General features: G+C 70.8%; 44 protein-coding genes and 1 pseudogene. 23 read left to right on the forward strand and 22 right to left on the reverse strand.

Annotation, left to right across the window (positions count from 1 at the left end; translation table 11 throughout):
* Nucleotides 1-128 precede the first annotated feature (128 nt).
* Nucleotides 129-3302, reverse strand: coding sequence for a bifunctional proline dehydrogenase/L-glutamate gamma-semialdehyde dehydrogenase PutA (gene putA, locus F0415_RS11330; protein WP_246149953.1), 3174 nt, complete (start codon nucleotides 3300-3302; stop codon nucleotides 129-131).
* 366 nt (nucleotides 3303-3668) lie between these two features.
* Here putA and F0415_RS11335 point away from each other — a divergent pair, with 366 nt between their 5' ends.
* The 6 genes and pseudogenes from F0415_RS11335 to F0415_RS11355 all read left to right on the forward strand — a co-directional run bounded on the left by F0415_RS11335 (nucleotide 3669) and on the right by F0415_RS11355 (nucleotide 8329).
* Complete coding sequence (locus F0415_RS11335; RefSeq protein ID WP_281286606.1) at nucleotides 3669-4118, forward strand: DUF2244 domain-containing protein; 450 nt, start codon at nucleotides 3669-3671, stop codon at nucleotides 4116-4118.
* A 34-nt stretch (nucleotides 4119-4152) separates the two neighbouring features.
* Nucleotides 4153-5011: pseudogene (gene coxB, locus F0415_RS11340) on the forward strand (cytochrome c oxidase subunit II); the annotation flags it as partial.
* A 31-nt stretch (nucleotides 5012-5042) separates the two neighbouring features.
* A complete protein-coding gene (gene ctaD / locus F0415_RS11345) occupies nucleotides 5043-6674 on the forward strand; it encodes a cytochrome c oxidase subunit I (protein ID WP_149861337.1) in 1632 nt (543 codons plus the stop codon).
* A 37-nt stretch (nucleotides 6675-6711) separates the two neighbouring features.
* Nucleotides 6712-6840: a hypothetical protein gene (locus F0415_RS12800; protein ID WP_281286607.1), complete on the forward strand. Its 129-nt coding sequence runs from the start codon at nucleotides 6712-6714 to the stop codon at nucleotides 6838-6840.
* Nucleotides 6837-7424 (forward strand): cytochrome c oxidase assembly protein, encoded by a 588-nt coding sequence (locus tag F0415_RS11350; protein WP_149861338.1) that lies wholly within the window; start codon nucleotides 6837-6839, stop codon nucleotides 7422-7424. The genes F0415_RS12800 and F0415_RS11350 overlap by 4 nt, the downstream gene beginning before the upstream one ends.
* 32 nt (nucleotides 7425-7456) lie before the next feature.
* Nucleotides 7457-8329 carry a cytochrome c oxidase subunit 3 gene (locus tag F0415_RS11355; RefSeq protein ID WP_149861339.1) on the forward strand — a complete coding sequence of 291 codons (873 nt, stop codon included), beginning with the start codon at nucleotides 7457-7459 and terminating at the stop codon, nucleotides 8327-8329.
* A gap of 66 nt (nucleotides 8330-8395) precedes the next feature.
* Here the strand turns inward: F0415_RS11355 and F0415_RS11360 are convergent, their stop codons facing one another.
* Nucleotides 8396-8614, reverse strand: coding sequence for a twin transmembrane helix small protein (locus F0415_RS11360; RefSeq protein WP_149861340.1), 219 nt, complete (start codon nucleotides 8612-8614; stop codon nucleotides 8396-8398).
* Nucleotides 8615-8668: 54 nt separating this feature from the next.
* Between F0415_RS11360 and F0415_RS11365 the strand changes: the two genes are divergently transcribed.
* The 4 genes from F0415_RS11365 to cyoE are packed head-to-tail and all read left to right on the forward strand — an operon-like array spanning nucleotide 8669 to nucleotide 12033.
* Nucleotides 8669-9370, forward strand: coding sequence for an SURF1 family protein (locus F0415_RS11365; protein WP_342780508.1), 702 nt, complete (start codon nucleotides 8669-8671; stop codon nucleotides 9368-9370).
* The gene (locus tag F0415_RS11370; protein WP_149861342.1) at nucleotides 9367-9921 is read left to right on the forward strand and encodes a hypothetical protein; all 555 of its coding nucleotides are present in this window, start codon (nucleotides 9367-9369) and stop codon (nucleotides 9919-9921) included. The genes F0415_RS11365 and F0415_RS11370 overlap by 4 nt, the downstream gene beginning before the upstream one ends.
* Nucleotides 9922-9931: 10 nt before the next feature.
* Nucleotides 9932-11083 (forward strand): COX15/CtaA family protein, encoded by a 1152-nt coding sequence (locus F0415_RS11375; RefSeq protein ID WP_149861343.1) that lies wholly within the window; start codon nucleotides 9932-9934, stop codon nucleotides 11081-11083.
* Complete coding sequence (gene cyoE, locus F0415_RS11380) at nucleotides 11080-12033, forward strand: heme o synthase (protein WP_149861344.1); 954 nt, start codon at nucleotides 11080-11082, stop codon at nucleotides 12031-12033. Before F0415_RS11375 ends, cyoE begins: the two co-directional genes overlap by 4 nt.
* A gap of 46 nt (nucleotides 12034-12079) precedes the next feature.
* Here cyoE and F0415_RS11385 read toward each other — a convergent pair whose 3' ends face one another.
* The 4 genes from F0415_RS11385 to rpsU all read right to left on the reverse strand — a co-directional run bounded on the left by F0415_RS11385 (nucleotide 12080) and on the right by rpsU (nucleotide 16733).
* Nucleotides 12080-14011: a S9 family peptidase gene (locus tag F0415_RS11385; protein WP_210244188.1), complete on the reverse strand. Its 1932-nt coding sequence runs from the start codon at nucleotides 14009-14011 to the stop codon at nucleotides 12080-12082.
* Between the two features lie 166 nt (nucleotides 14012-14177).
* The gene (gene dnaG, locus F0415_RS11390; RefSeq protein WP_149861345.1) at nucleotides 14178-15908 is read right to left on the reverse strand and encodes a DNA primase; all 1731 of its coding nucleotides are present in this window, start codon (nucleotides 15906-15908) and stop codon (nucleotides 14178-14180) included.
* 48 nt (nucleotides 15909-15956) lie between these two features.
* A complete protein-coding gene (locus tag F0415_RS11395; protein WP_149861346.1) occupies nucleotides 15957-16403 on the reverse strand; it encodes a GatB/YqeY domain-containing protein in 447 nt (148 codons plus the stop codon).
* Nucleotides 16404-16517: 114 nt separating this feature from the next.
* Nucleotides 16518-16733, reverse strand: coding sequence for a 30S ribosomal protein S21 (rpsU, locus tag F0415_RS11400; protein ID WP_149861347.1), 216 nt, complete (start codon nucleotides 16731-16733; stop codon nucleotides 16518-16520).
* A gap of 134 nt (nucleotides 16734-16867) precedes the next feature.
* Between rpsU and tsaD the strand changes: the two genes are divergently transcribed.
* The 4 genes from tsaD to F0415_RS11420 all read left to right on the forward strand — a co-directional run bounded on the left by tsaD (nucleotide 16868) and on the right by F0415_RS11420 (nucleotide 19670).
* The gene (gene tsaD / locus F0415_RS11405; RefSeq protein WP_149861348.1) at nucleotides 16868-17881 is read left to right on the forward strand and encodes a tRNA (adenosine(37)-N6)-threonylcarbamoyltransferase complex transferase subunit TsaD; all 1014 of its coding nucleotides are present in this window, start codon (nucleotides 16868-16870) and stop codon (nucleotides 17879-17881) included.
* Nucleotides 17882-17892: 11 nt separating this feature from the next.
* Nucleotides 17893-18249, forward strand: a complete 357-nt coding sequence (folB, locus tag F0415_RS11410; RefSeq protein ID WP_149861349.1) for a dihydroneopterin aldolase — start codon at nucleotides 17893-17895, stop codon at nucleotides 18247-18249.
* Nucleotides 18246-18731: a 2-amino-4-hydroxy-6-hydroxymethyldihydropteridine diphosphokinase gene (folK, locus tag F0415_RS11415; protein ID WP_149861350.1), complete on the forward strand. Its 486-nt coding sequence runs from the start codon at nucleotides 18246-18248 to the stop codon at nucleotides 18729-18731. Before folB ends, folK begins: the two co-directional genes overlap by 4 nt.
* Nucleotides 18732-18836: 105 nt before the next feature.
* Nucleotides 18837-19670 carry a DUF6159 family protein gene (locus F0415_RS11420; protein WP_149861351.1) on the forward strand — a complete coding sequence of 278 codons (834 nt, stop codon included), beginning with the start codon at nucleotides 18837-18839 and terminating at the stop codon, nucleotides 19668-19670.
* A gap of 1 nt (nucleotide 19671) precedes the next feature.
* Here F0415_RS11420 and F0415_RS11425 read toward each other — a convergent pair whose 3' ends face one another.
* On the reverse strand, nucleotides 19672-20418 hold the full coding sequence (locus tag F0415_RS11425) for a pteridine reductase (RefSeq protein WP_425457845.1): 747 nt from the start codon (nucleotides 20416-20418) through the stop codon (nucleotides 19672-19674).
* Between the two features lie 56 nt (nucleotides 20419-20474).
* Between F0415_RS11425 and F0415_RS11430 the strand changes: the two genes are divergently transcribed.
* Together F0415_RS11430 and F0415_RS11435 are read left to right on the forward strand one after the other, a co-directional pair.
* The gene (locus tag F0415_RS11430) at nucleotides 20475-21659 is read left to right on the forward strand and encodes a class I SAM-dependent methyltransferase (RefSeq protein ID WP_149861353.1); all 1185 of its coding nucleotides are present in this window, start codon (nucleotides 20475-20477) and stop codon (nucleotides 21657-21659) included.
* Between the two features lie 80 nt (nucleotides 21660-21739).
* Nucleotides 21740-22168 (forward strand): VanZ family protein, encoded by a 429-nt coding sequence (locus tag F0415_RS11435; protein ID WP_149861354.1) that lies wholly within the window; start codon nucleotides 21740-21742, stop codon nucleotides 22166-22168.
* A gap of 102 nt (nucleotides 22169-22270) precedes the next feature.
* Here the strand turns inward: F0415_RS11435 and F0415_RS11440 are convergent, their stop codons facing one another.
* Genes F0415_RS11440 through F0415_RS11450 form a run of 3 tightly spaced genes read right to left on the reverse strand, consistent with a single transcriptional unit; the run spans nucleotide 22271 to nucleotide 26448 of the window.
* Nucleotides 22271-23515: a multifunctional CCA addition/repair protein gene (locus F0415_RS11440; RefSeq protein WP_149861355.1), complete on the reverse strand. Its 1245-nt coding sequence runs from the start codon at nucleotides 23513-23515 to the stop codon at nucleotides 22271-22273.
* A 3-nt stretch (nucleotides 23516-23518) separates the two neighbouring features.
* The gene (locus tag F0415_RS11445; protein ID WP_149861356.1) at nucleotides 23519-24460 is read right to left on the reverse strand and encodes a complex I NDUFA9 subunit family protein; all 942 of its coding nucleotides are present in this window, start codon (nucleotides 24458-24460) and stop codon (nucleotides 23519-23521) included.
* Nucleotides 24457-26448 (reverse strand): transglycosylase SLT domain-containing protein, encoded by a 1992-nt coding sequence (locus tag F0415_RS11450; protein ID WP_188310374.1) that lies wholly within the window; start codon nucleotides 26446-26448, stop codon nucleotides 24457-24459. Before F0415_RS11450 ends, F0415_RS11445 begins: the two co-directional genes overlap by 4 nt.
* A gap of 55 nt (nucleotides 26449-26503) precedes the next feature.
* On the opposite strand from F0415_RS11450, the gene F0415_RS11455 reads away from it, so the two are divergent.
* On the forward strand, nucleotides 26504-27298 hold the full coding sequence (locus F0415_RS11455) for a sulfite exporter TauE/SafE family protein (RefSeq protein WP_246149952.1): 795 nt from the start codon (nucleotides 26504-26506) through the stop codon (nucleotides 27296-27298).
* A gap of 146 nt (nucleotides 27299-27444) precedes the next feature.
* Nucleotides 27445-30321: a TonB-dependent receptor gene (locus F0415_RS11460; protein WP_149861358.1), complete on the forward strand. Its 2877-nt coding sequence runs from the start codon at nucleotides 27445-27447 to the stop codon at nucleotides 30319-30321.
* A gap of 143 nt (nucleotides 30322-30464) precedes the next feature.
* Here F0415_RS11460 and F0415_RS11465 read toward each other — a convergent pair whose 3' ends face one another.
* From F0415_RS11465 to F0415_RS11475, 3 genes are all read right to left on the reverse strand, one after another.
* Complete coding sequence (locus F0415_RS11465) at nucleotides 30465-31214, reverse strand: endonuclease/exonuclease/phosphatase family protein (RefSeq protein WP_149861359.1); 750 nt, start codon at nucleotides 31212-31214, stop codon at nucleotides 30465-30467.
* Nucleotides 31215-31308: 94 nt separating this feature from the next.
* Nucleotides 31309-32178: a thiol:disulfide interchange protein DsbA/DsbL gene (locus F0415_RS11470; RefSeq protein ID WP_149861360.1), complete on the reverse strand. Its 870-nt coding sequence runs from the start codon at nucleotides 32176-32178 to the stop codon at nucleotides 31309-31311.
* Nucleotides 32179-32181: 3 nt separating this feature from the next.
* A complete protein-coding gene (locus F0415_RS11475; protein WP_149861361.1) occupies nucleotides 32182-32958 on the reverse strand; it encodes a c-type cytochrome in 777 nt (258 codons plus the stop codon).
* 202 nt (nucleotides 32959-33160) lie between these two features.
* On the opposite strand from F0415_RS11475, the gene yihA reads away from it, so the two are divergent.
* Nucleotides 33161-33793 carry a ribosome biogenesis GTP-binding protein YihA/YsxC gene (gene yihA, locus F0415_RS11480; protein WP_149861362.1) on the forward strand — a complete coding sequence of 211 codons (633 nt, stop codon included), beginning with the start codon at nucleotides 33161-33163 and terminating at the stop codon, nucleotides 33791-33793.
* Nucleotides 33794-33832: 39 nt separating this feature from the next.
* Here yihA and F0415_RS11485 read toward each other — a convergent pair whose 3' ends face one another.
* Nucleotides 33833-34756 (reverse strand): ABC transporter permease, encoded by a 924-nt coding sequence (locus F0415_RS11485; protein ID WP_149861363.1) that lies wholly within the window; start codon nucleotides 34754-34756, stop codon nucleotides 33833-33835.
* Nucleotides 34757-34813: 57 nt separating this feature from the next.
* Between F0415_RS11485 and F0415_RS11490 the strand changes: the two genes are divergently transcribed.
* The gene (locus tag F0415_RS11490) at nucleotides 34814-35416 is read left to right on the forward strand and encodes a hypothetical protein (protein ID WP_149861364.1); all 603 of its coding nucleotides are present in this window, start codon (nucleotides 34814-34816) and stop codon (nucleotides 35414-35416) included.
* On the opposite strand, the gene F0415_RS11495 is transcribed toward F0415_RS11490, so the two are convergent.
* Complete coding sequence (locus F0415_RS11495) at nucleotides 35413-36945, reverse strand: peptide ABC transporter substrate-binding protein (RefSeq protein ID WP_188310375.1); 1533 nt, start codon at nucleotides 36943-36945, stop codon at nucleotides 35413-35415. The two genes, F0415_RS11490 and F0415_RS11495, sit on opposite strands and share 4 nt — an antisense overlap.
* Before the next feature lie 13 nt (nucleotides 36946-36958).
* Between F0415_RS11495 and F0415_RS11500 the strand changes: the two genes are divergently transcribed.
* Both F0415_RS11500 and ppc read left to right on the forward strand, forming a co-directional pair.
* Complete coding sequence (locus F0415_RS11500; RefSeq protein WP_425457846.1) at nucleotides 36959-38344, forward strand: glutamate--cysteine ligase; 1386 nt, start codon at nucleotides 36959-36961, stop codon at nucleotides 38342-38344.
* A gap of 58 nt (nucleotides 38345-38402) precedes the next feature.
* The gene (ppc, locus tag F0415_RS11505) at nucleotides 38403-41120 is read left to right on the forward strand and encodes a phosphoenolpyruvate carboxylase (RefSeq protein ID WP_149861367.1); all 2718 of its coding nucleotides are present in this window, start codon (nucleotides 38403-38405) and stop codon (nucleotides 41118-41120) included.
* Nucleotides 41121-41156: 36 nt separating this feature from the next.
* Here ppc and F0415_RS11510 read toward each other — a convergent pair whose 3' ends face one another.
* A complete protein-coding gene (locus F0415_RS11510; RefSeq protein ID WP_149861368.1) occupies nucleotides 41157-41495 on the reverse strand; it encodes a hypothetical protein in 339 nt (112 codons plus the stop codon).
* Between the two features lie 70 nt (nucleotides 41496-41565).
* Entirely contained in the window at nucleotides 41566-44814 is a 3249-nt protein-coding gene (locus F0415_RS11515) for an amidohydrolase family protein (RefSeq protein ID WP_149861369.1), read from the reverse strand.
* 207 nt (nucleotides 44815-45021) lie between these two features.
* Between F0415_RS11515 and F0415_RS11520 the strand changes: the two genes are divergently transcribed.
* Nucleotides 45022-45906 carry a GGDEF domain-containing protein gene (locus tag F0415_RS11520; RefSeq protein ID WP_188310376.1) on the forward strand — a complete coding sequence of 295 codons (885 nt, stop codon included), beginning with the start codon at nucleotides 45022-45024 and terminating at the stop codon, nucleotides 45904-45906.
* Between the two features lie 42 nt (nucleotides 45907-45948).
* On the opposite strand, the gene F0415_RS11525 is transcribed toward F0415_RS11520, so the two are convergent.
* The 5 genes from F0415_RS11525 to F0415_RS11545 all read right to left on the reverse strand — a co-directional run bounded on the left by F0415_RS11525 (nucleotide 45949) and on the right by F0415_RS11545 (nucleotide 50613).
* Nucleotides 45949-46569: a 2-hydroxychromene-2-carboxylate isomerase gene (locus F0415_RS11525; protein WP_149861371.1), complete on the reverse strand. Its 621-nt coding sequence runs from the start codon at nucleotides 46567-46569 to the stop codon at nucleotides 45949-45951.
* A gap of 4 nt (nucleotides 46570-46573) precedes the next feature.
* Nucleotides 46574-46978: a DUF1761 domain-containing protein gene (locus F0415_RS11530; protein WP_149861372.1), complete on the reverse strand. Its 405-nt coding sequence runs from the start codon at nucleotides 46976-46978 to the stop codon at nucleotides 46574-46576.
* A gap of 74 nt (nucleotides 46979-47052) precedes the next feature.
* Nucleotides 47053-47928 (reverse strand): helix-turn-helix domain-containing protein, encoded by an 876-nt coding sequence (locus tag F0415_RS11535; RefSeq protein ID WP_149861373.1) that lies wholly within the window; start codon nucleotides 47926-47928, stop codon nucleotides 47053-47055.
* 13 nt (nucleotides 47929-47941) lie between these two features.
* A complete protein-coding gene (locus F0415_RS11540; protein WP_149861374.1) occupies nucleotides 47942-49207 on the reverse strand; it encodes an amidohydrolase family protein in 1266 nt (421 codons plus the stop codon).
* A complete protein-coding gene (locus F0415_RS11545; protein WP_149861375.1) occupies nucleotides 49204-50613 on the reverse strand; it encodes an amidohydrolase in 1410 nt (469 codons plus the stop codon). Before F0415_RS11545 ends, F0415_RS11540 begins: the two co-directional genes overlap by 4 nt.
* Nucleotides 50614-50859 lie beyond the last annotated feature (246 nt).

Consider the following 50859-nt stretch of genomic DNA (forward strand, 5'->3'; position numbering starts at 1 on the left):
GATCAAAGGGTCAGATCAAAGGGTCAGATCAAAGGGTCAGATCAAAGGGTCAGATCAAAGGGTCAGATCAAAGGGTCAGATCAAAGGGTCAGATCAAAGGGTCAGATCAAAGGGTCAGATCAAAGGGGTCAGTCGTCGAGGGTGAGCAGGGAGGCGTTGCCGCCGGCGGCGGTGGTGTTGATGGTGAGAGTGCGCTCGGTGGCGAAGCGCAGCAGGTAGTGCGGGCCGCCGGCCTTGGGGCCGGTGCCGCTCAGTCCTTCACCGCCGAAGGGTTGCACGCCGACCACCGCGCCGATCTGGTTGCGGTTGACGTAACAGTTGCCCACCTTCACGGTGCGGGCGATCTTCTCGACCGTGGTGTCGATGCGGGAATGGATGCCCAGGGTCAGGCCGTAGCCGGTGGCATTGATGTGTGCCAGCACCTCGTCCAGCTGGTCGGCGCGCCAGCGGATCACGTGCAGCACCGGCCCGAACACCTCGCGGTCGAGCTGCGACAGCGATTGCAGCTCATAGGCGCGTGGGGCGAAGAAACAGCCGTGTTCGGCGCCTTCCGGCAGCTTCACCTCCTTGATCAGCTTCGCCTCGCGGTCCATGCGTTCGGCGTGCGCCTGCAGGATCCGCCGCGCGTCCTCGTCGATGACCGGGCCGACGTCGGTGCTCAGCAGGCCCGGGTCGCCCACCACCAGCTCGTCCATGGCGCCGGCGAGCATCCGTATCACCTTGTCGGCGATGTCCGCCTGCACGAACAGTACCCGCGCCGCCGAGCAACGCTGGCCGGCCGAATCGAAGGCCGAGACGATGGCGTCTTTGACCAGCTGTTCCGGCAGGGCCGAGGAATCGGCGATCAGTGCGTTCTGGCCGCCGGTCTCGGCCACCAGGGCGGCGATCGGGGCATTGCGGGCCGCCAGCGCCCGGTTGATCGCCCAGGCGGTTTCGGTGGAGCCGGTGAAGGCCACGCCGTCCACGCGCGGATCGGCGGTGAGCGCGGCGCCGACGGTGGCGCCGTCGCCGGGCAGGAACTGCAGCACGTCTTGGGGGATGCCGGCTTCGTGCAGCAGCCGGGTGGCGGCATGCGCGACCAGGGTGGTCTGCTCGGCCGGCTTGGCGATGACGGCGTTTCCGGCCGCCAGGGCCGCCGCCACCTGGCCCAGGAAGATCGCCAGCGGGAAGTTCCACGGGCTGATGCAGACGAACACGCCGCGGCCGTGCAGGAACAGCTGATTGCTCTCGCCGGTCGGGCCCGGCAGCGGCGTCGGCTGGCCGAACAGGCGGCGCGCCTGCAGGGCGTAGTAGCGCAGGAAGTCCACCGCCTCGCGCACCTCCGCCACCGAGGCCGGCAGCGACTTGCCTGCTTCCTTCACGCACAGCGCCATGAACTGCGGCATGCGCTGTTCCAGCAGGTCGGCGGCGTGCTCGAGAACGAGGGCGCGGCTGGCGGCCGGCGTGCGGTCCCAGGCCTCCTGGGCGGCACGGGCGTTCTTCAGCGCCTGCTCGACCGTGGCGGCGTCGGCTGGCAGCCACTCGCCTACCTGTTCCCGCCGGTCGGCCGGGTTGCGTACCGGCACCGGCGTGCCCGAGGGGCTGGTGCCCGGCACCAGCGGCGCGGCCCGATGTGGCTTCAGCGCGGCATTGATGTCGCGGGCCAGGGAGGCGAGGGTGTCGTCGTTGGCGAGATTGGCGCCCATGGAATTGGTCCTGTCTTCGCCGGCGGCCCGGTACAGGTCGCGCGGCAGGGGAATGCGCGGATGCGGCTTGCTGGCGTAAACCGACACCGTTTCCACCGGGTCGGCCACCAGCGATTCCGCCGGCAGCGACTCGTCGGTGATGCGGTTGACGAAACTGGAGTTGGCGCCGTTCTCCAGCAGGCGCCGCACCAGGTAGGGCAGCAGGTCCTCGTGCGAACCCACCGGCGCGTAGACGCGGCAGGGCACGCCCAGTTTGTCGGCCGGCACCACTTCGGCGTACAGGTCGTCGCCCATGCCGTGCAGCTTCTGGTACTCGAAGCGCTTGCCACCGGCGAAATGGTGGATGGCGGCGATGGTCTGGGCGTTGTGGGTGGCGAACATCGGGTAGATCGCGTCGTCGGCCGCCAGCATGCGCCGGGCGCAGGCCAGGTAGCTGACGTCGGTATTGGCCTTGCGGGTGAAGACCGGATAGCCGGGGTGGCCGTCGGCCTGCGCCTTCTTGATTTCGCTGTCCCAGTAGGCGCCCTTGACCAGGCGCACCGGGATGCGCCGGCCGGTGCGGCGGGCCAGGTCGGCGATGAAATCGATCACGTAGGGCGCGCGCTTCTGGTAGGCCTGTACGGCCAGTCCGTAGCCCTCCCAGCCGTCCAGCGAGGCGTCGGCATAGGCACCGGCGATCACGTCGAGGCTCAGCTCCAGGCGCTCGCTTTCCTCGGCGTCCACGGTGAAGCCGATGCCGCGGGCCCTGGCCAGGCGGGCCAGCTCCAGCACCCGTGGGGTCAGTTCGGCCAGCACCTGGGCGCGGCGCGCGTGTTCGTAGCGCGGATGCAGTGCCGACAGCTTCACCGAGATCGAGGGCGCGGCGAAGACGTCGGTCGCGGAACTGCCGGCGCCGATCGCTTCGATGGCGTCGCGGTAGGCCCTGAAATAGCGCTCGGCGTCGCCGCGGGTGAGGGCCGCCTCGCCGAGCATGTCGAAGGAGTGCAGATAGCCCTGCTTCTCGTCCTTGGCGGCGCGTTCCAGGGCTTCCTGGATGGTCCTGCCCATGACGAACTGGTGGCCCATGATCTTCATGGCCTGGCGCACCGCCAGCCGGATCGCCGGTTCGCCGGCCCGGCCGACCAGTCGGCGGAAGGCGCCGATGGCGTCGCGCCGTGTTTCCTCGGCCAGCTGCACCAGCCGACCGGTCAGCATCAGGCCCCAGGTGGAGGCATTGACCAGCACCGAACTGGATTGCCCCAGATGCCGCTTCCACTCCGCCTCGCCCAGCTTGTCGCGGATCAGCGCGTCGGCGGTGGCGCGGTCCGGGATGCGCAACAGGGCCTCGGCCACGCACATCAGCAGCACGCCTTCCTCGCTGGACAGGTCGTACTGGCGCATGAAGGCTTCGACCATGCCCGGGTCGGCGGCGCGGATCCGGGTCCGGCCCACCAGGGCCAGGGCGGTGGCCTGCACCCGTGCCTGTTCCGCGGGGGGCAGGCGGGCCTGCTCCAGCAGTTCGGCCAGGTGTTCGGCTTCGTCGCGGTGATAGGCGGCAGTGATGCGGGCGCGCAGGTCCGGCGCGGATCCGGGCAGTTCGGGGCTGAGAATGGGCTTCACGGCGTTCCGGCGGTCGATCCGGCAAGGGGCCGCGCAGGGCGCGCGGGGCCGCGCATTCTAGCAGGCCGGCGAAAAACGGCCCGCCCGGGGCGGACGGGATGGCCACGACGGCGAAGCGGGCGCGCGAGCGATTGATTCGCCCCGGAGCGGGTCCGGATACGTGCCGGGCTGGCGGCGGGAGAGGGGCGTGGCGACAAGCGTTTTCCCGCAACCCGATGCGGGCCTGGCCGGCGGGCCGGGCGCCGACGGCGCCGTCCGCAGCCCCGTTCGGCTTGCCCCCCCGGAGCACGGCTCGGTAAACTCCCGTGGTTTTCCGAAGCGGGGCCTTGGGCTGCGGTGATCGAGCTCGTGCCAGCGGCGCCGACCGGGTCCGGGGCCTCCCTGGTGCTCCGGCCGCGGCGCGCCATGAGCGCGGGCCAGTTCGCCGTCCTGTTCCTCGCCCTGTCCCTGGCCATGTTCCTCGTGGCCGGGTACGCCTGGAGCCGGGGCAATGTGTTCGCCCCGGCCTTCGCGCTTCTGGACGCGGCCTTCATCGCGGCGGTGCTGCGATGGGTGTGGCGCCAGGGCGAGCGCTTCGAGGTGATCGCGCTGGACGAGCGCCGCCTCGAGGTTCGCCGCTCGGCCCGGCCGGGTCCGGACTTCGTGGCCCACCCCTACTGGGTGCGGCTGCGGGTGGACGGCGACGAGGACGGGCAGCGGGTGCTGCTGGCCTGCCAGGGCCGGCAGGTCGAGGTCGGCGCCTTCCTCTCGCCGGGAGAGCGCCGGGATCTCGCCGCCCGGCTGGAACGAATGCTGGCGGCGGCACGGCGCCGCGGCCTGGACCAACGGGATTGACGTGTTGTCGGGGTATGTTCGGATGAATGCAGCGATGAGATCAGCGATTGCCACAGGCCTGGCCACCGCCCTGGCCGGCCTTCCGGCCTGGGCCGACAGCGAACCCCGGCGCTGGCAGCTGAACATGCCGCGCGGCGTGACCGAGACCGCGTACAACGCCTACGACATGCACATGCTGATGTTGTGGATCTGCGTGTTCATCGGCCTGGTGGTGTTCGGCGCCATGGCGGTGGCGATGTTCCGGTTCCGCAAGTCCAGGGGGGCGGTGCCGGATACCGGCTTCACCCACAGCACCCGGCTGGAGATCCTCTGGACGGTGATCCCGATCGTCATCCTGGTGGTGATGGCGGTGCCGGCCACCGTCAAGGTGATCGAGCAGTACGACACCAAGGGCAGCGAGATGACCGTCAAGGTCACCGGCTACCAGTGGATGTGGCGTTACGAGATCGTCGGCGAGGACGTCAACTTCATCTCGCGGCTCGACCGCGAATCCGACCGCCTGCGCCAGAGCGGCGTCGTGCCGAGCGAGGCTGACCATCCGCACTACCTGCGCGACGTTGATCGCCCGCTGGTGCTGCCGGTGGACACCAAGATCCGTTTCGTCTTCACCGCCGACGACGTCATCCACGCCTGGTGGGTGCCGGCGCTGGGCTGGAAGCAGGACGCCATCCCGGGCCTGATCAACGAGGCCTGGACCGAGATCAAGCAGCCGGGCACCTACCGCGGTGTCTGCGCCGAGTTGTGCGGCAAGGACCACGGCTTCATGCCGATCGTGGTGAAGGCGGTGCCGAAGGCCGAGTACCAGGCCTGGCTGGCCGCGCAGAAGGCCGGCAACGAGGCCGAGGCCGCCCGCATCGTCGCCGCCGCCACCGCCCGCGCCGGCGGCGAAGGCTGAGCAGCAGAACCAGAGAGAGGCAGAAAGACATGGCACACACCGACGCCGCGCACGCCGACCATCACGGCGAGCACAAGCAGAGCTTCTTCCAGCGCTGGTTCTACTCGACCAACCACAAGGACATCGGCACTCTGTACCTGGTGTTCTCGCTGGTGATGTTCTTCATCGGCGGCTCGATGGCCCTGGTGATCCGCGCCGAGCTGTTCCAGCCCGGCCTGCAGCTGGTCGAGCCCGAGTTCTTCAACCAGATGACCACCATGCACGCGCTGGTGATGATCTTCGGCGCAGTCATGCCGGCCTTCGTCGGCCTGGCCAACTGGATGATCCCGCTGCAGATCGGCGCGCCGGACATGGCGCTGCCGCGCATGAACAACTGGTCGTTCTGGATCCTGCCCTTCGCCTTCACCCTGCTGCTGCTGCCGACCTTGCTGCAGGTGCTGTTCGGCATCGGCGGCGGCGGCCCGGCCGGCGGCTGGACCCTGTATCCGCCGCTGAGCCTGCAGGGCGGCAACAGCACCGCCTTCACCATCTTCGCCATCCACCTGATGGGCATCAGCTCGATCATGGGCGCGATCAACATCATCGCCACCGTGCTGAACATGCGCGCCCCGGGCATGGACCTGCTGAAGATGCCGGTGTTCGTCTGGACCTGGCTGATCACCGCCTTCCTGCTGATCGCGGTGATGCCGGTGCTGGCCGGCGCGGTCACCATGCTGCTGACCGACAAGTTCTTCGAGACCAGCTTCTTCAACGCGGCCGGCGGCGGCGACCCGGTGATGTACCAGCACATCTTCTGGTTCTTCGGCCACCCGGAGGTCTACATCATGATCCTGCCGGCCTTCGGCATCGTGTCGGAGATCATCCCGACCTTCGCCCGCAAGCCGCTGTTCGGCTATCAGGCCATGGTGTACGCCACTGCCTCGATCGCCTTCCTCTCGTTCATCGTCTGGGCCCACCACATGTTCACAGTGGGCATGCCGCTGGGCGGCGAGCTCTACTTCATGTACGCCACCATGCTGATCGCGATCCCGACCGGCGTGAAGGTGTTCAACTGGGTCACCACCATGTGGCGCGGTTCGATCAGCTTCGAGACGCCGATGCTGTTCGCGCTCGGCTTCGTGATCATGTTCACCATCGGCGGCTTCTCCGGCCTGATGCTGGCGATCGTCCCGGCCGACTACCAGTACCACGACACCTATTTCGTCGTGGCGCATTTCCACTATGTGCTGGTGACCGGCGCCGTGTTCGGCATCATGGCCGGCGTGTACTACTGGATCCCGAAGTGGACCGGGCACATGTACAACGAGAAGCTGGGCAAGCTGCATTTCTGGCTGTCCACGATCTTCGTGAACCTGCTGTTCTTCCCCCAGCATTTCCTCGGCCTGGCCGGCATGCAGCGCCGCGTGCCCGACTACAACGTCGCTTTCGCCGATTTCAACATGTGGTCCACCATCGGCGGTTTCGGCTTCGGCATCAGCCAGCTGCTGTTCGCCTGGATCGTCTGGCAGACCGTTCGCGGCGGCGCCAGGGCGGAAGCGCGCAGCTGGGAGGGTGCCAAGGGCCTGGAGTGGACCGTGCCCTCGCCGGCGCCGCACCATACCTTCACCACTCCGCCAGTCATCAGGGATGGCGACCTGGCGCACGGTGACGTGACCCACTGACGGAGGAAGCGGCGCCGCCCGGCGCCGCGCCAGGCCCATGAACGCCCAGCACGACCCGTTCCGCACCGAAGCCCGCCGCCGCGGCATCCGCCGCACGGCCTGGGCGGTCGGCCTGGTCGCGCTTGCCGTATACCTCGCCTTCATCCTGTCGGCGGTGCTGCCATGAACGCGCCGGTGTCGCCGCGTCGTACCTTCCGCACCATCGCCCTGGTGGCGGCTGGATCCTTCGTGTTCGCCTTCTCGCTGGTGCCGCTGTACCGGATCGCCTGCGAGAAGGTGTTCGGCATCAAGCTCGAGCAGGGGCCGGCCGGAGAGTCGCGGGTGGCAGGCCTGGAAGTGGACGAGTCGCGCACGGTGATCGTCGAGTTCGACGGCACGGTGAACTCGAAGCTACCCTGGGAGTTCCGGCCGCAGGTGCTGCGCATGGAAGTGCATCCGGGCAAGCTGTACGAAGCCAACTACATCGCCCGCAACGTCTCCGACCGCGCGATCGTCGGCAACGCGGCGCCCTCGGTGGCGCCGTCCACCGCTTCGACCTACTTCAACAAGACCGAATGCTTCTGCTTCACCGAGCAGCTGCTGCAGGCCGGCGAGGAGCGCCTGATGCCGGTGCGCTTCATCATCGACCCGGCGCTGCCCGACAACGTGAGCACGGTCACGCTTTCCTACACCTTCTTCAGCAACGACGCGGCCACCGCCCGGGTCGCGGCCGGCAACCATCCCGCCGCCGCCGCCCGTACGGCACCGTGACCGCAGGCCTTCCAGGAGCACCGGGGAACCCCATGGCACAGACCCACGACGCCAACGTGTACTACGTCCCGCACCACAGCCCGTGGCCCTTCATCGGTTCGATCACCCTGTTCGCGACGGCGCTGGGGGTGGCGAACTGGTTCAACGGCCACGCCTGGGGCCAGACGCTGTTCTTCATCGGCCTGGCGGCGACCCTGGGCGTGCTGGCGGCCTGGTTCGGCAACGTCATCTCGGAATCCATCTCCGGCAAGTACAACGCCCAGGTGGACGTGTCGTTCCGCATGGGCATGATGTGGTTCATCTTCTCCGAGGTGATGTTCTTCGCCGCCTTCTTCGGCGCCCTGTTCTATGCCCGCCAGTTCGCCCTGCCGTGGCTGTCGGGCGAGGGCGACGGCGCGCTGACCAACCAGTACCTGTGGCCGGGTTTCACGGCCGGCTGGCCGAGCAACGGCCCGGCCGGCATCGGCGGCGCCTTCCAGACCATCCCGGCCTGGGGCCTGCCCCTGGTCAACACGCTGCTGCTGCTGAGCTCGGGCGTCACCATCACCATCGCCCACCACGCGCTCAAGGCCAACCGGCGCGGCGCCCTGATCTTCTGGCTTGGCGCCACCATCCTGCTGGGCACCGTCTTCCTGTGCGTGCAGGGCTACGAGTACGTCCACGCCTACCAGGAGCTGGGCCTGACCCTCGGCTCCGGCATCTACGGCTCGACCTTCTTCATGCTGACCGGCTTCCACGGCATGCACGTGTTCCTGGGCACGGTGATGCTGATCGTGATCTGGCTGCGTTGCATGAAAGGGCACTTCAGCCCGGACCACCACTTCGGTTTCGAAGCGGTGGCCTGGTACTGGCACTTCGTGGACGTGGTCTGGCTGGGCCTGTTCCTGTTCGTCTACGTGCTCTGACGCGACTGCGGTCGCGGCAGTCCGTGCGCGGGCCGGCCCAGTGCCGGCCCGATGCCTTTGCAGGCCTCAGCGGCCGATGCCGTGCGGCTGTACCAGGCCAGTGGCGATGCCGAGGATGACCAGCAGGATCAGCGCCACCGACAGGCCGATGCGCCAGGTCAGCGACCTCACCGTGCGCTTGGTCCTGCCCTTGTCCACGATCATGTAGTACAGGCCAGCGCCGAGGTTCCAGAGGATCAGGATCAGGAAGGCGATGACGACGAGGGTTTTCAGCTCATTGCTCATGGCGTGGCCCGAATGGGAGAACGCGCCATTATCCGCCGATGCGGGGATGGGGTGGTGAAACGTCGTGTCGTCCTGGTGCTGACCGGCCTGTGCCTGGCGCTCGCCTTTGCCGCGCTGGGTCGCTGGCAGCTGGGCCGCGAGACCCAAAAGCGCGAGCTGCTGGCACGGGCCGATGCCGCGCTGCGTGCGCCGGCCTCCGACCTGGCCGCCGCCCTCGCCGATCCGGGCCCCTGGCCGCTGCGGGTGCGGGGCCGGGGCCGCTTCCTCGCCACGCCGGTGCTGTGGCTGGACAACCAGCGACGCGGCGACCGGGTCGGCTTGCGCATGTACTGCGCCTTTCAGCCCGCGGACGCGGCGGCCTTGCTGGTGGACATGGGCTGGCTGCCGCTGGCCGGCGACCGCCGCCTGCCGGTCGAGCACTGCCCGCGCGGCGACGCCGAGCTGGCCGGCCTGCTGGTGCCGCCACCGGCCCCGGGCCTGGCCCTGGGCCCGGGCATGCAGGCGCAGACGGACGGCAGCTGGCTGGCGCTGCGGCTGGAACCGGCCGCGGTGGCCCGGGCCTGGGCCCTGCCGGACCTGGCCGCGCGGGTGCTGCGCCTGGATCCGGCCCTGCCGCTGGGCCATGAACGCGATCTCGACCTGCTGCCCAACACCCTGCCGCCGGAGAAGCATCGCGGCTACGCCATCCAGTGGTTCGGCCTCAGCGCCGCCACCCTGGTCATCCTGATCGTCCTGAGCTTGCGCCGACGCCCATGAAAGACACATCCGCCAAGACCCGATCGCGCCTCACCCTGCTGCTGGTGGCCGTCCTGTTCCTGGGCAGCTTCGGCATCGCCGCCGGCCTGTTCTTCGGCGGCTGGAAACCCGGCCAGACCCGGAACCTGGGGCAGATGCTGGACCCCTACCCCCGCTTGCAGGACCTGCCCCTGAGCCGGGCCGACGGCCAGGCCTGGCGCTGGCGTCCGGAAGAGCGGCACTGGCACGTGGTCGTGCCGGTGCCGGCGGACTGCGGCGCTTCCTGCGTCAGGTTGCTGGACGCGCTGCACCGGGTCTGGCTGAGCGAAGGCCGGCATGCCGACCGGCTGAAAGTGCTGTGGTTCGGCGAACTGCCGGCATCCGCGCCGGCGTTTGGCGGCCTGGTGCCGATGGCCGCTTCCGCCGAGTTGCTGGCCCTGCTGCCGGACACGCCGCGTCCGGACGCCCTGCCGGTCTATCTGGCCGATCCCAATGGTTACCTGGTCCTGCGTTACGCCCCCGGATTCGATCCCTCGCACCTGCGCAAGGATCTCGGCCGGGTCTTGAAGTAAGGTCGCCGGCATGAACTCCCCGCACCGTCACTACCACCGCCTCGCCTGGGCCGCCGTGCTGCTGGCCCTGGCTGTGATCGTGTTCGGTGGTTTCGTCCGGCTGTCCAATGCCGGCCTGAGCTGCCCCGACTGGCCGACCTGCTACGGCAAGGCGACCTGGCCGGTGGCCGAGCACGAAGTCGAAGCGGCCAACGCCGCCTTCGAGCGCGCGGTGGAACCGCACAAGGCCTGGCGCGAGCAGTTCCACCGGCACATCGCCGCCCTGCTGGGCGCCTTCGTGCTGGCGCTGGCCCTGCTGGCGGCGCGCAAGCGTCCGGGCGGCATCGCCAGCCTGCTGACGGCGGCACTGCTGGTGGCGCTGTCCATTCCGGCCTATATGGGAGTGCCCGGCCTGCTCGCACCCAACCACGGCCTTTCCCTCGCACTGTTCCTGGCAGCGGAACTGCTGCTGCTGGCGCAGGCGATCCGCTGGTCGAACGCGGACGCCTCGCGGCTGGCGACCGTGCTGTTCATGGTCATCGTGTTCCAGGCCGTGCTGGGCATGTGGACGGTGATCTGGCTGGTCAAGCCGGTGATCGTGATGGCGCACTTGCTGGGTGGCCTGCTGACCTTCTCGCTGCTGGTGTGGCTGGCCTGGGCCACCACGCCGGGCAGCGCACTGGTGCTGGCCGAGGCGGGGCGGCTGCGGCGCCTGCTGTGGGTCGGCCTGGGCCTGCTGCTGGTGCAGATCGCGCTCGGCGGCTGGACCAGCGCCAACTACGCCGCCCTGGCCTGCGGCACCGACTTCCCGACCTGCCTGGGCCAGTGGTGGCCGGAGCAGGACTGGCGCGAGGGTTTCGTGCTTTGGCGCGGTATCGGCGTGGATTACGAAGGCGGCGTGCTCGATGGCCCGGCCCGCGTCGCGATCCAGATGGCCCACCGCCTGTTCGCGCTGCTGGTAGTCGGCCACCTGGCCTTCCTGGCGCTGCGCCTGATCCGGACACCGGGGCTGGTGTTCTGGGGAACGGTCCTTGCCGTGCTGCTGCTGGCGCAGGTGAGCCTGGGCATCAGCAACATCGTTGCTGGCCTGCCGCTGTGGGTGGCCACGGCCCACAACGCCGGTGCCGCCCTGCTGCTGTTCACGGTGGTTGGCCTGCTGGCCCGCCTGCGGACGCCGGAATGAGCCGCGCCATCGCCTACTGGGAACTGACCAAGCCGCGGGTGGTGGCGCTGATCGTGTTCACCGCGGTGATCGGCATGTTCCTGGCGATCGAGCCCGGCCGGCCGTGGCCCTGGCCGCGCATCCTGCTGGGGGCGCTGGGCATCTGGCTGGCGGCGGCCTCGGCGGCGGCGATCAACCACCTGCTGGACCAGCGCATAGACGCGGTGATGGCGCGCACCCGGCACCGGCCGCTGGCTACCGGCTCGCTCCGCTCCGGCCAGGTGCTGGCCTTCGCGCTGGCGCTGGGCACGGCGTCCATGGCCTTGCTGTGGGCGGGCGTGAACGGTTTCACCGCGCTGCTGACCTTCGCCTCGCTGATCGGCTACGCGGTGGTCTACACCGGCTGGCTGAAACGGGCCACGCCACAGAACATCGTCATCGGCGGGCTGGCCGGCGCGGCGCCGCCGTTGCTGGGCTGGGCCGCGGTACGCGGCTTCCCGGCCGAGGGCACCCTGGCGGCGCTGTGGGAGCCGGCCTTCCAGTACCACCACGCGCTGCTGCTGGTGCTGATCATCTACGTGTGGACGCCGCCGCATTTCTGGGCCCTGGCGATCTTCCGCCGCGAGGACTACGCCAAGGCGCTGGTTCCGATGCTGCCGGTGGTGTACGGCGTCGGCTATACCCGCTGGCAGATCCTGTTCTACACCGTGCTGCTGCTGGTAGTGAGCCTGCTGCCCTTCGTCGCCGGCATGAGCGGAGTGTTCTACCTGGGCGGCGCCCTGGTGCTGGGCGGCGTCTTCCTCTACTACGCCATTCGCCTGCTCGACCCGCCCAGCGAGTTCTATGCCATGCAGGTGTTCAACTATTCGGTGGTCTACCTGATGGCGCTGTTCGCCTTCCTGCTGGCCGACCACTGGTTGCTGCCGGGCATGGCGCCGGCGCCGGCGCTGGAACTCGTTCCGGGGGAGTGAAGGACGCCGGCGACACCGCCGGCATCCGGTCCATCTGCGGCGCCGCCTACTTGCCCAGCAGGTGCTTCTGCCAGAACAACATCGCCGCAGCGTTGAAGAAATCGCTGTTGCTCTTCTTGCGGAAGCCGTGGCCTTCATCCCTGAACATCAGGTACCAGACCTCGCCGCCGTTGCCGCGTACCGCCTTCACGATCTGCTCGGCCTCGGTCCAGGGTACGCGCGGGTCGTTGTAGCCCTGGGCCACGAACAGCGGCCGGGTGATCCGGTGGGCATTGTTGAGCGGGGCGATCCGCTCGTGGAAGGCGGCGATCTCGGGAATGCGTTCGTCGCCGTACTCGGCCCGGCGCAGGTCCCGGCGGTAGCTCTCGGTGTTCTCAAGGAAGGTGCGGAAATGCGAGATGCCGACCACGTCTATGCCGGCGCGCAGGCGGTCGTCGTAGTGCACCATGCTGGCCAGCACCATGTAGCCGCCGTAGCTTCCGCCCATCACGCCGACGCGCGTGGCGTCGAGCTCGGGCCGGGTGGCGATCCATTCCAGCAGGGCGCCGATGTCGCGCACCGAATCCTCGCGCTTGAGGCCATTGTCCAGCTGCAGGTAGGTCTTGCCGTAACCGGCCGAGCCACGCACGTTCGGCACCAGCACGGCCACCTTCAGCTCGTTGAGCAGGAACTGCGTGTTGGGGTTGAACACCGGCAGGGCCTGCGATTCCGGGCCGCCATGGATGCTGATGACCACCGGGAACGGGCCCTCGCCCTCGGGGCGGTAGTAGAAGGCCGGGATGGTGCGCGGCTGGCCTTCGACCTCGTCGAAGGTGGGGAAGCGCACCAGCTCGGGCGCGCGGAAGCGCGAGGCATCCAGGCCACCGACTTCGCTCTGCGTCCAGCGCGCCAGCTTGCCCTGGGCCAGGTCCAGCACGTAGACGTCGCTGGGCGAGGTGGCGCTGTTGAGGGTGAGCGCCAGGCGCCGCCCGTCGGGCGAGAAGCCCAGGCTGCCGATCACGCCGATGGGCAGTTCCGGCAGGTCGAGCTCGCGGTGGTCGGGCAGGCTGAGTACGCGCAAGCGGCTGATGCCGTCCTCGTTGCTGACGTAGGCCAGGTGCCGGCCATCGGCGGCGATGGCCAGTTCGCGCACGTCCCAGGGCACATGGGCGCTGAGCGCGGTGGGCGCGCCGCCGCGCGGGTCGTGCTGGAATAGGGTGAGGAACTCGCGGCCTTCGTCGGACACGTAGTAGACCGAGCGGCCGTCCGGCGCGTAGCGGAAGGCGCGGAACGCCGCCTTGCCGCCGTCCACCGGAAACATCCGCAGCTCGCCCGTGGCCAGGTCCAGCTCGCCGGGGTAGCTTTCGTTGATGCTGACGTACTTCATCACCAGCAGGCGCCCGCTCTCGGGCGAGAAGTCCATCGGCAGCCACATCCCGCCCTGTTGCAGCACGATGCGCGCTTCGCCACCGGCCATGTCGCGCAGCCACAGGTCGTAATCGGTGCCGTTGCGGGCGGTGCTGGACCAGGCCAGCCACCGGCCGTCGTGCGACCATAGCGGCGCGGTGTTCTGGCTGCGGCCGCCGTCGGTGAGCAGGCTCACTTCGCGGCTGTCCAGGTCGTACCAGTGCAGTTGCCAGAACTCCGAGCCGCCCACGTCCTTGCCGAAGACGAAGCCGTCGGCGCCGGCCGCCGGCGCGGCGGTGACGGCGCTCACCGGTTCGCGGTAGAAGGTCAGCTGTTCGCGCATGCCCATCGGCATGGCCACACGATGCACCTGGCTGGTTTCGCCGAAACGGGTGGTGACCAGCAGGCTGCCGTCCTCCAGCCAGCCGGAGAAGGTGGCGCCGCGGGTGTTCTGGTAGCGGTCCAGCCGTTCGATCAGCTCTGCCGGCACCTCCGGCAGGTTCTCCATCACCCGGTTGCCAACCTCCACGCGCTCCACCGCTGCGGCCGGCAGCACCAGCCATGACAACAGCCCCAGCACGATCAGCCTCATCGCTCCACCTCCAGCTTGGGATGGTCGAAGCATACCCCGGTGTCGCCATGCGGGACGGGTCGGCGGTGTGGCGCCATCTGGCGACCCGGACGGTAGGGTGGGGAATCTCAGATGCGCAACATCGCGCAACGGCGCGGGCAGCCGAAGCCCCGCACGGACGCGCGCCCTAGCGCGCCGCGTGCAATTCCCGCAGTTCGGCCTTCTCGGCTTCGCTCAGGCCGGACATGCCCACGTCGCGGACGCGATCGTTGAGCTCCTCCAGCCGCTGCTGTCGCGTCTGCCGATCAAGCTGCGCCAGCGCGTCCAGCAGCTCGGCGCGCCAGCCGGCCTCGTCACCTGGGAAATCCTGCGCGGCCAGCTTCTGCAGCGCCGCTTCCTCATCGCGGCCGGCGAAATGCTCCAGTACCGCCCCGGTGCTGATGCCGGGCCGGCTGCGGGCCAGGCTGAGGATTTCCATCAGCAGCGGGATGCCGGGCTGGCGCAACACGGCGAAGAGATAGGGCGGCTCGACCGCCTCGGCCAGCGCCGGCTTCTGCAGCAGCAGGCCGATGGCGGTGCGCACCAGGCTGCGTTTCGGTGCCGGACCGCGGCCGCCGCCGGGCGCCGGGGGCGGTGCCGCCGGGGGCGGACCGGCGGTCACGACGGCGCCGACGCCGGTGAGTTCGGCCAGGCGCTGGTACATCAGGTCGCGGAAGGCGCCGTCGGGAATCTGCGCCAGCAGCGGGCGCGCGCGTTCGGCCAGCCGGGCCTTGCCCTCGACGCCGCCCAGGTTCACGTCCTTGCCCAGTTCGGCGAAGAAGAACGCGCTCAGCGGTGTCGCCTGCTGCAACCGGGCGTCGAAGCCGGCGGCACCCTCCTTGCGCACGATGCTGTCCGGGTCCTCGCCTTCGGGCAGGAACAGGAAAAAGGCCTGGCGGCCGTCGCGCATGCGCGGCAGCACCGATTCCAGCGCGCGCCAGGCGGCGCTGCGGCCGGCGCGGTCGCCGTCGAAGCAGAAATAGACGTCGGCGGCGTTGCGGAACAGCAGTTCGGCGTGTTCGGGCGTGGTGGCGGTTCCGAGCGTGGCCACGGCGGTGTCCACGCCGTACTGGAACAGCGAAAGCACGTCCATGTAGCCCTCGACCACCACCAGCCGCGGGATCCTGGCGTGCGCCTGCCGCACCTGCCACAGGCCGTACAGTTCGCGGCCCTTGTGGAAGAGGGCGGTCTCCGGCGAGTTGAGGTACTTGGGGCCGTCATCCTTCTCCAGCACCCGGCCGCCGAAGGCGATCACCCGGCCACGGCGGTCGTGGATGGGGAACATCACCCGGTCGCGGAACTTGTCGTAGACGCGGCCGGCGTCGTTGCGCGAGAACAGGCCCACCTTCTCCAGCAGCGCCAGCCGGCGTTCGTCGGTGCCCAGGGCGGCCTTCAGGCCCTCCCAGCCGTCCGGCGCGTAGCCGATGCCGAAGCGGGCGCGGATCTCCGCCGACACGCCGCGCCTGTCCAGGTAGGCCCTGGCCTTGGCGCTGCCCTGCAGCTGTTGCTGGAAGAAGCGGGCGGCGGCCTCCAGGGCCGCGTACAGCTCGCGGCTTTCACCGTTCTCGTTGCGGGCGCGGGTGTCGCGCGGCACGTCCATGCCGGCGCGTTTGGCCAGTTCCTCGACCGCGTCGAGGAACTCGAGCCGGTCGTAGTTCATCAGGAAGCTGATCGCGGTGCCGTGCGCGCCGCAGCCGAAGCAGTGGTAGAACTGCTTGGTCGGCGACACCGTGAACGAAGGCGAGCGCTCGTCGTGGAAGGGGCAGAGCGCCGCGTACTCCCGCCCCTGCCGCTTCAGCGGCACGCGCGAACCGATGACCTCGACGATGTCCGTCCGGGCCAGCAGCTCGTCTATGAAGGCGTCGGGAATCCTTGCCATGGCCGCCTAGCATGCCCGAAAGCCCCGCCCGGGGTCGCCGGGAAAGCCTCAACCGGCCAGCGACTTCTTCACCAGCTGGGAAACCAGGCCCATGTCGGCCTTGCCGGCCAGGCGCGGCTTGAGCGCGGCCATCAGCTTGCCCATGTCGGCCGGGCCGGCGGCGCCGGTTTCGGCCCTGGCGGCGGCGATGGCGGCCTGGATCTCGGCTTCGCCCATCTTCTCCGGCAGGTAGGCCTCGATCACGCCCAGTTCGTAGCGCTCGGCCCGGGCCAGGTCATCGCGGCCGGCCGATTCGTACTGGGCGATCGAATCCTTGCGCTGCTTGACCATCTTCTCCAGCACCGCCTGCACCAGCGCGTCGGTCATTTCCACCCGCTCGTCCACTTCCTTCTGCTTGATGGCGGCATTGATCAGGCGGATCACGGCCAGGCGGTCCTTTTCGCCGGCCTTCATCGCCGTCTTCATGTCCTCGGTCAGTCGGGCCTTCAGGTTCATGCTCGATCTCCGGGTATCAGGAACACAAAAAGCCGGCAGCGGGACGCATGCCGGCTTCCTGTCGTCGCGGAAGAGCGGCCGCGGACGGCCGCCGTTCCGCGCGGGAATGCGCGATCAGTACAGGCGCTGGCGCTTGGTGACGTCGCGCGACATGCGCCGCAGCTGACGCTTCACCGCGGCGGCGGCCTTGCGCTTGCGCTCCTGGGTCGGCTTCTCGTAGAACTCGCGCTTGCGGGTCTCGGCGAGGACGCCGGCCTTCTCGCAAGTGCGCTTGAAGCGACGCAGCGCAAACTCGAACGGCTCGTTTTCGCGGACTTTCACAGACGGCATGGAATGCTCCGGGATGCGTGGATTTCGCCCGGCCTGGCCGGCGAGCCGGGTATGATACGCGGTCTCCGGCGCGGCAGGCAAGCCAAGCCCCGGATTTCCCTTGCAACCGGGCCTTGCGGCCCCAGAACCCGCCCATGCGCGTCCTCGGCATCGAAACCAGCTGCGACGAGACCGGCGTGGCCGTCTACGACACGGCCGCCGGCCTGCGGGCGCACGCCCTGCACAGCCAGGTGGCCCTGCACGCCGAATACGGCGGGGTGGTGCCGGAACTGGCCAGCCGGGACCACGTGCGCCGGCTGCTGCCCCTGGTTCGGCAGGTGCTGGCCGAGGCCGGCCTGCGCCCGGCCGATCTGGACGGGGTCGCCTACACCGCCGGTCCCGGCCTGGTCGGGGCCCTGATGGTGGGCGCCGCCGCCGGCCGCGCCCTGGCTTGGGCCCTGGACGTGCCGGCCGTGGCCGTGCATCACATGGAAGGCCACCTGCTGGCGCCCATGCTGGAAGACCCGGCCCTGAAGCCGCCCTTCGTGGCCCTGCTGGTGTCCGGCGGCCACACCCAGCTGGTTCAGGTTCGCGCCGTCGGCGACTACGAGCTCCTGGGCGAGACCCTGGACGATGCCGCCGGCGAGGCCTTCGACAAGACCGCCAAGCTGATGGGCCTGCCTTACCCAGGCGGTCCCGAGCTGGCCCGCTTGGCCGAGCGGGGCCGCCCCGGCCGGTTCCGCTTCGCCCGGCCCATGACCGACCGGCCGGGCCTGGATTTCAGCTTCTCCGGGCTCAAGACCCAGGTGCTGCTGGCCTGGCAGGGCTCGGACCAGAGCGGGCAGACCCGGGCCGACCTGGCCCGCGGCTTCGAGGAGGCCGTGGTGGACACCCTGGCGATCAAGTGCGCCCGGGCCCTGGACCGGACCGGCGCCGACACCCTGGTGGTGGCCGGCGGCGTCGGCGCCAACCGCCGCCTGCGCGAGAAGCTGCAGGCCCTGGCGGCCGAGCGTGGCGCCCGCGTGCGCTTCCCGCGCCCGGCCTTCTGCACCGACAACGGCGCCATGATCGCCTTCGCCGGTGCCCTGCGCCTGCAGGCCGGCCAGCGCGAGCCCGCCGCCGTCACCGTGACGCCACGCTGGGACATGGCAAGCTTGCCGGCCGTTTGAAGGAGCCGCGAATGGACAGGGTTTTCATCGAGGGCCTGCAGATCGAGTGCGTGATCGGCATCTACGACTGGGAACGCAAGATCCGCCAGCCGGTGGTGCTGGACATCGAGATGGCCTTCGACAACACCCGCCCGGCCGCCACCGACGCCATCGAGGACACCCTGGACTACAAGGCGGTCAGCAAGCGCCTGATCCAGTTCGTCTCCGAATCCAGCTTCGGCCTGGTGGAAACCCTGGCCGAGCGCTGCGCCGCGATCATCACCGGTGAATTCGGGGTCGAGCACGTGCGCCTGAAGCTGAGCAAGCCAGGTGCCGTGCGCGGGGCGCGCTCGGTGGGCGTCATCATCGAGCGCAGCCGGCAGCCGTGAGCCGGGCCTGGCTGAGCCTGGGCAGCAACATCGAAGCCGAGGCCAACCTGCGCGCCGCGGCGGCGGCGCTGCGCCAAGGTTTCGGCGACGTCGTCTTCTCGCCGGTGTACCGGACGCCGGCGGTGGGCTTCGAAGGCCCGGACTTCCTCAACGCCGCCGCCGGCCTGGACACCGAGCTTTCACCGCAGGCGCTGAACGACTGGCTGCACGCCCTGGAAGAGGCGCGGGGCCGCGTGCGCGGCGGCCCGCGTTTCGCCAGCCGGCCGCTGGACCTGGACATCGTGCTTTACGACGACCTGGTGCTCAGTGGTCCCGACAACCTGCAGTTGCCGCGGCCGGAGCTGAAGCACGCCTTCGTACTCTTTCCGCTGGCCGACATCGCGCCGGACCTGCGCGTGCCCGGCAGCGGCCGCAGCCTGGCCGAGCTGCGCCGCGATCATCCCGGCCAGCCCGGCCTGGTGCGGCTGGACTGGACGCTGTAGCGGCGGTCGGGGCATGGCCGGGTGACGTCCGGCCTTGCGGCGCCGGCGCACGCTCCGCATGATCGGCCGGGTACCGGGCCGGCCGCCCGGGAGGAGGGCGACACCATGTTCGATCGGCTTTCCCGCAGCTGGTCGCTGGTCAAGGCCAGCGCCTCGGTGCTGCGTTCCGACAAGGAGCTGCTGCTGTTTCCGGTGATCTCCGGCATCGCCACCCTGCTGGTGGCGGCCACCTTCCTGCTGCCGCTGTTCGGCCTGGGCCTGCTGGACGGGCGCGGGCCGGGGCCGGGCCTGTACCTGCTGGGCTTCCTGTTCTACCTCTGCCAGTACTTCGTCATCTTCTTCTTCAACACCGCCCTGGTCGGTGCGGCCATGATCCGCCTGGAGGGCGGCGACCCGACCGTGGCCGACGGCCTGCGCATCGCCCGCGAGCGCATCGGCGCCATCCTCGGTTACGCCGCCATCGCCGCGACGGTGGGCCTGATCCTGCGGGCGCTGGAGGAACGCGCAGGTTTCCTCGGCCGCATCGTCGTCGGCATCATCGGCCTGGCCTGGACCCTGACCAGCTTCCTGGTGGTGCCGGTGCTGGTCAGCCGCAAGGTCGGCCCGATCGAGGCGCTCAAGGAAAGCGTCGGCCTGCTCAAGCGCAGCTGGGGCGAAAACCTGGCCGGCAACGTCGGCATCGGCCTGGCCTTCGGCCTGATCACGGCGGTGGTGGCCATCGTCGGCATCGCCCTGGTGATCGCCTCGGCCCGCATCGGCGGCGCCCCGCTGGCGATTCCGGTGATCGCGATCGCGGTGCTGGCCGTGGCCTTCATCGGCGTCCTGCAGGCAGCCCTGACCGGCGTGTATTCGGCGGCGCTGTACCGCTACGCCGTGGACGGGCATGCGCCGGCCGGTTTCGACGAGGGCGCGCTGCAGGCGGCCTTCGTCCGCAAGTGATTCAAAGGTTCAGGCTGCGCCCGCCATCCACCCGGATGACTTCGCCGGTGGTGTAGCGGGCATCCTGCAGCAGCCAGCGCACCGCCTCGGCCACGTCGGTGGGGTCGCCGGCGCGACCGAGGGCCGTGGCCGCCAACATGGCGGCCTTTTCCTTTTCCGCCTTGCCGGCCTCGGGCCAGAGCACGGCGCCCGGCGCCACCGCGTTCACTCGCACCTCCGGCGCCAGCTCGCGCGCCAGCGAGCGGGTCAGCATCAGCAGGGCGGCCTTGGCCATGCAGTACAGGGTGTGATGCCGCAGCGGCCGCTCGCCGTAGATGTCGGCCAGGTTGACGATGGCGCCGCCGGCCGCGCGCAGGGCCGGCGCCGCCGCCTGCGCCAGGAAGAAGGGCGCGCGGGCGTTGGCGGCGAACAGTTCGTCGAACTGCGCCGGCGTCGTCTCGCCGATCGGCGTCGGGTAGAAGGCGCTGGCGTTGTTGACCAGGGCGTCGAGCCGGCCGAAGCGGGCCAGGCATTCCTTCACCAGCCGGGGCGGCACGGCGTCCTCGGCCAGCTCGCCCTGCAGCCGCAGCACGCTGTCCGGCCGCGCCGCGTTCAGCTCTTCGGCCAGGGCGCCGGCCTCGGCGGCGCTGGCGCGATGGTGCAGGGCGATGTCGTAACCGGCCGCGTGCAGGCGGCGGACGATGACGGCGCCGACCCGACGGGCGGCACCGGTGACCAGGGCGACGGGACGGGCTTGCTTCATCTGCATTCTGGCCGTGGACGGGAATGCCGGTATCCTGCGCGGACCCGCGGCAAGATTCCATGATGAGCACAGCCCTTCCCACGCCCGGTCCCGAGGCCCAGGCGCACAGCGACCGCCTGCTGGCGCTGATCCGCGACCAGATCGCCGCCGCCGGCGGCGCCATTCCCTTCTCCCGCTACATGGAGCTGGCGCTGTATGCGCCGGGCCTGGGCTACTACAGCGCCGGCGCGCGCAAGTTCGGCGCCGAGGGCGATTTCGTCACCTCGCCCGAGCTGGGGCCCAGCTTCGCCCGCTGCGTGGCCGACTGCGCCCGCCAGGTGCTGCACCAGTTGGGCGGGCAGGGCGATTTCCTGGAGATCGGCGGCGGCAGCGGCGCCTTCGCCGAGGCGGCGCTGCTGCGCCTGCACGCACAGGAGGCCTTGCCGGGCCGCTACCTGATCCTCGAGCCCAGCGCCGACTTGCGCGAGCGGCAGCGGCAGCGCCTGCAGGCCGGCCTGCCGGAAGCGGCGAGGGCGCGCGTGCAGTGGCTGGACGGGCCGCTGGAGCAGCCCTGGCAGGGCTTCCTGTTCGCCAACGAAGTGATAGATGCCTTGCCGACCCCGCGTTTCGCCGTGCGCGGCGGCGAAGTGTTCGAGGAACACGTGGCCCTGGACCGCGAGGGCGCGCTGATCCGGGTGGACCAGCCCGCCGATGCGCTGCTGCACGCGGCCGTGCGCCATGTCGAACGCGACCTGGGCGCGCCGCTGCCGGACGGCTACCGCAGCGAACTGCTGCCGCAGCTGCCCTACTGGATCCAGGCGGTCGGCGGCCTGCTGCGCGACGGCGCCATGGTGTTCGTGGACTACGGCTACCCGCGCGCCGAGTATTACCTGCCCGAGCGCAGCGACGGCACCCTGGTCTGCCACCACCGGCACCGCGCCCACGGCGATCCCTTCCACCTTCCCGGTCTGACCGACATCACCGCCTTCGTGGATTTCACCGCCCTGGCCGAGGCCGGCGTCGGCGCCGGCTTCGATCTGGCCGGCTACTGCGCGCAGTCGAGTTTCCTGATCAATTGCGGCCTGGCCGAGTGCCTGGCGGAAATCGAGGCCATCGCCGATCCGGTCGAGCGCCACCGCCGGCACAACGAGGTCAAGCGGCTGATGCTGCCGGGCGAGATGGGCGAGCGTTTCCAGGCCATGGGCTTCCAGCGCGGCGTGGACATCCGCTGGGCCTTCGCCCGGGGCGACCTGAGCCGGCGCCTGTGAGCCGGCGCCGGTGGACCTGCATCCGCAAGTGCGCGCAGGCAGGCCTGTATCCATGAACCCACCGTCATGAGCCGGCATTCGTGAGCCTGCGCCGCTTTCACCGCCCCCGGTTGTGGCTGAGCCTCTGGGCGCTGGGCTGGCTGCTGTGCATAGCGCTGTCGCTGTCGCCGCCGGTGCCGCTGGCGATGCCACCGGGGTCGGACAAGCTCGGTCATCTGCTCAGCTATTTCCTGCTGGCGGCCTGGGCGGCGATGCTGTTCCGCGGCCCGCGCGCGCTGCTGCCGGCCGGCCTGTCGCTGCTGTTGCTCGGTGCCGGCCTGGAGGTATTGCAGGCCACGCTGACCGAGCAGCGCCTGGGCGAGTGGCAAGACCTGGCGGCCAATGCGCTGGGCATCGCCGCCGGCCTGGCCGTGGCCGGTACGCGCGCGGCTGCGGCCCTGGAATGGCTGGACGGGGCCATGGCCGGGAAGCGCGGGCGGGAGGCCGGCGAAAGAAACCCCGGCGCGTGAACACGGCGCCGCGGCCGCGAACTCCCCGGCGCGGCGGCCGCCGGGTGCCCGTCGCGCGGCGCGAGGCCACGACGGCATGGCGCGATGAGGGTACGCCGGCGGCTAGGGCGCGCCAGTTTCGCTCCAGTGCTTGCGCAGGCTCGCTGCCGCCTCGATCCGCGCCTTGCGCAGCCATTCGCCCACCGCCGGACCGGACAGGCCCCTGGCCACCGCCTGGCCGGCGGTGACGGCCAGCATGGCCTCGTGCAAGGCCAGCAGGCGACGGCCTTGCGGGTAGTCGTCCTCCTGCCGGCCCAGGCGGCCGCGGCTGTCGGCTTCGCAGACCAGGGCCAGCTGGCGGATGCGTTCGGGCTTGCGGAAGCCGTCGCAGCGCGCGACCAGGTCGTGCACGGTGTCCGCACGCAGTTCGTCCAGGCGATGCACGTTCAGGTGCTCGCGGCAGGCGATCTCGGCGGCGGCGGCATACTCGGCCGGCACCTTCAGGCGGGCGCAGACCGCGCGCAGCGGCCGCACGCCGCTGTGTTCGTGGCCGATATGGCGCGGTAGTTGGTCTTTCGGCGTCAGTGCCTTGCCCAGGTCGTGGGTGAGGGCGGCAAACCCGACCAGGGCATCGCCCGGGGCCAACCGCGCCGCCATGTCCAGCACCAGGCACAGGTGCTCGCCGGTGTCCACTTCCGGGTGGTATTCCGGCCGCTGCGGCACGCCGAACAGCGCGTCCACTTCCGGCAGCAGCCTCGCCAGCGCGCCGCAGTCGCGCAGCAGGCGGAGCGCGGCGGAGGGCTGTGGCTCCTCTAGGGCCTTGCGCAGCTCCTGCCAGACCCGTTCGGCGACCAGGTGGTCCGCCTCGCCGGCGACGACCATGTCGCGCATCAGCTGCAGGGTTTCCGGCGCCACCGTGAAGCCCAGCGGCGCGAAGCGGGCCATGAAGCGGGCCGCGCGCAGGATCCGCACCGGGTCCTCGGCGAAGGCCGGCGAGACATGCCGCAGCACCCGCGCCTGGATGTCGCGGACGCCGCCGTAGGGGTCCACCAGGCTGCCGTCCTCGGCCTGGGCGATGGCATTGACGGTGAAGTCTCGCCGGGCCAGGTCCTGTTCCAGGGTGACGTCGGGCGCGGCGTGGAAGCTGAAACCGTGGTAGCCGGGCGCGGTCTTGCGCTCGGTGCGCGCCAGGGCGTACTCCTCCCTCGTTTGCGGATGCAGGAACACCGGGAAGTCGCGGCCCACCGGCAGGTAACCGGCGCGGATCATTTCCTGCGGCGTGCTGCCCACCACCACCCAGTCGCGGTCGCCTTCGGGCCGGCCCAGCAGCCGGTCGCGTACCGCGCCGCCGACCAGGTAGGCGCGCATGCTTCAGCGGACCGACCGGTAGCGCGCGTAGCGCGACTGCTTGTCGGTGGCATGGCCGAGGATGGCCGGCAGCATCGCCCCGACCCGGGTCGGCTCGATGCCGAGCCGGTGCAGACCGTCCACGCCGCCGACCGAATCGGTCAGCAGCGAACGGAAGTTGTCCGAGGAGAAGGGCTTGCCCGGCACGAAGTCGAACACGAAGCCCTGCAGCCTGCCCAGCGCGTCCGGCAGCGGCAGCACCCAGCGGCGCAGGCCGAGCTGGCGCGCGGTCATGCGGACGATTTCGGCCAGGGTGAAAGTCTCCTGCCCGTACAGCTCGTAGACCTGGCCGTGGCTGGCCCGGTTGCCCAGGCAGCGCACGAAGGCCTCGACCACGTCACCGACGTACACCGGCGCGAACCGCGCCCGGGCCCGGGCCAGCGGCAGTACCGGCGCCAGCCGCAGCAGCGCCGCGAACCGGCAGAAGAAACCGTCGCCCGGCCCGAAGATCACCGAGGGTTCGAAGATGGTCCAGTCCAGGCCGGAAGCCTTGACCGCCGCCTCGGCTTCGCCGCGCGACTTCAGGTAATGGCTGTGGCCGCGGCCGGCATTGAGCGAGCTCATCTGCAGCAGGCGACGCACGCCGGCCAGCTTCATCGCCGCGATCACCAGCTTGGTCAGCTCGACGTGCACGCGGCGGAAGCCGCGACCGTTGTCGCCGCGCTCGTTGAGGATGCCGACCAGGTTGATCACCGCGTCGGCGCCGGCGAAGGCCTGCTGCAGCGCGGTCGGGTCGTAGACGTCCAGCTCGCGCAGTTCCACGCCGGGCGGCAACAGGCGGTCGCTGTGCGTGGCCAGGTTGCGGCTGAGCAGGACGATCCGGTGACCGTCGCGGGCCAGCCGGGACACCAGGTGGCGGCCGACGAAGCCGGTGCCGCCGAGGATGACGAGCGTTTGCGGAGTCATGGCGCGGTGGGCGTGGCGGGTTCCGGGTCGGTGCGGCAGGCGAAAGGCTTGCGCCTGCCGGCGGGGTCGATGCGGCCCAGCATCCGGTCGGTGACCGGGATGGCGCGGCCTTCCAGGCGCCAATCGTAGATGACGCTGAAGGCCAGCACGCGGGCGACGTATTCGCGGGTCTCGCGGTAGGTCAGGGTCTCGATCCAGAAATCGGGCTCGACGTTGGGCCGGTCGCGGTTCCAGCGCGCCACCGGTCCGGGCCCGGCATTGTAGGCGGCTATGGCCTTGTAGGCGACTCCATGCTCGTCCAGCATGTGGCGCAGGTGGGCGATGCCCAGCACCAGGTTGGTTTCCGGGTCGTAGAGGCTGGCGATGCCACTGTAGGCGATGCCCAGCTTGGCGGCGGTGTGCCGGGCGGTGGAGGGCAGCAGCTGCATCAGGCCGCGGGCGTCGGCGTGCGAACGCGCACGCGGCATGAAGGCGCTTTCGGCGCGGATCTGCGCCGCCACCCAGGCCGGATCCAGGTCGTTGCGCTTGGCTTCACGGCGCAGCACGTTCTCGTGGTGCAGGGGGAAGCGCAGCGAGTAGTAGCGCAGGTCCTCGGGCGTATCGCCGATGAAGAACACCGCCCGGTCGTACCAGCGGGCGTCGCCGGCGAAGGCGATGGCGATCTTGCGTTCGGCCGGCGACAGGGTGCGCATCAGTGCGCGCCATTCGATGCTTGCCAGCGGCAGGCGATCGATCGTGAACAGTTCCAGCGCGCGTGCCAGGCCCGGATCCTCGGCCACGCGCTGGCGCAGCTCGGGGTCGTCGCTCGGTTCCAGCGGGCACAGCGCATAGGGCTGGCCGAGCCGGTCGGCGGCCAGGAAGCCGTGGAAGCTGGCATGGCGCGCCGCCTTGGCCAGCACCGCCTTGGCCTCGTCGGGCCGGCCAAGGCGCTCCAGGTGGCGGGCCTCGAACCACAGCCAGCGCGGGTCCTCGCGCATGTGCGCCGGCATGGCGCGGATCGCCTGCAGGGCGGTAGCGTCGTCGCGCCGGTTCATGGCCTCACGCACCCGCCATTCGTGCAGGCGCTCGTCGTAGGCGGAAGCCGGCACGGCGGCCAGGCGTTCGGCGCTGCGCGGCAGGTAGCTGGCCACGGTCCACAGGGCGATCTGGTAGAGCACGCGGGCTCGCTGGGCCTCGTCCAGGTCCAGCACCGGCGCCAGCGCGGCCAGACGGGTTTCGGCGCCGTCCGGCGAACGGCGCGCCAGCCGGGCCAGGCCCTCGGTGGCGACGGCGCGGCTGCGCGCATCCTTCGGCCAGCCGCCGGCGAGGTCGTGCGGTTCGTCCACGAAGTCGGCGTAGCTGCGGGCCAGCGCGGCCTGCTCGGCCGGCAGGCCGCCGGCCAGCCAGCGCGCCAAGCCGGTCTGGCCGGCCAGCAGGGCGCCCTCGAGGCGCTGCCAGCGCAGTTCCTGGCCGATGCCGCCGCGTGCCTGCAGGGTCCTGAAGGGCGCGTCACAGGCATCGGGCAGGCTGTGCGGCGTCACCCAGAGCGCGCGGGCATCGGCCAGCCAAGCTTCGCCGCTCTCGCCGGTCGCCAGGCGCGCCGCCAGGTGCTGGCAACGGCGCAGTTCGCTGTCGCCTTCGGCGGGCGTGTATTCGGCGAGGAAGGTCTGCCAATCGCCACGGCGGGCCAGCTCGTCGAGCCAGGCCGCACGCAGCCAGTCGGCGGCCGGCTCGCCGGCGAGGCGATGCAGCAAGGCGCGGACCTCGCTGGTGCGGGCCGCGCCCAGACGTTTGCGCTGGTTGGTCGCCTCGACCCAGCCGCGCAGCGGGTGGTCGGAGATCCGGGCGAGGTCCTGTACGCTGAGCTGCCCCTGCTCGGCCAGGCGAAAGGCCTCGAGAATGGCCGGGCGCTGCCGCGAGAGGTCCGGCGGTTCCGGGGTATCGGCGCCGGCAGGGCCGGACAGGCAAAGGCAGAGCAGGCAGAGCAGGCAGAACGCGAGGCGGCACATGCGATCGAGTGTAGCCCATGGCTGATACGGCCCCGATTCCGCGGGAGCACTCGTCTTGAGCCTGTCCTGGCTGATTTTCCTCGGGCTTGGCGCCTTCACCGGCCTCAGCGCCGGCCTGCTCGGCATCGGCGGCGGGCTGGTGCTGGTGGCGGCCCTGGTGTGGCTGTTGCCCGGCCTGGGCGTACCGGCCGACCAGGCGGTGCACGTGGCCCTGGCCACGGCTCTGGCCAGCATCGTTTTCACCGGCCTGTCTTCGGCCCGTTCCCACCACCTGCGCGGCAGCGTGCTGTGGCCGACCGTGGCCTGGCTGGTGCCGGGCCTGTTGCTGGGCGGCTGGCTGGGCAGCCTGCTGGCGACGCGCCTGCAGGGCGAGGCCCTGCGCTGGTTCATCGCCGCCTACTGTTACCTGGCGGCCCTGCAGATGGCCCTGGACTGGCCGAAGTCGCGAGCCGAACGCGGCGACGCTCCGCGCGGCCCCGGCTACAGCCTGGCCGGAGCCGGCATCGGCGCCGTCTCTGCCCTGGTCGGCATCGGCGGCGGCAGCATGACCGTGCCGCTGCTGGTCTGGCGTGGGGTCCGGCCGGTACGGGCGGTGGGAACCTCCAGTGCCTGTGGCGTCGCCATCGCCCTGGCCAGTGCCGCCGGTTACGCCAGCCACGGCCCGACGGAAGGGCTGCCGCCGGGCAGCTGGGGTTATGTCTACCTGCCGGCCGCCCTGGGCATCGCCCTGGCTTCGGTGCTGACCGCCCCTCTTGGCACCCGGCTGGCACACTGGCTCAGCGGGCCGGCCCTGCGGCGGGTGTTCGCGGCCTTCCTGGTCCTGGTGGGCAGCAGCGTCCTGCTGGGCTGAGCGGCGTCGGGTCGCCACCCCCAAGGTAAGTATCACTAACACGGACAGCGATATTCCGGCTTGCCGGTTCTTTACCCTTTTTTTACAAGGGGAGGGCCGGCGCACAGGGGGAACGACGCCGGCACCGACCTTCTTTGGGGAACAACATGAAGACCTTGCGCATTTCCCGCCTGGGCATGGCGGTCCGTGGTGCCCTGCTGCTGGCCTGTCTTCCCGGCCTGGCCCTGGCCCAGCAGGCCAGCGACGACGTGAAGACCCTCGACCGCGTGGAAGTCACCGGTACCCGCATCAAGACCTCCGAGGCCGAGGGGCTGGTGCCCGTGCAGCGGCTCAGCCGCGAGGACATCGACCGCACCGGCCTGACCTCGATCGGAGACATCATCCAGGCACTGACCGGCTCCGGCTCGGCGCTCAACACCAAGTTCAATTCCAGCGGCAACTTCGGCTTCCCGGCCGACGGTTCCGGCGTCGGTGCCGGCTCGGCGCAGGTGGACCTGCGCCACCTCGGCTCCAAGCGCGTCCTGGTGTTGGTGGACGGCGTGCGCTGGGTCAACGAATCGTCCGCGTCGGGCGTCGGCGCCTCCACCGACCTGAACACCATTCCGCTGGCCATCGTCGAGCGCATCGAGGTGCTGGAGGACGGCGCTTCCTCGCTGTACGGCTCCGACGCCATCGCCGGCGTCGTCAACATCATCACCCGGCGCGACTACGAAGGCATGCAGCTGCGGACGCAGCTTGGGCAGTACGACGAGGGCGACGGCTTCTCCAAGGGCCTGGATTTCGCCTGGGGCCGCTCCGGCGCCCGTTCCAACTTCTTCCTCGGCCTGAGCTGGACCGACCAGGACGAGGTGTTCTCGCGCGACCGTGCCCAGTCCAGCTTCCCTAAGCCGGGAACCGGCCTGGCCTTCGGCAGTTCGGCCACGCCCACCGGCCGCTTCATCTTCGAAGACCCGAACACCGGCGTGGTGCACGACATCACGCCCAACGATGGCGCCAGCAGCCCGGTCTACGACGGCAGCATCCTGGACTGCAACCGCACCGACGATTACCACTGCTTCAGCACCGCCGACCGTTTCAACTTCTCCCAGTACAACCTGTTGCTGACGCCCTCCGAGCGCTACGGCGCCTTCGGCCAGTTCCGCTTCGAGTTCAACGAACGCACCAGCGGTTACGTCAAGCTGCTGTACAACCGGCGCGAGTCCATGAACCAGGCCGCGCCCGAGCCGATTTTCCTCGGCCCGGAGGCCGGCACCGGCAACCCCCTGGCGGACAACATCGTCATTTCCGCGCTCAACCCCTACAACCCGTTCGGCTTCGACCTGGATTCCTCCACCAACCTGATCCTGATCGGCCGCCGGCCGGTCGAGGGCGGACCGCGGCAGTTCTTCCAGGACGTGGATACCTGGTATCTGGGCGGCGGCCTGGAAGGCCTGTGGGACGTCGGCTCGCGCACGCTGTTCTGGGACGTGAACGTGGCCTTCAGCAACAACAAGGCCAGGCAGACCAACTACGGCAGCTACAACATCTTCAACATCGCCCTGGCCCTGGGCGATCCGGCCGCCTGCGCGGCGGTGGCCGGCTGCGTGCCGCTGAACATCTTCGGCGGCCCCGGCACCATCACGCCGGAGATGCTGGCCTGGATCCAGCCGGTGGTGCGCGACCGCAGCGAGAACGAGCTGGCCCTGTTCACCGCCAACCTGTCCGGCACCCTGTTCGACAACTGGGCCGGTCCGGTGGATTTCGCTGCCGGTCTCGAACATCGCCGCCTGGAAGGCTGGTACGAGCCGGACCCGCTGACCGTCATCGGCCATTACAACGGCGTTCCCTCGCTGCCGACCCGCGGCGAGTACGACGTCAGCGAGCTCTATTTCGAAGCCAATGTGCCGCTGATGGCGGAGAACGACCAAGGCAGCCGTCTCGACCTGACCCTCGCCGGCCGCTACTCCGACTACTCCACCGGCGTCTCCGAGTTCACCCCCAAGGTCGGCTTGCGCTGGCAGGTGGTGGACGAGCTGGTGCTGCGCGCCAGCTACGCCGAAGGCCTGCGCGCCGCTTCGATCGGCGAACTGTACGGTTCGGCCAGCCGGTTCGACCGCGAGATGGTGGATCCGTGCTCGCTGGGGCCGAACGGCGAACCGCCGGCGAACCCGGCCAACTGCGCCGCCCTGGGCGTACCGGCCGGCTACACCCAGCCCAATCCGCAGATCTCGGTGACCACCGGCGGCAACCCGGACCTCGACCCGGAGAAGTCGGACAGCTATGCCTTGGGCATGATCTGGAGTCCCTCCTTCCTGGCCGACTCGGCCGCCGCCGAGCGGGTGGACTTCGAGATCACCTATTACCGGCATGAAGTCGAAGGCGCCATCCAGGCGATAGACGCGCAGGTGCAACTGGACCTGTGCGTGGCCACGCTCGATCCGATCTACTGCAACGGCATCACCCGCGCGCCCACCGGCGGCATCAACGGCTTCAACAATCGCCTGACCAACCTCGGCGTGATCAAGACCGACGGCTGGGACATCGACCTGATCTGGGTGTTCCCGGAGGGGCGCTGGGGCAAGTTCGCCGCCGCCTGGCGCAACACCCTGGTCGGCGAGTACGAAGCGGTGGGCGCGGCCGGCCAGCCGCAGCCGCAGGGCCCGGGCATCGAGGTGGCCGACAGCGGCATCCCGGAATGGACCTCGAGCTTCACGCTGGACTGGAAGCTCGGAGCCTGGAACGCGGCCTGGGGCATCCGCCACATCAGCGAACTGCGCGAAAGCTGCAGCGGCGCGGCCGGCTTCCCGGTCTGCTCCGATCCCGCCAACAACACCAACCGCCTGCCGGCCACCACCTACCACGACGTGCAGCTGGGCTATCGCTTCGACTGGATGGACGGTTTCCAGCTGAGCTTCGGCGTCAACAACCTGTTCGACGAGGACCCGCCGATCTGCCTGTCCTGCTCGCTCAACGGCTACGACGCCTCCACCTACGACATCCCGGGCGGGCGCTTCTACTACGTTCGCGCCCAGCTCGATTTCTGAGCCGCGCAGCGGTGATACCTTCAGGCCGGCGGTTCCCCGCCGGCCTTCTTTTTCCCCGCCTGGGTTCCCATCGTCGCGCCCCTTCGCCGCTGCGGCCGGGTCGGGGAAAAGTCGGGGAAAAACCTGGCAAGGGGCGGCGGCGCTCAGTTCCTGCGGGGAGAGAGTTCCACGGCAACCGCCAGATGGTCGGAGCCTGCGGCGGGCACGGCGCGGTAGTCGTGCACCTCGAAGCCGCCGGTCAGCACGTGGTCCAGGCAGCGCCGCGGCGCCCAGCTCGGGAAGGTGCGGATGCGCTCGGCCGGCGGTTCCAGCGAGGTCTGCCGGTACAGCGGCCGCATCTCCGGGGCGTCGGCATCGCAGTTGAAATCGCCCATCAGCACCAGGCGCGGATAGTCGGACAGCAGTTCGGCCAGGAAGGACAGTTGCAGCTGGCGCGAACGCGCGCCCAGCGACAGGTGCGTGACCGCCAGGTGCCAAGCCTGCTCGCCCTCGCCGAAGCGCGCCAGCAGCACGCCGCGGCCGGCGATGCGCCCGGGCAGGGCGTAGTCCAGCAGCTCGACCGGCTCCAGCTTGCTCAGCAGGGCATTGCCACTGCCCGCGATGCGGGACACGCGCCGGTTCGGCTGGTGGCTCCAGTAGGGAAAGCGGGCCGTTTCGGCCAGGTAGTCGGCCTGGTTGGTGAACCCCGAACGCAGACTGCCGGGATCGCTTTCCTGCAGGCCGACCAGATCGAAATCACGCACCAGTTCGGCCAGGCTGTCCAGGTTCAGGCGCTTGCCGTTGGGCAGGACGTGCGCCCAGCTGCGGGTCACGTAGTCGGCGTAGGCGCGCGTGCTCGATCCGGCCTGGATGTTGGCGCTGAGCAGGCGCAGGCGGTCGGGCATCGCGGTCATGCGGGAATGGTGCGTCCGCCTCCCGGCCGGGACAAGGGGCCGACAGGAAAAGGGCCGCCTGCGCGGCCCCGTTGCTCGGCCCGGTGGCGGCCGCTCAGAAGCCGGCCGGTGCGTTGCCGCGCTCGCGCGCGACCAGCCAGTCCACGGTATCGAGCAGGCCCTGCATGCCGCGGTCGCGGGTGGCGGTGGCCCGGTACTTGCCGGCGACGATCATGGTTGGCGTGGCGCTGACGCCAGTGCGCAGGCCGAACTGGCGGGCGCGGTTGACCTTGCCGGTGACCGCGAAGCTGCGCATGGTCGAAAGGAAAGTACCGCGGTCGGCGCCCTGCGCGGCGTACCAGTCGGCGATCTCCTCCTCCGAACCGCTCTGGAAGCGGCGCTCGACCAGAACGGCCTGGAACATCGCGTCATGGGTACGGTCCAGCAGGCCCATGGCTTCGGCGGCGAAGTAGCCGCGGGCGAAGTTGTCGATGGCGCCGCCGAAGGCGGCCGGCACATAGACGAAGCGCACATCGGCCGGCAGCTTCGCTTTCCAGGTGTTGACGTGCGGCTGCAGGTTGGCGCAGTGGATGCAGGTGTAGGAAAACACCTCGGCCACTTCGATGCCGTCACCGCCGGCATAGGTCGGTTGCGGAGTCGGCAGCACTTCGTAGTCCACGCCCTCGCGCGGCGGTGGGCCGCTGGGCGGGGGGATGTCGGCGACGGCGCCGTCCGCCGGAGCTCCGGCTTCCGCGGCGGGCGCCTCGGCGCCGGCGGCCTCGTCGGCCTGGGCGTCGGCGTCACCGGCGGGGGCGGCGTCCTCGACCGGACCATTGTCTCCGGCCGGGGCGGTGTCCTCGGTTGCCGCCGCCGGGGCGCTGGTTTCGGGTGCCGGCGCGACGGGCTGCGCATCGGGGGCGGCGGGCTCGCGGCCGCACCCGACCAGGAGCAGGGCCAGCAGGGCGATCGCAAGCAGGCGCTTCATCGTCTACTCCTTCGCGCCCTGGGCGACCGCGCCGGCCTCGGCCGCGTCGGCGATGTGATGCAGGCCCTCGGCAAAACTGGCCAGGGCCTGGATTTCCTCGTCGGTGAGACGGGCGGCGACGCCGGCCATCACCGCGTTGGCCCGGTCACCCTGGCCCCAGACCTGGCCGTCGCGGAAGGCCTTCAGCTGCAGCGCCGTGTAGGCGGCGTGCTGGCCGGCGATGGCCGGGTAGGTGCCCGGCACGCCGGCGCCGGCCGGCCCGTGGCAGGCCTGGCAGGCGGGGATGCCGCGGTCGGCGTCGCCGGAGCGCCAGAGCGCCTGGCCGACTTCGTAGAACTTGCGGCCGGCGTTGGGACCGTCGGCGATCACGCTGTCGTCGGCAACGCCCGGCAGCGCCTTCTGGCTGGCGTAATGGGCGCCGATGTCGCGCATGTCCTGCGCGCTCAGGGTGGCGGCGAAGCCCAGCATGATCGCGTTCTGGCGCTCGCCGCTCTTGAACAGGGCCAGCTGGCGGGCGATGTACTGCTCGTGCTGGCCGGCCAGCTTCGGGTACTGCGGGTCGGCAGCGTTGCCGTCCATGCCGTGGCAGGCGGCGCAGACCGCGGCCTTGGCGGCGCCGGCGGCGGCATCGCCCCAGGTGGCCGGGGAGTCGTCGGTTTCCAGGGCGGTGACCGGGGCCGGCTCGGCCTCGGGAGCGGCCGACACCGTGGCGGCTTCCTGGGCCATGACCGGGGCCACGGCCAGGGCGGCGGCCACACCGAGGATGCGCGAGAACTTCATGGGCTGCTCCGGAACGCTCGAAAATCCAATGGGAAAGGGGCGATGCGGCGTGCGCACGCAAGGCGCGGATTATCCCTTCGGCCGGCCGGACGGGTCAATTGAAGTGCGTCGGCACACGGCCCGGGCTGGTCAGGGCGCCTGCGAGTGGCCATGCTGACGCCCTTGCCGGCCCACGCCCGGCCCGTGCCCGCTCCGGAAGACCATGCCCAACCCGCTTGCCCGCGCCAGGTACCTGACTTCGGTGCACCAGCTGCGCCAGCTGCCGCCCGACGCCGGCCGGGAGGTGGCCTTCGCCGGCCGTTCCAACGCCGGCAAGTCCAGCGCGCTCAACGCCCTCGCCGGCCAGGGTGGCCTGGCCCGGGTCTCGAAGACGCCGGGCCGCACCCAGGCGCTGAACTACTTCGCGCTGGGCGAGGGCCGTTGCCTGGTGGATCTGCCCGGTTACGGTTATGCCAAGGTGCCCGAGGCGATGCGCGAGGCCTGGGGCCGGGTCATCGACGGTTACTTCCGCCAGCGCCGCTCGCTGGTCGGCCTGGTGGTGGTGATGGACGTCCGCCATCCGCTGCGCGACTACGACCGGCAGATGCTCGACTACGCCGCCGCCCGCGGGCTGCCCGCCCATTGTCTGTTGACCAAGGCCGACAAGCTCGGTCGCGGCGAGCAGGCGAAGGTGCTGGCGGCGGTTCGCAGGGAGCTAGGCGATGCCGCCAGTGCGCAGCTGTTCTCGGCGGAAACGAAGCTGGGTGTGCCGGAAGCGCGGGACGTGCTGCTGCGCTGGCTGGAGCTCGAGCCCGCCGGTGACGCCGCGCCAGTCGCCCCGGATTCGCCGCGCTGAGCCCGGCTGGCCTCGTGGCGCCGGCCGTGCCGGCAGGGCTCAGTCGCGCAGCCGCGGGTCCATCCAGGCCCGCAGGCCGTCCACCAGGGCGTTGATCAGCACGATCGCCGCGCCGATCGTCAGCACCACGCCCAGCACCAGGGTGTAGTCGCGGTTGAGCGCGCCCTGGACGAAGTAACGGCCGACGCCGGGGATGCCGAACACCTGTTCGACCACCGCCGAGCCGCTGACCACGTTGATCAGGGCCGGGCTCAGCCAGGCCACCACCGGCAGCAGGCCGGGCCGCAGCGCGTGCACCAGCAGCAGGCGGGCGCCGCCGACGCCGCGGCCGCGGGCGGCCTGAAGATAGTCGGCGCCCAGGACCTCCAGCAGCGAGGCCCGGGTCAGCCGCGCGCAATAGGCCAGGTTGGGCAGGGCCAGGGCGATCACCGGCAGCACCATGCTGCGCCAGCTGCCGTCCCAGCCGCCGGCGGGCAACCAGCCCAGCACGACGGCAAAGGCCAGGATCAGCAGCGGCGCCGCCACGAATTTCGGTATCGCCAGCCCCAGGCCGGCGCCGAACATCAGCAGGCGATCGGTCATGCGCCCGGCCCGCAGCGCCGCCCACAGGCCCAGCGGAATCCCCAGGCCCAGCGCCAGCACCAGCGCCGCCACGCCATTGAGCAGCGAGATCGGGAAGGCCGCCGCCAGCAGCTCGTTGACGCTGTAGTCGGGGTACTGGAAGGAAGGGCCGAGGTCGCCGCGCAGCACGTCGGCCAGCCAGTGCCCGTACTGCGCCGGCAACGGCTGGTCGAGGCGGTAGCGCTCCGCCAGCGCCGCCTCGACCTCTGGCGGCACCGTCTTCTCGCTGTCGAATGGCCCGCCCGGCGCCGCGCGCAGCAGCAGGAAACACAGCGTCGCCAGCAGCCACAGCGTGAACAGCGCTTCCAGGGCGCGGGCGGCAAGCAGGCGGGCGGCGGGCATGCGCGGACTTTGCCCAAGCGCCCCGGCGCTGTCACCCTTGCCGCGGGGAGGGCGACGATGGCGCGGACGAAGTTTCGCCAGCAGGTCCTGCACACAGCCGGCGGCGAGCTGGCGGTGGCGGCCAGCTATCTGCTGGCCTGGCTGTTCGCGCCCTGGCTTCCCGACGGCGTGCTGCTGGCCCTGGTGGTGGCGGTGCTGCTGCAGCTGTGGTTCCCGGCGGCCCTGCTGGGGGCAGTGACGCCACGCGGCTTCCGCGGAGTGTTCTGGTGTGTGTTCGGGCACCTGGCCGTGTTCGCGCTGATGGCCTACGTGGCTTCGGCCGGCGGACGGGTGATGCCGGACTGGTGGAGCCTGGCCCTGGCCCAGGGCCCACTGCTGTTGCGCAACCTGCTGCGCCTGAGCCGGCCGGCACACGAGAAACCGGTGTACTGGCTGGAGGCCCTGGGGCCCCTGCTGCTGATCATCCCCGCCGTGCTCGGCGGGATCGTGCTCGACCTGCTGCTGCCCGACCTCGGCCTGGCCGGCCGCGAGATCCGCTTCGAGCACTACGCGCCGCTGGAAACCGGGCACCTCAAGTTTGCGCTGATGGCGGGTTGCAGCTACTTCGCCACCTATGCCGTCGCCCGTACCGCCTGGGAGCGGTGGCTGGGCCGGCGCTAGTCGCGCAGGCGCAGGAATCGGCTCGGGTGCCGGTCCAGGGGGTTGGCCTCGAAGCCTTCGACCTCCGGTCGCACCAGGTGCTTGGAGGTGTAGAAGTACAAAGGTACCAGCGCGTGCGCCTGCAGCAGCCGCGCCTCGGCGGCCCGCAGGGCGCCGGCGCGCTGCTCCAGCGTGGCGGCGGCATCGGCCTGCGCCAGCAGCGCGTCGAACTCGGGATCGACGTAACCGCTCCAGTTGTTGGCGCCTTCACTGTGGAACAGCTGCAGGAAGTCGCGGGCATCGTCCACGTCGGCGATCCAGCCGCCGCGGAAGGCCTGGGTGATCAGGCCCTGGCGGCGGTTGCCGACGAAGACCTTCCATTCCTCGTTGCGCAGGCTGACGCGCGCGCCCAGCACCTCCCGCCACATCGCCGCCACCGCCAGGGCCAGGCGCCGGTGCGGGGTCGAGGTGTTGTAGCGCAGCTCGATCTGCAGCGGCCGCTCGCGCGAATAGCCGGCCTGCGCGTACAGCGCGCGGGCGCGCGCCTCGCGTTCGGCCTGCGTACCCTGCGCCCATTCGGGTGATGGCGGCTCGTAGCCGGCAATGCCCGGCGGCACCACGCCGAAGGCCGGCGCTTCGCCCAGTCCGGTGACGTGGCGGGTGAGGACGTCGCGGTCCACCGCCAGCGACAGCGCCTCGCGCAGCAGTGGTTGCTCGCGCAGCGGCGGCCGGCGCAGGTTCAGTCCCAGCCAGAAGCTGCCCAGGTAGGGGCTGATGCGCAGCTGCCCGCCGAAGCGTTCGCGCAGCGAGGCCAGCGGCTGCGGCGGCACGGTTTCGGTGATGTGCAGGTCGCCGGCCTCGAAGCGGCGCAGCTCGCTGGCGGCATCCTCGGTGACGTGGAAGCGCACTTCCGGGATCGGCGCCGGTTCCCGGAAATGCGGATTGCGCTCCAGCACGATGTGCGCCTGCGGCAACCACTCCTTGAGCCGGTAGGCGCCGTTGCCGATCAGCCGGCCGGGCCGGGTGTGGCGGGCGCCGAAGGCATCCACCGCCGGCAGGTAGACGGGGTAGGCGATCGGCAGCACGAGCAGCCGCGGCAGGTCCAGGCTGCGCTGCAGCCGGAACAGCACGGTGCCGGGGTCGGGCGCCTCGATCGTGCGGACGGCATCGAAGTGGTGGGCATGAGGCGCGGCGGTCGCCGGCTCCAGCGCCCGCCTGAACGAGGCGACCACCTGGCCGGCGTCCAGCGGCTCGCCGTTGGACCAGCGCAGGTCTTTCCGCAGCCGGAAGGTCCAGGTGCGGCCATCGGCCGAGACCTCCCAGCTTTCCGCCATGCCCGGGATCAGCCGGCCGGCGCCGTCCTCGGCCACCAGGCCTTCGTAGATGTCGCGCAGGATGTTGGCGCAGGCCACTTCCGGACAGCGGTGCGCGTCCAGGGTCGAGGGCTCGGGGCCGTTGCCACGGTCCAGCCGTTCGGCGCCGGCCATCACCGCCCCGGAACAGAGCAGGGCGGCCAGCAGGACGCCGGTGGGCAGGGCGCGGGTTAGCATTCGCATCCCCGCGATGGTACCCAAGGCAGGCCCCGTGTCCGGACCCAGCAGCGCCAAGGACAGCCCGATCAGCGACCGGCGCGAGCTGGTCGAGTTCCTGGAGGCCGGCTGCAAGCCTGTGCCGGATTGGCGGATCGGCACCGAACACGAGAAGTTCGGCTTCCGGCTCGACGACCTGCGTCCGCCGGCCTGGGAAGGCGAGCGCGGCATCGAGGCCTTGCTGCGCGGCCTGACCCGCTTTGGCTGGCAGGGCCATGAAGAGCACGGCAGGCTGATCGCCCTGTCCAAGGACGGTGCCTCGGTGACCCTGGAGCCGGCCGGCCAGCTGGAGCTTTCCGGCGCGCCCCTGGAAACCATCCACCAGACCTGTTGCGAGACCCGCAGCCACCTGCGCGAGGTGAAGGCGGTGGGCGACGAGTTGGGTCTGGGTTTCCTCGGCATGGGTTTCCAGCCCAAGTGGCGGCGCGAGGACATGCCCTGGATGCCCAAGGGCCGCTACCGGATCATGCGCCGCTACATGCCCAGCCGCGGCAGGCTAGGCCTGGACATGATGACCCGCACCTGCACCGTGCAGGTGAACCTCGACTTCGCCGACGAGGCGGACATGGTGCGCAAGTTCCGGGTCGGCCTGGCCCTGCAGCCGGTGGCCACCGCCCTGTTCGCCGATTCGCCCTTCACCGAGGGCCGGCCCAACGGTTACCTCAGCTATCGCTCGCACGTGTGGTCGGACACCGATCCCGATCGCACCGGCATGCTCGATTTCGTCTTCGAGGACGGATTCGGTTTCGAGCGTTACGTGGACTACCTGCTCGACGTGCCGATGTACTTCAGCTACCGCGACGGCGAGTACCTGGACCTGGCCGGGCGCAGCTTCCGCAAGTTCCTGCGCGGCCAGCTGGAGGAGCTGCCCGGCCGGCTGCCGACCCTGCGCGACTGGGCCGACCACATGACCACCGCCTTCCCGGAAGTGCGGCTGAAGCGTTATCTGGAGATGCGTGGCGCCGACGGCGGCCCCTGGAACCGGATCTGTGCCCTGCCGGCGCTGTGGGTGGGACTGCTGTACGACGACGCGGCCCTGGACGCGGCCTGGGATCTGGTGAAGGACTTCAGCCGCGAGGAGCGCCACGCCCTTCGCGACGGCGTGCCCAAACACGGGTTGAAGTTGCCGTTCCGGCGCGGCACGGTCCGCGAGCTGGCCCTGGAGGTGCTGAAGATCGCCGGCACCGGCCTGGCCCGGCGCGACCGCCGCAACGATTCCGGGGCCAGCGAGGCGGTGTTCCTGGAACCGCTGCTGGAGTTCGCCCAGGCCAACCAGACGCCGGCCGAACGCAAGCTGGAGCTGTTCCACGGGCCCTGGGGCGGCAGCGTGGACCCGGTCTTCCGCGAGTTCGCCTACTGAGTTCCCGCAGCGGCGAGGCCTTCTCCCCGCCGGTCCGCAAGGACGGTAGGCTGTCGGCATGAGCAGCGACGCCGACAGCCTGCGCGAGATCGATTTCCCGCCCACCGACGATCTGTTGCGCGAGGACGTCAAGCGCCTGGGCGCCCTGGTCGGGGACATCCTGGCCGAACAGGTGTCGCCGGAGTTCCTGGCCGAGGTGGAGGCGTTGCGGGTGGCGGCCATCCGCCGGCGCGAGGCCGGCGCGCCCCTGGCCGACGTCGCCGAACGCCTGGCCGGCCTGCCACTGGACCGGGCCGAGCTGCTGGTGCGTGCCTTCAGCACCTACTTCGGCGCGGTGAACCTGGCCGAGCGCGTGCACCGCATCCGGCGCCGGCGCGATTACCAGCGCCTGCAGGGCGCGCCCCAGCCCGGCGGGCTGGACGATGTGCTGGGCCGGCTGCGGGCCGAAGGGGTGGCGCCGGCCGACATTGCCGCGGCGGTGCTGCGCCTGCGCATCGAACCGGTATTCACCGCCCATCCCACCGAGGCGGTGCGGCGAGCGCTGCTGGAGAAGGAAAGCGAGCTGATGCGCTGCCTGGTCGAGGACATCGACCGCTGCCTGACCCCGCAGGAGCGCCGCGCCGGCCTGGAGCGCATGCGCCTGGCCCTGACCGCCGGCTGGCAGACGGCGGAAACGCCGGCGGCCAGGCCCACCGTCGCCGACGAGTTCGAGCACGTCGCCTGGTACCTGACCGAGGTGCTGTACCGGGTGTTGCCGGTGTTCCATGAAGACCTGGAGCGGGCCCTGGCCGAGGCCGGCGTGCAAGGGCTGGATCTGCCGCCGCTGCTCGGCTTCGGCTCCTGGGTCGGCGGCGACATGGACGGCAACCCGAACGTCGGTGCCGGCACCATCGTCGCCGCCCTGGCGCGCCAGCGTGAGCTGGTGTTGGGCCTGTACCGCGCCGAGCTGGGCCGGTTGGGCTCCTTGCTGAGCCAGACGGAGGGCCGGGCCGAGTTCTCGCCCGACCTGCTGGCGCGCATCGAAGACTATGCCGCGCGCCTGCCCGAGGCCGCGGCGGCGGTCAGGCAGCGCCACGCCGACATGCCCTATCGCCGTTACACCGCCCTGTTGGCCGCGCGCCTGGATGCCACCCTGGTGCAGGATGGCTTCGCTTATCGGGATGCCGGCGAATTCGTCGCCGACATCCGTCTGCTCGAAGCCAGCCTGGCGGCGCATCGCGGCGAACACGCCGGCGCTTTCGCCGTGCGCCGCCTGCGCCGGCGGGTCGAGGCCTTCGGCTTCCACCTGGCCACGCTCGACCTGCGCCAGGAGTCCGCGGTGCATGATGCCGCCCTGGCGGCCCTGCTGGACGACCCGGCCTGGCCGGAGCGGCCCTGGTCCGAACGCGCCGAACGCTTGCGCGGCCTGCTGGCCGACCCGCGCGTGCCGAGGCCGGACGATGACGGCGCGCGGCGCGTGCTGGCGGTGTTCGCTGCCGTCGCCGAAGCGCTGCCTCATTATGGCGCCCGCGCCATCGGCCCCTACATCATCAGCATGAGCCGCAGTGCCGCCGACGCCCTGGCGGTGCTGGCCCTGGCCCGTCTCGGCGGCCTGGGCGAGGCGGCCGACGGCGTACCGCTGGACGTGGCACCGCTGTTCGAAACCGTGGACGACCTGGAGGCGGCGCCCGAGACCCTGCGCTCCTTGCTGGCCGACCCGGCCTACCGCGAGCACCTGCGCCGGCGCGGCGACCGCCAGGTGGTGATGCTGGGTTATTCGGACAGCGCCAAGGACGGTGGCCTGGTCGCCTCGCGCTGGGCCCTGCAGCAGGTGCAGGTGCGGCTGACCGCCCTGGCGAAAGAGGCCGGCATCCGCATCGCCTTCTTCCATGGCCGCGGCGGCTCGCTCTCGCGCGGCGGCGGCAAGACCGAGCGGGCGGTGATCGCCGCGCCGCGCGGCTCGGTGGACGGTTACCTGCGCCTGACCGAGCAGGGCGAGGTGATCCACCGCAAATACGGCACCCGGGCCATCGCCCTGCGCAACCTCGAACAGGCCACCGGCGCGGTCTTGCGCGCCAGCCTGCGGCCGCGCCCGGCCGAGTCGCGCGAGGCACGCTGGCGGGACATGGCGACGACGATCGCGGCGGCGGCACGTGCGCACTACCGCGGCCTGGTGTACGCGACCGAGGGTTTCGTGGACTACTTCCGCGAGGCCACGCCCATTGACGTGATCGAACGCCTGCGGATCGGTTCCCGGCCCAGCAAGCGCGGTCAGGCCGGCGGCGTGCGGTCGCTGCGGGCGATTCCGTGGGTGTTCGCCTGGTCGCAGTGTCGCTGTGGCCTGACCGCCTGGCTCGGCGTGGGCACCGGGCTGGCCGAGGGCATCGAGCGCTTCGGTCGCGAGGCCATGGCCGAGATGGCGCGCGACTGGCCATTCTTCGCCACCCTGGTGGACGATGTGGAGATGGTGCTGGCCAAGTCGGACCTGGCCATCTTCGAGGTCTATTCGCGGCTCTCGCCGGCGCACGGGCGTTTTTTTCCGGCGATCGCCGGCGAGTTCGCCCGCACTCGCGACACCATCCTCTCGCTAAAGGGGGCCGAGCGGCTGCTGGCTGGCGATTTCCGCCTGCGCACCTCGATCCGGCTGCGCAACCCCTACGTGGACCCGATCAGCCTGCTGCAGGCCGACCTGCTGGCGCGCTGGCGCGCCGCCGGCCGACCCGAGGACGGGCCACTGTTCCGGGCCCTGGTGGCGACGGTCAACGGCATCGCCGCCGGCGTGCAGAACACCGGCTGAGCCGGCCAGGCCGTGGCGCCGTCGCCGGCGCCCGCCTCAACGGACGTCGCGCAGTTCCCAGTGACTGCCCGCAAGCATGCGCAGGCGGTGGCTGAGTACGGAGGAGGGCAGGCAGGTGCGGACCTCCAGCCGGATCATCAGGTCGTCCTGTTCGCCGGTGACGGCGGCCTCCGGATCGGTGACCGCCAAGGCTTCGTCTATGTTCTCCGGATCGTCCTGCAGGGCCCGCCAGCGCAGGAACAGCTGCGGTCGGCGCAGCGCGTCCTGCAGCTCCTCGGCAAATCCCTCCGCGCTTTCGGCGCGGAAGGCCAACGAGGGTTCGGGACCGCGGGCCCTGGCGGGGTCGGGAAGGCGGAGCAGGTAGCGGGTGGTCATCACGGTTCCCCCGGGATCGTGGTGAGGTTGGTTGCCTTCACGCTGTCACCGGCGCCAGCCTGCTTGGTCGTCAGTGCCGGTGGCCCGCCGACTTCGGACAGTGGCAGGGTGCGGTCGGGCCGTACTGCACGCCGATCTGCAGGCCGTTGCCGTGCCGCTGCCAGAAGAACTCCGGCGCCGGCCTCCCCTTGCCGCCGATCTCCGACATGTCGGCAGCGCTGAACATCCGGCCGTTGACCATCACGTATACCGTGTCGTCGCTGTGCTGGATGTCCTGCAGCGGATTGCCGTCCACCACCACCAGGTCGGCGCGCTTGCCCGGCTCGATCGAACCGAGTTCGCCGCCCAGGCCGATGTAGTCGGCCCCGTCGATGGTGGCGGCACGCAAGGCCTCCCAGGGGCTGAAGCCGCCCTGCACCAGTGACCAGATCTCCCAGTGCGGCGCCTTGCCCTGCAGCTGCCCGTGTCCGCCGACCTGGATGCGCACGCCGGCGTCGCGCAGCGCCTTGGCCGCCCTGGCCACATCGACGTGGTAGTAGTCCCATTCCGGCGCCAACTCGCGGCGGATGTTGGCATCCAGGCTCTGGCGCGGGAAGAAGCGCTGCAGGCGCGGTTCGTTCCAGACCTCGCCACGGGCATACCAGTAGCGTTCGCCGTTCAGGCCGCCGTAGTTCACCACCAGGGTCGGTGTGTTGCGCACGTCGGTCCGGCGCCAGAGCTCGATCACGTCGCGGTACAGCGGCGCTACCGGAATGTTGTGCTCGATGCCGGTGACGCCGTCCACCACCATGGTCATGTTGTGCTGGAAGGTGCTGCCGCCTTCCTCCACCACCAGCATGCCCAGCTCGCGGGCGGCCCGGTTGATCTGCTGGCGCTGGTCGCGGCGCGGCTGGTTGTAGCTCTTCACCGAGAACGCGCCGTTGGCCCGCATCCGCCGCAGGTGGCCGCGGGCGTCCTCCAGCGAGTTCACCACCGCCTTGAAGTCGCCGTCGGCGCCGTAGAGGATGGTGCCGGTGGAGAACACGCGCGGGCCGACCATCCTGCCGGCCTTCACCAGCTCCGACTGCGAGAACACGAACTCGGTGCTGGCCGAGGGATCGTGCATGGTGGTGATGCCGTAGGCCAGGTTGGCGTAATAGGCCCAGTTCTGCTGCGGCACCACGCCCTGGCCGAAGTGGGCGGCATGGGCATGGGCGTCGACGATGCCGGGAAACACCGTCTTGCCGGCGACGTCCAGCTCGCGTGTGCCGGCCGGAATGGCCACCTCGCCGCGCCGCCCCACCGCGACGATGCGTTCGCCGCGCACCAGCACCACGCCGTCCTCGATCACCTCCCGGGTGTTCTCGGCGTCGCGCATGGTCACCACCCGGCCGCCGACCAGGGCGAAGCCGTCGGCCGGCCGGTCGGTCGGCACGCGCAGGCCGACCGGCACGCCGGCGTCGGCCTTGTCCGCGTCCAGGCGACGGCTGTGGTAGCGGTCGCCGACCATCCAGTGCAGCGTTCGCGAATCGGCGCCCCAGTGCAGGTAGCTGCCCATGTCGGTACCCAGGGCAGTGACCGGGATGGCCTTGGTGTCCTTGCCCAGCTCGATGCTGGCGCCGGTGGCCGGAAGCGGCGCCACGTAGCCGTTGAACAGTTCGGTGAAGGCGACCCGGCGGCCGTCCGGGCTGATCGCGACATGGTCCACGTACTTGAGGCCGAACACTTCCCGCGGGCGCTCGCCGTGCAGGCCGACGCTCATCAGCTTCTTCTCCAGGCCGCTGCCGGTGAGGTAGTAGACCCGGCTGCCATCGGCGGAGAACTGCGGATCGGCGCCGGCATCGGCCACCTTCAACGGCTCGCCGCCGGCGGCCGGCATCACGTACACGCCGCGGTCGCCGCTCCACAGGCTGCCGGTCAGGCCGCCGCCGCCCTGGCGCGAATAGACGACATGGCTGCCGTCCGGGGAGTAGCGCGGGCCGTAGTAGAAGCCGGGCTCGCCGGTGAGCTTGCGGCTCTGGCCGCTGGCCAGGTCCAGCTCGTGGATGGCGCCCATCTCCGCATCCGACCAGGTGGTGTACAGCAGCTTGCGGCCGTCGGGACTGAAGGCCGGCTGGTACTCGAAGCGGGAATCGTCGTCGAACAGGCGTTGCGGCCGGCCGTCCGGCAAGGCCTTGCGCCACAGCTGGCCGACCGCGTGGAAGACCAGGGTGCGGCCGTCAGGACTGGTGGTCACGTCGCGGATCATCTTCGGCGCGAAGCTGTCGCCGTCGAGCCGTTGTTCGAAGCGCAGCGCCGGCAGCACGCTCTGCCGTACCTCGGCGCGGAAGGGGATGTCGGCGGCCAGGCCGCTGGCCACGTCCACCTTCCACAGCTTGCCCTGGGCCCAGATCACCACGGCTTTCGAATCCGGAGTCCAGTCGAAGTTCGGATAGGGGCCGAAGATCGCCCAGGCTTCCTGCTGGTCGTGCGAAAGGCCGTCCCAGACCGGCCGGACCGCGCCCGAGGCCAGGTCCAGCACGTGCAGCACCGACTTGTCGCGCACGCGCTTGACGAATGCCAGCGACTTGCCGTCCGGCGAGGGTTGCGGCCGCACCGCCCCACCGGGGCTGGCCACCAGGGTGCGCACCTCGCCGGTTTCCCGGTCCAGCCGCTTGATCGCGTAGATCAGGCCGTGCACGTTGCGGTTGTAGTCGAACTGGCCACCCGGGCTGACGTCCTCGGAGAAATACACGTAGCGGCCGTCGGGCGAGACCGCCGGCTCGCCCAGGTCCTGCTGGTCGTTCTTGCGCTTGGTCAGCTGCAAGCCGGCGCCGCCGTCGCGGTGGTACAGCCACAGCTCGCCGGCGCCGAGCGAGCGGGTCGAGGTGAAGTGCTTGCGGCCGATCAGGTACTGGCCGTCCGGGGTCCAGTACGGGTTGTTGAGCAGGCGGAAATCCTCCTTGCTCACCTGCACCATGCCGCTGCCATCGGCCTTCATGCGCCAGAGGTTGTTGCCGCCGCCGCGGTCGGAGGTGAAGGCGATCTCGCCGCCGTCGGGCGAGAAGCGCGGCTGGATGTCCCAAGCGGGTCCGGAGGTGATGCGCCGGGCCTGGCCGCCCTCGATCGGCAGTACGTAGATGTCACCCAGCATCGAGAAGGCGATGCGGCGGCCGTCCGGGCTCAGGTCCAGATCCAGCCAGGTGCCCTCGTCGGTGCTGAAGCTCACCGTCCTGGCGCCGGCGTGGGCGGCGTTGACGTCCCATTTGGCCGCGTCCTTGCCGGCGGCGGACAGGGACGGAACGGTCAGGCCGGTGGCGAGTACCAGACCCAGGGAGAGCACGAGCGGACGCGGCGACATGGCGACTCCGGAAGCGGAAAGGACGCCGCGATGCTAGGCGAAACCGCCCCTTCGACCCTAGTACGAAGGTCATGGCCGTGTGAAAGCGTGAGGCGTTTGGCGATATCGCGATCTGGCGGCGGCGGATCGCTTGTGCCCCGGTCGCCGGTGCCGGACAGTAGGCCGGCCATGGCCCGCAGACCGCCCCCCGTCGCGCGTTTCCCTGGCTTGGCCGTCCTGTCGGGACTGGCCGGGCCGGCCATGGCCGCGCCGGCGGATATCGCGTCGACGCTGGTCGGCCTGGCCTGGCTTGGCCTGGGCCTGGCGCTGGGCCTGGCAGCCGCTTTCGTCGCCTGCTGGTGGGTGCTGCGCGCGCGCGTCGCGCCCCGTTCCGGGTGGGGGCCCTTCGCCCTGACTGCCCTGGTCGCCTTGCCGGTGCTTGCCTGGCTGGGTCCCCGTGCGCCGGTGCCATCGCTGCTGCTGGTGCTGGCACTGGTGGCCTGGGGGCTGTGGCTGGTGAACCGCTTGAGCCGGCGCGTGCGCGCGCTGCTGGACGAGCGCGACCACGCCAAGGCCGAGGCCAAACGTGCCCAGCTCAACTCCGAACGCGATGCCCTGACCGGCATCTACAACCGCGGCGCCCTGCGCCAGCGACTGGAACGGTTGGCCGAGGAAACCTGGCAGGACGGCCGGCCGCTGTCGCTGCTGTACTTCGACATTGACCTGTTCAAGCTGATCAACGACAGCCTGGGGCACGCCGTCGGCGACGAATGCCTCAAAGCGGTGGCGGCGGTGGTCGGTTCCGAGCTGCGCGGCGGCGACGTGCTGGGCCGCCTGGGCGGCGAGGAATTCGCGGTGGTGCTGCCTGGCGCCAAGCGCATCCACGCCATCGCCGTGGCCGAACGCATCCGCCAGGCGGTGCAGAACCAGTGCCGGGTGGTGGGCGAGGAAGTGGTGGAGCTGACCGTCAGCCTCGGCGCCGCCGAGTTCCTCGGCCCGCAGGAAAGCATGGATGCCCTGATGGACCGCGCCGACCGCGCCATGTACCAGGCCAAGGACAGCGGCCGGAACATGGTGGTGGCCGATCCGGGCACGCCCGGGCCGCGCGGCTGAAGCGCCTACCCGCGTTGCCGCGACGGGCCTGCGTGCCGCGGCTCAGGACCGCCCCTGCGCCACCGGCAGCCCGGCCAGGCGGCGGAACTCCGGCTCCTGCAGCAGTTCCGGGTCCCGCAGCACCTCCAGGGCAAAGTCCATGGCGTCCTCGCCCCAGAACGGCTCGCCGTTCACCACCAGGGTGGGGACGCCGAACACGCCTTCGCCGACGGCGGCCTCGAAATTGTCGCGCAAGGCCTGTTTCACGGCGGGCGCGGTGATGGCGGCCGCAACGTCGGCGATGCCCAGGCGGGCGGCCAGCGGTGCCAGGGCCTCGGCGCTGTCGCCGGCCCGGCCCTCGGCCCAGATCCAGTCGAAGATGGCCTGCACCACGTCCGGCCGCGTCTCCAGGGCCAGGCACAGGCGCAGCGCCGCCAGGGGATTGAACGGGTGGCCGGGCGGGAAGCGCATCGGCAGTCCCGCCCGCCGGGCCCGCCACAGCGCGTGCCGATAGGTGAACAGGCGCTTGCCTTCGATCTCCGCCGGCCCCTTGTGCCCGTGCCGTTCCAGCAGGCCCGCCAGCAGGATAGGCCGCAGTTCCACCGGCCGCTCGCGCAGCAGCGCGCGCACGCGCGGCCAGGCCAGGTAGGCGAACGGCGAGATGAAATCGAAATACCAGCGCACCGGTTCAGGCCGCCGGCCAGAGCGCCAGCACCAGACCGATCACCGTGAACTGCAGGGTGTGGTAACCGGCGTTGATGGCGAACAGCTTGAAGCTGCGGCGCTCGAACAGGTAACTGATGCCGAAGCTGGAGGCCACCCAGCACAGTCCGGCCGAGAATCCGGCGCCCAGACCCAGGGCCAGCGGCGGGCGCGGGCCCAGGAACATGGCGAACACGAAGCTGGCGATCAGCAGCAGCACGAAGGTGCTGCCGAAGATCACGCCCATGTTGCCCTTGGCCAGTTCTTCGTCGCTGAGCCCGACCTCGCGCTGCCAGGCCTTGCCGAACAGCATCGGCGAATACCACAGGCCGCCCAGCACGAAGCTGGCCACGGCGGCGGTCAGGATGGCCCACACGTTGATTCCTTCCATTGCCGTCTCCCCCTCGGTGTCGGTTCGGAGGCGCCCAGTGTGCCTTCCCCGGGGCCGGGCGTCTTGGATTTTCGTTACCTCAGCACCAGGCTGCCGCCGTCGGCCATGGCGTGCCGGATGAACTGGCCCGGCGACAGGCCGGAGAAGGCGCGGAAATCCCGCACCAGGTGCGACTGGTCGAAATAGCCGCAGGCCTCGGCCAGCTCGGCCCAGGGCACCCGCTCGCGGCCGGCCAGCAGGGCGGTGGCGGCGCGGAAGCGGTGCACGCGGGCCAGGCTCTTCATGCCCATGCCGACCTGGCGACGGAACAGCACGGCCAGGTGCTTGCGGCTGACCCCGGCCTCGCGCGCCAGCGTTTCCACCGGCAGACGGCCGGCGCTGGCCTCGATGCGGCCCAAGGCCCACAGCGTCAGCGGCGAGGGCGCGTAGCGCGGCCGCAGCCGCGCCAGCAGCCAGTCTTCGACCAGGGCGAAACGGGCCTCCAGCGTCCGGGTCTCCAGCAGGCGTTCGCGCAGCGTTTGCGCGTCCCCGCCGACCAGATCCTCCAGCGGCAACACCCTTCCGACCAGCCGGTCGGCGTCCACGCCCAGCCAGGGCCGGGCGCCGGCAGCGCGGAAGGTCACGCCGAATAGCGCGTTGCCATGCGGCGCCTCGGTGTCGATCGGCCCCTGGTGCAGGCCGGAGTACCAGACGTCGCGGAACGGGACGCGCCGCTCCGGCGGCCCGGGCTCGATGCGGTACTGCACCGGCCCGAGGTTGATCAGCAGCTGGCTGCCGCCCGAAGGCAGGATCCGGTCGCGCTGGTAGGCGACCCGGCCTTCGCCGTACCACAGCATGGTGACGACGTCGGCCAGCGCGGCGGGCGATGACCGCCAGGCCACCGTCCAGCGCCCCAGGGCGTCGTCCTGGTGGTGGACGTGGAGATGGCGGTGGCGGGGTGTTCCGTCCATTGGCCTTCCGGCCTCATTTCACGTAGGCCCGCGGCAGCTCGCCCGAGGGCACCAGGTAGCGGTCGCGCAGCTCGGTCTGGCGCGAGCGCATCGGTACCGGTTTGCCAGCCAGCCACATCTGCTGCGCCAGGCTGGTCACCTCCAGCGGATCGCCGCTCCACAGCACCAGGTCGGCCACCTGGCCGACGGCGATGCGGCCGCGGTCGCGGATGCCGAAGATGCGCGCCGGTGCCGAGGTCAGCCCGGCCAGGCCGGCCTCCCAAGGCAGGCCGTTGGCGACGGCGTTGCCGGCCAGCTGGCGGATCTTGCGGGCGTTGTGGGTGGCATCGCCGCTCTGGCTGAAAGCCACGGTCACGCCGGCGCGGTGCAGGCGGGCGGCGTTGTCCAGGCGGGCGCCGAGGCGGTCGAAGTCGTAGGGCAGGTTGAGCAGCGGATCCAGCAGCACCGGCGCGCCGGCCGCGCGAAGCTCGTCGGCCACCTGCCAGGCTTCGGCGCCGCCGGCGATCACCGGCCGGATGCCGTGCCGGCGGGCGAAGGCCAGGGTCTGGCGGATGTCGGCGGCGCGGTCCACATGGAAGACCACGCGGCCGCCGTCCAGGTAGCGGGCCAGGGCGGCGCGGCCGGCCCGGGTCAGCAATTCGTCGCTGCCGTTGCGGGCATCGGACACCGCTTGCTCCAGCAGCATCCACTGGCCGGCCCGGCTGCCTCCGGACAGGGGCGAAACATCACTGCCCAGGTTGATGAACAGGCTGCGGCTGCCGGCCAGGGGGGCGTGGCTACCGTCCAGCACGAAGGCGCTGCCCTGGCCGGCCAGCAGGCTGCCGCCGGGCACGGCGCCGGGCGCCAGCACCGTAAAGCTCAGGCCCTCGATGCGGCTGACCGGGATGGCCATGGACGCCGGATTGAAGGCCAGGTCCAGATCGAACTCCGGCCGCCACACCGCCTGCTGCGGCGGCACCAGGGTGCCCAGGGCGAGATTGCCGTCCACGGTGGCGGCCTCGCCGGAGACTTCCTCCACGCCCAGGCCGCTCAGGCCGGCGAACAGTCCCGGGGTCAGCGGCCGGCCCCCGGCCTCGACGACGGCGGCGCCGGCCGGGGCCGGCAGGTCCCTGCCGATGGCCCGGATCACGCCGCCCCGCACCAGCACGTCGTGGTCCTTCAGGGTGCCGGCGGCGTCGGCGGTGTGCACGGTGGCGCCGCGGATCAGCAGATCCTGGGCCGCGGCCGGCGCGGCGAGGGAGCAGGCGCAGGCGATGGCGATGGCGAACAGGCGCTTCACGGCGACACCTCCTGGCCGAGCATGAAATCGCCGACCGGCTGGCGGGCCGGATCGTCGCGGTCGTACAGCAGGGCGCCGTCCACCCAGACCTTTTCGGCCTTGGCGTAGACGCTGAAGGGGTTGCCGCTCCACAGCACCAGGTCGGCCATCTTGCCCGGGGTCAGGGTGCCGGTCTGGTCGGCGATGCCGAGCGCGCGGGCGGCGTTCTGTGTCAGCCAGCGGATCGCCCGCTCCGGCGGCAGCGACAGCCCCGCCGCTTCGCCGCGCGCCATCACCTTGGCCGCTTCCTGGTTCAGCCGCTGGATGCCCTCGGGCGAATCGGAATGGACGATGGCGCAACCGTTGGCCGGCCGGTCCACCAGGGCGATGTTTTCCTGGATGCCGTCCAGCGCTTCCATCTTGAAGCCCCACCAGTCGGCCCAGAGCGCGCCGCAGATGCCGCGTTCGGCCAGGGTGTCGGCCAGCTTGTAGGCCTCCACGCCATGGTGGAAGGCGGCGATGCGGAAGCCGAACTCGTCGGCGAGGTCGATCATCTGCGCCATCTCGTCGGCGCGGTAGCAGTGGATGTGCACGGTGATGTCGCCGCGCAGGGCCCCGGCCAGGGTCTCCAGGCGCAGGTCGCGCTGCGGCGCTTCGTCCTTGCCGGCGTCCGCGGACTTGCCGCGACGGCGATTGCCTTCCTCCCTGGCCGCCAGGTGGCGGTCCCAGGCCTCGCGGTATTTCTGCGCCTCGATGAAGGCGGCGCGGTAGCCGGCGATGTTGCCCATGCGGGTCATCGGCGCCTGGCCGCGGCCGCCGTAGACGCGCTTGGGGTTTTCGCCACAGGCCATCTTCAGGCCGTGCGGGGCGTCCGGGAACTTCATCGCCTGCACGGTCGTCGCCGGCACGTTCTTCAGCACCACGCCGCGGCCGCCGATCAGGTTGGCCGAGCCCGGCAGCACCATCATCGTCGTGACGCCACCGGCCAGGGCGGTGGCGAAGCCGGGATCCTGCGGCCAGACGCCGTGTTCGGCCCAGACCTGGGCGGTCACCGGTGCGGTCATCTCGTTGCCGTCGGCATGCGCGGTCACGCCCGGGGCCGGGTACACGCCCAGGTGCGAGTGCACGTCGATCAGGCCGGGCGTTACCCACTTGCCGGCACCGTCCACCACGACGGCGTCGCCGGCATCCAGGTCGCGGCCGACCGCGGCGATGCGGCCATCGCGCATCAGCACGTCGGCCTGCTCCAGGCGCTGGCCGTCGCCGGTCAGCACCGTGGCGCCGCGCACCAGCACCGGCGCAGACGGCACCGGCCGGTAGGTGCTCGGGAAGGAGGCATCGGAAGAAGCGGCCCGGGCGGTCGGGGCCGGTATGGCCGCGGCCAGCAGGACGACTGCCAGCAGGCCGGCTTCGAGGCTTGGTTTCATGGCGTGCTCCCCAGCAGGTGCCGCCACCCTAGCCACAAGCGCGGGCCGATGCCAAGGCCGTCCGGTCACGGTTCAAGGCCGGCGTGCCAGAATGCCCGGGCGATACGGAGAAGAAAAAGGCCTCTTTTCAATTTCGAGTGGGTAAGCTGGACCTGAGCAGGTACGGGATCGGGTATGACTGACAAGCTGTTTGAGGCTGCCTTGGGGGTCTCTCCGCCGTGGCAGGTGACGGGCGCGGACTTCGAT

It is taken from the genome of Arenimonas fontis, from assembly GCF_008386465.1.
GTDB classification, from domain to species: Bacteria; Pseudomonadota; Gammaproteobacteria; order Xanthomonadales; family Xanthomonadaceae; genus Arenimonas; species Arenimonas fontis.

What these genes read in the sequence shown, in the direction of transcription:
- ctaD (WP_149861337.1), top strand. Translation starts at nt 5,043, where the DNA reads ATGGCACACACCGACGCCGCGCACGCCGACCATCACGGCGAGCACAAG.
- F0415_RS12800 (WP_281286607.1), top strand. Translation starts at nt 6,712, where the DNA reads ATGAACGCCCAGCACGACCCGTTCCGCACCGAAGCCCGCCGCCGCGGC.
- F0415_RS11350 (WP_149861338.1), top strand. Translation starts at nt 6,837, where the DNA reads ATGAACGCGCCGGTGTCGCCGCGTCGTACCTTCCGCACCATCGCCCTG.
- F0415_RS11355 (WP_149861339.1), top strand. Translation starts at nt 7,457, where the DNA reads ATGGCACAGACCCACGACGCCAACGTGTACTACGTCCCGCACCACAGC.
- F0415_RS11360 (WP_149861340.1), bottom strand. Translation starts at nt 8,614, where the DNA reads ATGAGCAATGAGCTGAAAACCCTCGTCGTCATCGCCTTCCTGATCCTG.
- F0415_RS11370 (WP_149861342.1), top strand. Translation starts at nt 9,367, where the DNA reads ATGAAAGACACATCCGCCAAGACCCGATCGCGCCTCACCCTGCTGCTG.
- F0415_RS11375 (WP_149861343.1), top strand. Translation starts at nt 9,932, where the DNA reads ATGAACTCCCCGCACCGTCACTACCACCGCCTCGCCTGGGCCGCCGTG.
- cyoE (WP_149861344.1), top strand. Translation starts at nt 11,080, where the DNA reads ATGAGCCGCGCCATCGCCTACTGGGAACTGACCAAGCCGCGGGTGGTG.
- F0415_RS11385 (WP_210244188.1), bottom strand. Translation starts at nt 14,011, where the DNA reads ATGAGGCTGATCGTGCTGGGGCTGTTGTCATGGCTGGTGCTGCCGGCC.
- dnaG (WP_149861345.1), bottom strand. Translation starts at nt 15,908, where the DNA reads ATGGCAAGGATTCCCGACGCCTTCATAGACGAGCTGCTGGCCCGGACG.
- F0415_RS11395 (WP_149861346.1), bottom strand. Translation starts at nt 16,403, where the DNA reads ATGAACCTGAAGGCCCGACTGACCGAGGACATGAAGACGGCGATGAAG.
- rpsU (WP_149861347.1), bottom strand. Translation starts at nt 16,733, where the DNA reads ATGCCGTCTGTGAAAGTCCGCGAAAACGAGCCGTTCGAGTTTGCGCTG.
- tsaD (WP_149861348.1), top strand. Translation starts at nt 16,868, where the DNA reads ATGCGCGTCCTCGGCATCGAAACCAGCTGCGACGAGACCGGCGTGGCC.
- folB (WP_149861349.1), top strand. Translation starts at nt 17,893, where the DNA reads ATGGACAGGGTTTTCATCGAGGGCCTGCAGATCGAGTGCGTGATCGGC.
- F0415_RS11420 (WP_149861351.1), top strand. Translation starts at nt 18,837, where the DNA reads ATGTTCGATCGGCTTTCCCGCAGCTGGTCGCTGGTCAAGGCCAGCGCC.
- F0415_RS11425 (WP_425457845.1), bottom strand. Translation starts at nt 20,418, where the DNA reads ATGCAGATGAAGCAAGCCCGTCCCGTCGCCCTGGTCACCGGTGCCGCC.
- F0415_RS11430 (WP_149861353.1), top strand. Translation starts at nt 20,475, where the DNA reads ATGAGCACAGCCCTTCCCACGCCCGGTCCCGAGGCCCAGGCGCACAGC.
- F0415_RS11440 (WP_149861355.1), bottom strand. Translation starts at nt 23,515, where the DNA reads ATGCGCGCCTACCTGGTCGGCGGCGCGGTACGCGACCGGCTGCTGGGC.
- F0415_RS11445 (WP_149861356.1), bottom strand. Translation starts at nt 24,460, where the DNA reads ATGACTCCGCAAACGCTCGTCATCCTCGGCGGCACCGGCTTCGTCGGC.
- F0415_RS11450 (WP_188310374.1), bottom strand. Translation starts at nt 26,448, where the DNA reads ATGTGCCGCCTCGCGTTCTGCCTGCTCTGCCTGCTCTGCCTTTGCCTG.
- F0415_RS11460 (WP_149861358.1), top strand. Translation starts at nt 27,445, where the DNA reads ATGAAGACCTTGCGCATTTCCCGCCTGGGCATGGCGGTCCGTGGTGCC.
- F0415_RS11465 (WP_149861359.1), bottom strand. Translation starts at nt 31,214, where the DNA reads ATGACCGCGATGCCCGACCGCCTGCGCCTGCTCAGCGCCAACATCCAG.
- F0415_RS11470 (WP_149861360.1), bottom strand. Translation starts at nt 32,178, where the DNA reads ATGAAGCGCCTGCTTGCGATCGCCCTGCTGGCCCTGCTCCTGGTCGGG.
- F0415_RS11475 (WP_149861361.1), bottom strand. Translation starts at nt 32,958, where the DNA reads ATGAAGTTCTCGCGCATCCTCGGTGTGGCCGCCGCCCTGGCCGTGGCC.
- yihA (WP_149861362.1), top strand. Translation starts at nt 33,161, where the DNA reads ATGCCCAACCCGCTTGCCCGCGCCAGGTACCTGACTTCGGTGCACCAG.
- F0415_RS11485 (WP_149861363.1), bottom strand. Translation starts at nt 34,756, where the DNA reads ATGCCCGCCGCCCGCCTGCTTGCCGCCCGCGCCCTGGAAGCGCTGTTC.
- F0415_RS11490 (WP_149861364.1), top strand. Translation starts at nt 34,814, where the DNA reads ATGGCGCGGACGAAGTTTCGCCAGCAGGTCCTGCACACAGCCGGCGGC.
- F0415_RS11495 (WP_188310375.1), bottom strand. Translation starts at nt 36,945, where the DNA reads ATGCTAACCCGCGCCCTGCCCACCGGCGTCCTGCTGGCCGCCCTGCTC.
- F0415_RS11500 (WP_425457846.1), top strand. Translation starts at nt 36,959, where the DNA reads ATGGTACCCAAGGCAGGCCCCGTGTCCGGACCCAGCAGCGCCAAGGAC.
- ppc (WP_149861367.1), top strand. Translation starts at nt 38,403, where the DNA reads ATGAGCAGCGACGCCGACAGCCTGCGCGAGATCGATTTCCCGCCCACC.
- F0415_RS11510 (WP_149861368.1), bottom strand. Translation starts at nt 41,495, where the DNA reads ATGACCACCCGCTACCTGCTCCGCCTTCCCGACCCCGCCAGGGCCCGC.
- F0415_RS11515 (WP_149861369.1), bottom strand. Translation starts at nt 44,814, where the DNA reads ATGTCGCCGCGTCCGCTCGTGCTCTCCCTGGGTCTGGTACTCGCCACC.
- F0415_RS11530 (WP_149861372.1), bottom strand. Translation starts at nt 46,978, where the DNA reads ATGGAAGGAATCAACGTGTGGGCCATCCTGACCGCCGCCGTGGCCAGC.
- F0415_RS11535 (WP_149861373.1), bottom strand. Translation starts at nt 47,928, where the DNA reads ATGGACGGAACACCCCGCCACCGCCATCTCCACGTCCACCACCAGGAC.
- F0415_RS11545 (WP_149861375.1), bottom strand. Translation starts at nt 50,613, where the DNA reads ATGAAACCAAGCCTCGAAGCCGGCCTGCTGGCAGTCGTCCTGCTGGCC.